The organism is Nesterenkonia muleiensis, from assembly GCF_003600155.1.
Taxonomy (GTDB): Bacteria; Actinomycetota; Actinomycetes; order Actinomycetales; family Micrococcaceae; genus Nesterenkonia; species Nesterenkonia muleiensis.
The window spans coordinates 54,314-110,635 of sequence record NZ_QWLD01000040.1 but is presented as its reverse complement, the minus strand read 5'-3'; the positions used below and the strand labels follow the sequence as shown (position 1 = coordinate 110,635).

Here is a 56,322-nt window from a genome sequence, read left to right as displayed (position 1 = left end):
AATCGGAAGCAGATGGTTCTCGAGCTCGCCAATAAGGAGGGTGGAGCACACGTCGATCCGAAGCCAAACTCCGAATACGAGTCCATCGCCAACGAGGAGAAGCTGGGCTGGTTCAACATCGATAACGCCACAGACCAGCCGACGAGTGCAATGACGGGCAACCCCATTGCCGTCTCTGTCCGCCAGCTCACTTACGAACTGCTCGAGACGCTGAAGCGAGACCCACAGCATCTGAGCTGAGGCAGAATAGACATATGGTTCGCTACTCCGACGACTTCCGGCGCGATGTCATTGCCGCTCGACGTCAGGGTCACGAGACCACAGCCCAAGTGGCGCGGCAGTACGGCATTGCGCCCGGAACGCTGAAGAGCTGGATGGATAAGTTCTACGCCGAAAATCCGCAGGAGCTGGAAGCGGACAACCAGACTCTGCGCGAAGAGCATGCACGGCTACTAGCAGAGCAGGAAGAGCTGAAGAAACAGTTCAAGTGGTCATCGCGCTAGAGCCGCCACTGGTGATTCTCGTAGAGCCAACCAGAACCCCACCGCTGCTTGCTCGCAGGCAGTCCACCCCCGCGGATGAATCCCATGGCTTCGCAAATCCGAGCGGTGTCACTGTTGCCCGCACCAGGTGCCTCACCGAATGAGGCAACGGCACCGTTTTGATAAGCGAATCCGTTGCCGCTCCGACTCCATGCCGCTAATGAGAACTCAGACCCGTCGTGGATCTTACACACAACAAGATTCACTGACTGCTCAGTTGAGTACGATCCCTTGCTGATGCCAACATCGCTCCACTGACTGAGATTGTGCTCCAATTTTCTATCGTCATCGTCACCGGCGTACATGACGTGAGGAACGCGATCCCCCATGAAAACCCGGCTATCCAAGGCGGTACCGATCTGCCGCAAATTCTGCTGGACGACCGAGTCATGAGCCCTGTTCTGAACCCCGGTATACGCCACGATCGAGATGGCGGCCAAGATAGCGATCACGACGACGACCACCATGAGTTCTACTATGGTGAAGCCGTGATTGATGCCTGATCCCGGATTGTCAACAGACCTATGCACGGACAAACTCCGGCCATCCGTCATCTTTGTAGAGCCATACGCGGTACTCAACACCCGAGCTGTGGATCGGGGCTCCTGCTGCCTCGCACAATGGGTGTGAGTGCATATTCACTGGGCCGTCGTAGGGCCGCACGCCGTGGGCGTCTACCTGCCAGGTATTGCCGCCGCGACTACGGGCAATCACCGCATAGGTGTAATCATTAGGTGCTCCGGGCGAACAGTAGAGCAGGTTGTGCAGCCCTGCCGGAGAGACTCCGCCATCTTGGGTATACGCAGTAGCTGAGAACTGCGGCGCCCCTACTTCACGTTCAAAGACCCCCTCAAAGAAGTCGACGCGCACTGGATACTGCCCGTAGCCGCGCGGAACATTTCAAGCTGGTTGGCAAATCCCCTCAAGTCACTCTGAACAGTAGTGTCATATGTCCGCCCTTGCACCCCGGTGTACGCGACAATGCTAATCGCAGCCAAGATTGCAATCACGACGATCACGATCATGAGCTCAACTATCGTGAACCCGAACGATGCTTGACGCTTACGATTGGCTCGTGTAGACGCCGGACTTGCCGCTACAGTGCCGAGTTTTCCATATTTAGTTATCTTCATGCTACTTACGTTTATAACTCAAACTATATTATAAATCAATAGAAATATAGTAAAATAACAATGGATGAGCGAGCCTCACTGCGTGCAGACCTCTGTCGGCGCAGCAATGAGGCAGGGCGCTGGTCATGGAAGCGCCTCATACGCAAGCTCATCCAACCAATGGAGTTCTCCCCAAGCGGGAGGCAAAGCACTCGGTTCGTGAGGACCGAGTGCTTTTTGTGTTCACGGCACTATAGTCGCTACCAGAACCTTGCCTTGTTCGGCGTGTACTGCTGGAGATCCGCGTAGCTCGGCTCCTTGATCTTCGGGACGAGATGTTCCGGATGCCCCAGCGGATCGAGTCTGGCGATCACCTCCTCCGAATGAGCTAAGAATGCTTGGGCCTGGTTGAGCTCGTCAGGGTCCAAAGAAGCCATCGCAGCTCGCGCCTGTTCAAGAAACTCGCGGTGACGCTCAAGCTTCTGCCAACGCTCCGACAGCTCCTTGAAGTACTCCCAAGTTTTGGCATCGATGTACTTCTGCCGGGCAATGTTCGCCTCTTTCTCGTGGCGCTGCTTCTTGTACTTCTCCCGCTTGGCCTCGATCTGCTTGGCAACGGCTGTATGCCGCCGTGAAATCTCCAGCCGCCTGAATACTTCGGGCAGCTGATCCTCCAGACGCTTCCGTTTGCCATCGCGATAGCGAGTATCGCCATAGCCAATCGGCTCCACGATCAGCTCCAGCTTCCCACTGCTGATGAACTCATATCCTCGATCCAGGATCCACTGCGGTCTTGTTCCGCGGAGCTTCCAGCGGTCTTCAATCTTCGCCCCGCCTTTGAGCGGAAGCTCGCGAATGTTTATCGCGTAGAGCTCATCACCGACCTTGAAGATGACATGAGCGCCTGAGAGCTTGCTGTTGCTGTTCGAGCGGTTGAGAAGCCGAGCCTCATCGAAGGACGGCACCCTGATATCGCGCCTCTCGGCCTCCTGGACCAGGGACTGCAGGACCAAAGTGGCACGGCCAACATGCTCTTCAGAGACCCGCTGCGTGTCCCGATTCTGCTTGAACTGCTTCACGGATGGATGGTAGCGACGGATGTTCTCTAGAATCCGTACAGGTCTGGCTTCTACCAATTCGCCAAAGTAGTCCACCAGAACCACCGCATAGACGTAGGGGAAGTCATTGACCAAGTCCAGTTTCTTGCCGTGTGGACGCAGCGGCGACTTCAGGCTCTGCTCAACCAACTCCCTGATCTCGTTGCGATCGTCGCTCTCAGTCAGCTCCAGCTCTCCGCCCGCACCCAGAACTCGGCGGACAAGCTGGTCCGCAGCGGTGAGGTCAGGCTCGGCAGGCGGTGGCGGTACGGGTTCTTCGAGGCGTTGTTCGCCCGCAGGACAAATGGACGCCGTCCATGTCGGGCCACGGCCAGAGATAGTGACCAGCCCGCGGCGTTCCAAACTCTTGGCCACGCTCCGATGGCCATAGCCAGTGGTGTACACACCATCCGGACAACCATCCTGAATCCACTGGAGGACTGCCTGCTGCTGTGAAGTCAGCGATCGGAGATGGGATGACATGACTCCATCTTCTCCCAGCGGAGCAGGTGATGGAACGCCCAGACATGGACTGAACATCGGCGCTGGTGGCAGGCAGTTCTGTGGAGCTACCCACCACCAGCGCTTCGACGTCAATTAATGGATTACATCAACTTCACATTCACCCTGATCGAGTTGACCCGTCGAAACGGCTCAACTGTCACCGTGCGTTGATCCGGCAGCGTCGCCGACCAGATGCCTTGTGATGACTGTTCCCACCGCAGGCGATGATCTGAATCCAGTTCCTGATGAACCTCCTCCCACGAGTCGTACACCCAAGCTGACTCCAGGAACGCATCACTGGGAGGCAGCCCAAGATTCTGGACCTCGTAGAATTTGACCAACAGCTCTTCTGACATGATGTTTCTCCTTCTTGGGAAATCCGCCGCAGAGCTTGCCTCTGCTGTCGCGTAGGCACACCATGGATCAGGTCAGAGTTGAAGTGTGGGACGGTCATCGTGACTGATCAGAGGTGCGAGAAACCCAATTTCGCAGTCGCTAACGCTGCACCGGACGTTCGCCATGTCCGAGGCTCCGTTTACGCTGTGATGGAATCATCAATCAGCACCAGGAGGCGACAGTGGCCGAGGACGACACAAGAGGGCCGAGATCGACCCTCCGGACCACAGCCGAGAGCTTACGGCTTGAGCTGAAGAACATTCGTGGCGGCTTCGACCATGGCGGCATCAAGGGGACCACTGCCGAAGAACGGTTTCACGAGTTCCTCCGCAGGCATCTACCAGATTCGATCGGAGTTACCTCTGGAGAGGTTGTAGACGTCGACAGTAACCGCAGCGGCGAACTCGATGCCATCCTCTACGACAAGCCTCGGACTCCAATGCTCTTTGGCGATAAGGGCAGCCGTAATCACGCAGTGCCGGTGGAGGGTGTGATAGCTGTTATTGAGGTGAAGTCGCGCCTCCAAAGGGGCATGGTTACAGACCTCATTAAGAGCTGCCAGAAAGTGAAGTCCCTCCAGAAGAAGGCATTTCTCAGTGGTGGGTTGGTTCACCAGCGCGAACGGTATGGGCAGATGTATGCCGACATGCCGGTCTACTACAGCGTCTTCGCTTTCGAAAGCGAAGGCAGTTATGCAGGCGCCTTCAATGATGCCCAACTCGAGGCCGCTCCAGAGAAGCGCATAGACAGTGTTTGCTATCTCGATCGTGGCGTTGGCCTGAACGTATCCATGAACTGGGAGACGTATCAGCCAAGCTTCTCACCGTGGCCAACGCCGGACAGCATCATGGGCGACACCGAGGACGCCGAACGCGCGCTGTTGCAGTGGTTCGCCGTACTTTCCACCGCGGTTGCGCAAGCCGAAACGCGGCCTATCGACCTGACTCAATATCTCAAAGATGATCTACAGTTCAGCGTCTCTTTTCCAGATGGCCCGGCAGCGCAGAAGTTCAACGAAGATGCGTACAAAGCTGTCGCCAAGAAGATGGGGGTTCGTGAGGACATTCTGTTGCGCCACAGTAAGGGTGAACCCATTACGCTCGGAGAGGCAGTCGAGGTGCTCAGCGTTAACGAGAACTACATCGCGGAAACTGACAACATGCCAGACGAATCCAGGGCGACACTACGCCTGGCGAAGCAACTAGCGCGATTGAACCGCAAACAGCAATCGACCTCCGGCACTCCCAAGTAGGTCCGTCTCATGCCACACTGGCCGTACCCCGAGGTTAATCCTGATGAAAACAAGGCAGCCGAGTCCCTCTATCACCTGCTGAAGGCTACTGCTCTACGGGAGGAAGATCTTCAGCCCAAACAAGTGCCCGCCGCGGGTTCTGGGTTTGCCGTGGACGCAGCAACGGCCCCCACGTTACCGACGAAGAACGCCGCACAGTTCATGCTCTCTGCTGGATACGGGTGCCTGGATGCGCTGAAGCATTGGCTCGGTATTCAAGAAGAGCAGGACAGCCAGGGCACCTATGTTAACCTCACGGTGCGGCTACATGGTGGATACCCTCTCCTGCGGAATGCCTTGGAATGTGGAGCCTCAGCACTTTGGTTGATGAGTCCTGAGAGTTCGCGAGCCCGAGTAAAACGCCAACTGCTCCTGCATCTCGATGAAGTTCACAACTACGAGCAGTTCGCCAAGACTGCTGGGCTCCCCATTGAGCATCTCGCTGCAAAGCGGCAGCGCGTAGATCAGTTCGCCGTGGCGGCTGGAATTGCCCCCTGGACTCCGAAGCATAAAGCATCTCCGAAGACGCCAAAGGGCAAGAAGAAACCGAAGCAGGATGCGCTTCCAAGGATGACGGACATTCTCCGAAAATTAGATGAGGAACGCTCCGACACCCTTAAGGACCTCTTGCCGTGGCTGGCTGCTTGGCAGCTCAGTAGCGGGTTCGCCCACGGCAAAATGTGGGCTGCCACCACGGGCAACGACTCAGTCGAACAGATTGGAACGAGAGATACGTACGGCGCGACGTTCCACTTCAGCACAAACCTACAGAAACTGAACTTGATCACCGTTGCGACGTATGAGCTGCTGGAGACAGGCTTCGCACGATACTCCACACTACTGGGCGAACTCCCGAGCCAGAGTGAAACCAGAGACGGTGAATTTCTTGAAGAAAATGGATATGGATAGCGGCGTCATTCCTGCGTTAGATTTTCCTCCTAACCGCTCAAGTCGTGCAACAGCACCAGAGTTGGCCTCCTAACATGCTGGGACGAGCTACGAAGAAGTCTCTGAGACCCGCACTGGTGCAGACTGACTCGCCGTGTCGCCATTGCCGAGCTGCCTGCTACTACCAGTCCCCCAACAGTAGGCATCACTGTCTGAGATTGCGCAACGATGCACGTATCCTACGGAAATCGAGGTGACACCACTAATATCTGAAACCATCGCCGGACTGGCAACGCCCGCACCCCAGCAGTAGGCATTGTCGCCTGCGACGGCACAAGCATTCACGTCCGCAGCTGAGATCGAGGTGACGTTGCTAATGCCTGAAACCTGAACTGGTGAGGCCCGCTGTACTGTATCTCCATTGCCGAGGCGACCGTTATTACCCCAGCCCCAGCAGTAGGCATCACCGCCTGCGATGGCGCAGCTGCTGGCAGTTCCAGCTGAAATCGAGGTGACACCATTGAGGCTTGCAACCAGGGCCGGGGTGTCTCGAGGAGCAGTATCTCCATTACCTAGTACTCCATAAGTGCCACGGCCCCAGCAGTAGGCGTCGCCGCCTGCGACGGCACAGGTGTGATGGATTCCTGCGGAGATGGAGGTCACACCGCTAAGGCCTGCAACTTGGATGGGAACAGCCTGGCCATCAGTGCCGCCGTTGCCCAGGCGCCCCTGGAGACCAGAGCCCCAGCAGTAAGCGTCACCGTTGGCCACGGCGCAAGTATGCGACCCTCCAGCCGAGATCGCAGTGACATTGCTGAGACCAGTGACCTGAATGGGAGTGGTCCGATTTGCAGTATCGCCATTCCCAAGGCGTCCGTCGTTGCCAGCGCCCCAACAGTAGGCTTCCCCGCCTGCGACGGCGCAAGTATGCCACCTTCCAGCCGAGATCTGATCCCAGCTGACAATACTTAAGCCACCATCGACATCGCCCAAACTCGGTCCCTCATGCCCATCACAGACGCCTTCTTGGACTCGCCCTGTCTCGCTGGAGATATGGAAGCCGCGGACGTCGCGCGTCTCGCTAGTTGCGCTCAGGCAGTAGCTGTCGCCGTCACTGGTGTACTCGAAGCGCGTGCCGTTACTTGGCGAGAGACCCTCGCCATCTGCAACGTCCTCCTCGTCTTCTGGGTACGCGCCGTGGGTGGCGTGGTCAATAGCGATCAGCGAGCCTGCCTGACGAAGATCGCTCTGGAGCTTTGTTTCCTCGGCTCTGTTCTGAACGCCGGTGTAGGCGACCACGGTGATCGCTGCGAGAATCGCAATCACCACGATCACGATCAGCAACTCGACAATAGTGAAGCCACGCTGAACCAGCGTGGCTTTGTTGGTATCTGGAGACGCTGGGCCCAACACTGTCGTGCTCCAGCGGCGGCGTAAGCCTTTTTTTCTATATTCTGTTGCATTCATATAATGCTTATGCTTATATATATAATAAGCTTCGTCAACTAGGTTTACGCACTTTAATTCGCTTAGCAGGATTATCGGTGCGCACGGCCTCACGGATGGCGACGTCGTAGAGAAGGCGCAGTACAGTGATCCGTCTGCGGATGGTGGATTCGCTGTACTTCCGCCGCCGCAGAAGACCCATATACTGCCGCAACTCTTTCTCGGTCAGCTGGAGGATGTCCTTGTCGCGCTCCACTGCCCAGACGAAGACGTCCTGCAGATCAGCCCAGTAAGCCCGGGCGGTGTTGTCCTCGTAGTCCAGCAATACTTCTTCGCGCAGGTCAGCGAACAGTGCCCACTCTTGAGGCATCTCCGGAGCGAAGTCCATGTCCTGCTCGGGGTAGCGGGCCTGCTCGTTCATGAGGAAAGTCTAGTCGCTAGTGCTATCACGCTTATGCTTTCTTCCTCCTGACATGCGGTTTTAGGGTGAAACCACTCGATCCGATTCCCAAGCACTGACACAGGGGCGGGGTGCCCGTCCCGTAGCTGAGTGCGTCCAGATTCGGGTTGAGCACCATGTTTTCACCAACCCGCCAAGGAGCATGCCATGCACAAACCCATGAGCACCCACCCAGGCAAACCATCTGAATGGGAGTTGGACTACTGGAGATTCCAGCGTCTGACTCATGCACTGGAGGCCTACAGCGACCTGGAGGAGAGCTACGACAAGCTCATCGTTCGGTTGGCTGATGTCAACGGAACGGCCGCCACCGCGTTCGCCAGCGCCACCCTTGATGCGCGGGAGGCCTTAGCTCATGTCATCGAACACGACGTCACTCCGGCGTACCAGGAGACTAGGAATCGGCTCCGTCACCGCCAGGCTAAGCGAGACGATGCAATGGGCCGCTATGCCTCCAGCACCCGCCCTGACACCACGGGCGGAGGTGATCACCATGAGTGAGCTTGAAAAGTGGAACACCAGCGGACGTGCCCTCTCCCGGAACCAGGAGTCCCGTAGGTATGACCAGGCGCTCGACCGGGTCAAGCAGGAGGCTCGGCTGGCGAAGCTGGAGCAGGACGCCACCGCCGCCCTGGCCGTCAACGGTATGGACCGGATGGCCGACATCGACCAAACCCGGCAGCACTACTCCCAGCAGCACCCGGACCTGGCTCCGGTGCTGGTGCAGATCGAGCTGGCTGCAGCGGAGAAGTTCCGCCGCAGCGTGATCGGCTTCGGGGAGTGAGCAGGCCATGACTGCCGCTGATCTGTTCATCATCGCCGTGCTGATCACAGTGCTGCTGATCGGCATTGTCTCCGGGTTGGCGGCGCTGCTCCGAGTATTCGGACCCGCTCCCAGCCCGGAAGCCTCGGCCTCCACCGTCTCCGGTGAGGTCGTCGAGGAGGAATCGCTGGACTGGATCCAGCACCGCATCCCGGCACCTCCGCCCAGCCCGGAGCAGTGCCTGGCAGCCCGCTACCTGGCCGCCGCGGCCGAGCAGGAAGCCATCCACCGTCAGACCCGGATGGCCTTGCACAAGGCCGCAGGAATGGGGTGGCGCAACGTCGCCGAATAGTCCTTATTCATAGCGCCCGACCCGGGCGATGTCTTTATCACAACGCCTGCCAACGCGACCACCTGGAACCCCTCCTAACAGGGGTGGGGGTGAGTCGTCTCGACACCTGCAAGACGAGCAAGTGCTCTAGGAATCCTTGACCAGATCGGTCATAACTGAGGGTAAGACCCCGGCCCGGACGCCGCCGATTTGACCGCGCCGCTGACCTGGGGGTTTACCACCAAACGTAACCCGCCTTAGAAGGAGTTTGCCAAAATGCAACACGACCACCACCAGCACAATGAACCAGATAAGACGCCGAAGCCCGGGACGTTCCGGCTGATCATGGCGGATCCGCCCTGGGGACACAAGTCGCAGCGGGGCAAGAAGCTTGGCGCTGCCGCACACTACGAGCTCATGACCGACGAGCAGATCCTCGGTATGGGCGAGGCCGTCAAGCACATATCAGCGGAGGATTCCTGGTTGCTGCTGTGGATCACCGACGCGGTCCTGCCTTTCGGTCTCCAGGTTATGGCCGCGTGGGGGTTCACCTATCACCGCACGTTCAAGTGGGTGCGCCGGGACCTCGGCATGGGCGACTGGCCTCGTACCGCCTCAGAGATGTGCCTGGTCGGTAAGCGAGGCAAACCCAAGCCAGCGTTCCGCGCCCAACCTGACTGGGGATTCTTCCCCCGCCAACAGCACTCGCAGAAGCCAGAAGAGATGTTCGTCATCGCGGACAGGGCACTCGGTGACCCTGAGATTCCCCGGCTGGAGCTATTCGCCCGGCGAGAGGCTCCATCCAGTGCTCACTGGGACCTCTGGGGAAACGAATGCGCCGCCACGGTCTCTCTAGCCCGTTTCGGCTACCCGGTCCCGTCAGATTTTGATGACCAACCCACCGAGCACCGCCTGCTGTCAGCGGGCCAGGAGAACAGCGATGAGTAGGTGGCGATCCCATGACCGACAAGCCCTCCTCCGCGACCTCGAAGCTGCTGAACGCCTGCCTACGCATTCTCGCCACCGTGGTGGTGATCGTGCTGGCCATCGAGCTGATCAAGGCCTACTGGACCTGGATCGCTCTGACCGGCGTCATCGTCGCCGTGGCCACGCTGCCGATCTGGTGGCGCAGGGCGAGAAGCACCTGGTGAACAACACGGGAGGCCCCCGATGAGTCCTTATAAACCGACAGGCCGCCCACCAAGACGTCCACCGGGACGAGCGCAGCCGCAGCATCGGCTGACGCAGCTGTGGCAAGAGCAGATCCACCAAGACCGACACGCGGTACACCTGCTGCGCATCGCGATTCATGTCCTGAAGAAAAACGCTAATCCGCCTCAGCAGAAAGGAAGCGATCATGACGACCAAGAAGACGATCAGTAAGCCGCGACGTAGGACCAGGCACCCGGTGTTCCGAGAGATGGCGTTCACGCAGATGGCGGATCCCAAGGCCGCTGCCGCCTGCATGGAACACCTGGCCTCGAGTACAGAGATCGGCACGACTGTTCTGGAGATGCGTGCCCGTGGCAACAAAGACGGGGCCGCTGCCTCGCGCTGGTTCCTCGCTGCAGGCGCTGCCCATCTTCAGGACGTTGAGGGACTGCTGCGAACGCATCTGCCGGTGCATATCCACCAGCAGAAACACATTCGCCGCACACCAGATATGGCGGCCACGATCCGGCTCCGCGGCTCTCATCCGCATCTGAACCCTGCGCATATTGAGGACGCTGCTCGAGCCGTGTTCGGAGTGATCGCCTCCCTCGGAAACCACGACGAGCTGACCATCCAGCTGATGCTGGGCCGCCGTCACTCACCGCCGATGCACCACCGCGAGGCCTGGTCACAGTTCTTCCAGGTACTCCTGGCCGGTGGCAAGACTCCAGAGCGAAACCCAGACCCCTCTGCGGCTCTGCGTACCCGCGCCCAGCAGCACGGTTTCGACTCGGCTATCCGCATCGCCGCCAAAGTCTCTACACCGGAGCGTGCCCGTCACCTCATCTCGAAACTGCGCAGCGCCCTGAAAGTGCTCGAAGCCTCCGGCACGCGCCTCCAGCTGGCCAATATCCAGGCCAAGCGAGTAGACAACGCCACTCGCCCATGGAAGTGGCCATTGCGCCTAGCAAGCTCGGAAGCCGCCGCTGTGGCTGCCTGGCCCCTCGGTACGGGTGATCTCCCCGCATTCGGCACCGGGCATCCACGCATGTTCCCGCCACCACCGAAGATGCCGACCAACAGCCGAGTAATCGGCATCTCGGCCGCCTCCGGTTTCGAGGAAGAGAAAGTTGCGCTGCCGATTCAGTCCGCCTCGTACATGACCCATCTCTGCGGTCCCACCGGCGTGGGCAAGAGCACGGCCATGCTGAATCTCATCACGCATGACATGGGCCTTGGCTCCAGCGTGGTGCTCATCGATATGAAAGGCGACCTCGCCACCGACGTGCTGGCCCGTGTACCGGTACACCGACACAAGGACGTGGTCGTCCTCGATGCCGCCGCCGACACCGTCGTCGGCCTCAACCCCTGCATGCACCCCACGGAATGGAAGCCCAAACCGCTGACCAACTCCTGGCTGTCTTCGAGGGTATGGATGACCGCCCCTGGAGTGTGGGCGTGCGCCAGACGTTCACCACGGCGGTGCACACCCTGACGAGGGTTCCGGGATCCACGCTGCTGGATGTGATTCCACTGCTGACCGACCCAGGCTTCCGCCGTCGGATCCTCGCTCAGGTCAAAGACGACACGGGGCTGGAGTTTTGGCAGCACTTCGACGCCATGAGCCCGGAACAGCAGTCCACCACCACGATGCCGGTGATCCGGCGGCTACACTCGATCCAGATGCGACCGTCCCTGCGCGGCATCCTGGGACAATCCCAGCCGAAGTTTGATCTGCGGGATCTGCTGACCAGCCGCAAGATCCTGGTCGTCAACCTCAATAAGGGCATCGTCGGGGCGGAGCCTGCCCGCATCCTGGGCAACCTCCTGGTCGGCATGCTCTGGCAGCAGACCCTGACCAGGCAGAGGATCCCTGCGGAGCGGCGGCACATCGTCGGCCTCTACATCGACGAGGCCCAAGAGTTCGTAGGCGGCCTCGCTGGCGGAAACGACCTGGCCGACATGCTGGCCCAGGCGCGCAGCCTCGGACTGGCCGTGCACCTGGCCAACCAGTATCTCGGGCAGTTCACGCCGAAGATCCAAGAAGCCATCTTGACGAACACGCGCAACAAAATCTACCTGCCGCTCTCCCAGGCCGATGCGCGAATCGCCACCAAGGACACCAGCCTCGATCCGGCCGACCTGACGCTGCTGCCTGCCTACCACGCCCAGGTGCGAATGGTGCTTCGGGGTCAGGATTCCGAGTGGATGACCGTCAAGCTGAACCAGGCCCCACGGACAACCGCGGATTCCGCTGAAGTGTACGCCGCCTCGCAAACCCGGTACGGCATGCCAGTCGCAGACGTGGAGACCGCACGGAAGCAGAAGCAGGGCGCACGGCCTCGTCCTCGGCAGTCCGAGCAGCGCCCGGATCTGCAGGGCGAATTCGGCGGGAGGTCCGCCCCATGACGTGCCAGATTCGACGACAGAAACGCCACAGTTCCCAGAGGTGGGCGAGTCATCTCGGCAGTCATCTCGCGATCACGAACACACGCGCACATCGGCGTAAACATGGGCATGTTGGCGTACATCTGCAGGTGACTCACCCCCTTTACAGGGGTGACCACCCGGCCCCGCGGCCGACCCACATGGCAAGCAGCAATGGCGTGGAGGCTCCATCATGACCGCCCCAAACATCCCTGACCTTCCGGCCCCGCTGGACTATCCGCTCTACGGCCAATTACTGAAGAGAATCGTCGAGAATCGGTTCGCGACGACTAATCAACTAGCCCGTCTCACAGCACCTCGATACAAGAACCTGGCCACCGCCACACGTCGGACACCAGTGCATCTGAACCGTCTGGACGAGCACGGCTACCTGATCCAGATGCCACAGGTCATCGGTGGCCAGAAACGCGGCTCCGGACCAAAAATCTGGACCGCGACGTCTAAGGGCAACAGCGCTGTAACCGGGAAGCGCAAACGGCCTCGTAAAACCGAACGGTCGGCGGAGTTCATCGCCCACACCCTCGCGGTCACCGAGACCATTGTGGTGCTCACTGAGCTCGCCCAGACAGATGGGCTGCACGACCTGCAGCTGACCGGGGAGCCAGGGTCCTGGCGCACCCACCTCGGCCCCTACGGACAGACCATCACCCTGAAGCCAGATCTGCATCTCTACGCCAGAACCAGCGGCCGCGAATATTTCGCCTGGCTAGAAGTGGACCGGGCCACGGAAAACCCTGGCCGGGTGATCCGGCAGTGCTGGAGATATGACGCCTACTACCGGGCTGGACTTGAGCAGCAGAAGGCGCAAGTGTTTCCGGTCGTGATCTGGATCTGCCCGAGCACCAAGCGCGCCGCTCAGCTATCCCGCCACCTGTCCCAGCACTCTGCACCCGCCGCCGACGGAGACCACCAGAAGCTGATTGCCGAGATGTTCCTGGTCACCACCATGGCCGAGCTGGCAGACACAGTCCGACGCGGACTCGCCCCGTCAGGTGCGTCCAAGGACAAATAACAACCACTGAAAGGAGGTGAATCATGAATCACCACGAACACCAACCCCAAGAAAACGAGCGCCGTCCGCCGATCCCAGCTGACCCGCCCGAGCACCAGAACGGCTCCGGATATACCGCACCCAGCGATCCCGAGGACTATCTGCTGGATTGGCAGCCCGATTCGGAAGCTGAACCACAGCACCAGCTGGAGGTTCGCGGCCGAGACCTGTCCGAGGAGGAAGGCCCGTATCTGGATGAACTGATCGCCAATTACGGCGAAGCGTTCTCTGCCTATTGCAGCCTGCCGGATGTCGATGTCGACGACCACTCCATCGAGCACCGCTTCCGTGAGCACTACATCACCAGCTACGACAGCCGAGAGGAAGTGCTCCAGAACCTTGGCGGCATCGCTGGACTCCAGCAGGCTATCGACCGGGCCGTCCAGGACAACCCAGCCCTGGGCCGCGCTGTGTTGGTCAAGGTTGATCGCCGCCGGATCTGGCAGCGCCTCACCGAAACCTGGGACATCTTGCCCGGGGTACGCCAATGGCACGTCTTCGAAAAGTAACCACACCCTGAAAGGAGGGAACCACCATGAAAGAACACCAACCACACCACGAACACCACGACGATGAGCCTCGCGCAGAGGCCGCCCGCTGGCGGGCGTCACCTCAGGGCCAGCTCTTGCGTGCCGAGATCGTCGAGCACATGGGATCTGCCAGTGAACGCGAGCCCAGCCAACTGGCCATCGACACCATCCGAGCACTTATGAGCACCTGCCTGAGCTCACACCAGGAGCAGCTCCCGATCTCCACTGAGGATGCCCACATGATTGCCATGCTGCTGAGCACCGCCGCGACCTCGGATGAGTCCCATCTGGCGGACTTCGCCGACGGCAAAGGCATGCTGCCCGGGTCAATGCGAGAAGAGATCGCAGGGATCCTGGATCGACGTCATATCTACCCGGAGATGCGAGAGGCAGCCAACTGGCTCGGTAACTACATGCTCGGCGAAGAAGGCTACGACGACTTTCTGCCCAAACCTGGTGACGGGTTCCCGGAGATGGACCACGTCATTACACAGAACCCGTCCCATGGCATGCCCGCCATAGCCTTCCACCACCGCAAAGCCCGACCCGGTGAAGACGCCGAGCAGATGCGGGAGGCTGCGGCTAACCGGGCCGAAGAGATCATCCTCGAACACGGGTTCCCGGGCTTCGCCTACCTGCGCCGCCCAAGTGTTGACGTCCTGGCCGAGGATCTCCAAGAGCGCATGGATACGGAGTACATCGGCAGCAGGCGCCACCCACACCGGTTCACCGACGAGGTCGCCCTTGCTGACCGTCTACACCGAGACGACCCGCTGGTACGCCAGGCCCTGGCAGAGAATTACGAGCTGGTCTGGGCAGGCCGAGAGGTCCACCTCTTCCGGCGTCATGAGGTAGCGACTGGAGAAGACGCCAGAACGGAGGACGGCCATGGAAAATAACCCATTGGAATACGACAACCACCCCGAATCGGCGCTAGATGAGTACCTCACCACCACGCGCTACATGCTGGAAGGAGTCATTGCCGACCAGGGCAAAGCCTTCGAGGCGTACTTGGACTCCATCTCCCCAGACGACATCGTGGACGAAATGGCCGAAGACTTCATGCGCAGATTCGTCGGGGACTACTCCAGCAAACGCGAAGCCATTGAATCCCTTATGGGCCACGACTGCCTGAAGAAATACACCGAGGACGAACTCTGGGAGCACATCGAGATGGTGTATGAGGCCGTTTACCCGCGCGACGGGCAGATCTACCTGTTCATCCCCGACACCACCGGAGGCCGTCATGGATAGCCGCAACGACGAGGCCCAGCACACTCCGGCGGAGGCTGTGGATAACTCGGCTGAGCAGGAGCTTAAAAGACTCGACTCTTCCGGCGAAGTGAGCGTCAATGGGAGTATGGACAACTCATTCACATACCCAGGTGTCAGCCCGTTTACCGCGGCTGCACCGACCGCTGCCGCAGGGCTGGCCGCGGATCCATTGACATCCTTGCTGACGCAGGGCATTACCAAGAAAGCCGTGGTCTACCTGCGCGTCTCGACCCTCGAGCAGGCCGAGAAGGGTGGGCAGACCGAGGGCTTCTCCATCCCCGCCCAGCGCAAGGCCAATAAGCAGAAAGCCCTCTCACTCGGTGCCCAGGTGGTAGAGGAGTTCGTTGAACGCGGCGTCTCCGGAACCAGCACCAACCGACCGGCACTGCAGGAGATGCTGAAGTATCTGAAACAGCACGCCGGGGAGATCGACTACATCATCGTGCATAAGCTGGACCGCCTGGCCCGGTCGCGTCACGGTGACAGCGAGCTGAACGAGAAATTCAAGCAGTACGGCGTCCAGCTGATCTCCGCTTCCGAGGCCATCGACCAGTCACCATCTGGACTACTGCTTCACGGCATTATGGCCAGCATCGCGGAGTTCTACTCGCGGAACCTCGCTAATGAGGTCGTCAAGGGTATGGGCAGCAAAGCCGCCCAGGGCGGCACCGTTGCCAAGGCTCCAGTCGGGTACCTCAATATCCGTACCGTGACTAACGGGCGCGAAGAACGCGCTGTGAAGATCGACGAAGACCGCGCACCACTGGTCCGCTGGGCCTTTGAGCAGTACGCCACCGGCAACTGGACCGTTGAGTCACTCCGCGAAGAAATGACGCGCCGCGGGTTCACCACCACGCCGACTCCACGGCGCGCATCAGGTCCGATCAGCAACAGCGCGATGTACAAGATGCTGCGCAACCGCTATTACATCGGGAAGGTGAAATTCGGCGGCGTCGAGTACGACGGCAAACACGAACCTCTGATTGATGACGAGACCTTCCAACAGGTCCAGCACAGGATGGACGCCAACTTCATCGGCCAGCGCCAGCGCATCCACAACCACTACCTGAAGTCCACCCTCTACTGCGGTGAATGCGGCTACCGCATGGGACCACAGCTGCCCGGAATCTCCCAGGGCAATCCGCGCAAGTACTTCACCTGCTGGGGCAGGCACGGCAAGCACACCGACTGCACCATGAAATACATCCCCATGGAATACGCCGAGCAGCTCGTCCAGGAACTCCACGACCAGATCAGCCTCACCCCCGAGTACAGGAAAACCTTGGAGGGCGCACTACGCAGAGGCCTGCGCGAGATTCACCAGGACACCGAAGAAGAGCGCACCCAACTGCGCATCAGCCTGGAGAAGATCACCCGCAGGCAGGAGAAACTGCTGGAGGCCCACTTCAACGACGCCATCCCACTGGAACTGCTGAAGAAGAAACAGGCCCAGCTGCACAAGGAGCAGACCCAGGCTGAGAGCCGCCTGAAGTCGCTGGAAGCCGACGCCGAAGAAGCCGAGAAGATCATCACCGTCGCCCTGGACCTGGCCGAGGACTGCGGCAAGGCCTACCGCCACGCACCCGAGCATCTGAAGCGTGAACTCAATAAGACCTTCTTTACCAAGATCCTGGTGCATGAGACCGACCAGCCGGGTGACTTCGAGCTAGAAGGCCAGCTGGAGCCGCCCTTCGACGTGCTCTTCAGCGCCGACACCCGCAAGGCTGTGGCCGAGATCCAGAAAGCCGAACAGAGCCAGCCCAGGAACAAAAATAAAGCGCCGACCCCTGAGGATCGGCGCTCGGATTCATCTATGTCAGCGGTACCCGAAGCCTCTATTACGTCGAATATCACACCTATGGTGCCCCCGAGAGGATTCGAACCTCTGGCCTTCGGTACCGGAAACCGACGCTCTATCCCCTGAGCTACGGAGGCGGGGATCAGCTGAGGCAACTGCCGCGCTGACCGATCCAGATTACCAGGAACCGCTCCCCTGACCTAGCCGGTAGTCGCCACGGTGTAGCTCCACAGCTCGCTGGACATGCCCACAGGCTTTTTCTTCGGCTCAGCCTCGCCCTCTCCGTGGGAGGCGGCGAAGTGCTGGGAGTTCCGCCAGTTCTCAAAGTCCGCCTCCGAGTCCCAGCGCGTGACCACCAGCCAGACGTTTCGCTCATCAGCAGGCTGAAGCAGCTCATAGCCTTGGAAGCCCGGAGTGCCCTCCATGGATCCGTGGCGGGCGGCAAATCGGTGGCTGAGCTCATCGCCTGAATTCTCGGGCACGGTGATGGCGTTGATCTTGATGACACTGCTCATGCCCCCATTCTTGCACTGTCACTGCGTCATGTTCACGCAGAGGCAAGAGACCCGGGCAGGATAGGGGCATGGGCACACTCCAGCTGAACGCGCAGGGCGGGGACCTCGAGGTCATCCTGCATACCCGTGAGGCACTGAACTATTCGCTGATGCACAACCAGGTCCCGCTGATCTCTGGGGCAACGGTGACCCACCGGGGCAGCCAGCAGTCGCAGCCGCTGAGCCTGACCCTGAGCCTGGATCCCCTGGGCCCACACCTTGACCTCACCGCCTCACCGCTGCAGGTCAACGTGCCGGCCCTGGCACCTGGCGAAGTCTACAGCATCTCGCAGAGTGAACTTCATTGGCCGCTGAGCCTGACTGCTCTGCTGGACATCGACGCCGCGGCCCCCACCCTGCTCCATCTCCAGGAGAACGGTGCCGATGCCTCCTCCTCCGCTCACCTCACCGTGCTTCCGGCCGACCAGTGGTGGGCCGAGGGCATCCGGGAGTCCCTGGCCGCGTTCATCCGTCCACAGAACGACGCCGTCGGCGAACTTCTCGATGAGACCGCCGCTGCTCTGGAGCACTACACCGGCTCCGCGGAGATCTCCGGTTACCACTCTGGCCCGGGCCGGGTACGGCAGATCGTCCGCGGTGTGTACCACGTGCTCAGCGGCCTGCATCTGGTGCATACCCGCAATACCGAGAGCCTCTTGGCCGGCGGTCACCGGATCCGGCAGCCCGATGAGGTGCTGGTCGCCGGCCGGGCCACCACACTGGAACTGGCGACCCTCTTCTCCGCCGCCGTGGAGCGGGCAGGCATCCACAGCGTGCTGGCTGTCAGCGAGCGCCACGTTCTGGTGGGGTGGCTCTCCGAACCCCACAGGCTGCCCTCGGCGGTGGTCGACTCTGCCTCCCTGGTAGCCACAGTCGCCGACTCCCAGCTGTTCGAGGCGGTGGATGTCACCGGCCTCTGCAGCGGCGAACAGGCGATGAGCTTCGACAGCGCGGTCGACCACGCTCAGCACTGGTGGTCCAGCTATGAGAGGGAAGAGCTGTACTTGCTCGATGTGCACGCCGCCCACCGGCGGATCTCCCCGCTGCCTGCCATCAGATTCGAGGGTGCGACACGCGTGGTGGAGGTGGTCCGGAAGCCCAGCGGTCCGCGCCCTCGGACGCTGCCGCCCTCCCCAGAGGACTCGCAGCCAGCTGCGGCAGCCAGTACCACAGCCCCACCGCCACGGATCGAGAATTGGCGACGGTCCCTGCTGGATCTCAGCTATCGCAACCCGCTGCTGAGGCTGACCGACTCCGCCTCGGCCGAACTCCATGTCCCCTCCGGGGCGCTGGAGGTGCTCATAGAGCTTCTCGCCGCAGGAGCCCGGCTCACCCTGGATGAGCACGGGGACCTCGATGATCTGCACAAGGCCCAAGGTGCGCGCACTGCTGCCGATGTCGACGCCGGAGTCCTCACTGACATTCTGGAGCATGAGCAGCGGATCTTCGCGGTGCTGGGCTTCACCGAGTTCCTGCGCCGGCTGCGATCCCTGCAGCGCAGGGCCCGCACCACGGCCGAGGAGACCGGCGCCGATCCGCTCTACGTGGCTGCCGGGCTGCTCACCTGGGAGGAGGCCGGACCGCGCGGTGGCCGCAGCCGCGGTGGCCGGGCCCCGCTGTTCCTGATCCCGGTGACACTCTCAGGAGGCCGGGGCCGCACTCCCTTCCGGATCGCTCTGGATGAGACCCGTGATCCGGTGGCCAACATCAGCCTGGTGGAGAAGCTGCGGGCTGACCTGAGCATCACCCTGACTCCCCTGGTGCAGCCGCCGGTGCTCCAGGGCCGCATCGATGTGCTCGGCGCACTGGAGCAGCTGCGCCGTCTGCTGCTGACCGAGGAGCTGGAGAACTTCAGCGTCCACGAATCGGCGCATCTTGCGCTAGCCCAGTTCTCCACCCTGGATATGTGGCGTGATCTGAGCGATCACTGGCAGCACTTCATGGACCGCCCGCATGTCCGCCACCTGGTGGAGCATCCCGGTGAACCCTATGACGACGGCACGCCTGCCCCTGATGCTGATCAGTTGGCGGAGACCAGGATGCGCCTTCCGGTGCCTGCCGACGGCTCCCAGATCGAGGCAGTGCGCTGGGCTGCCGCCGGCAAGAGCTTCATCCTTGAAGGTCCACCGGGAACGGGGAAGTCCCAGACCATCACCAACCTGATCGCTGAATGTCTGCACCAGGGGAAGAAGGTGCTCTTCGTGGCCGAGAAGCAGGCGGCACTCGATGTGGTGCAGCGCCGCTTGGAGGAGGTGGGGCTGGGAGCGTTCACCCTGGATGTTCATGGCCGCAACCAGTCACTGACCGCGGTGCGTGAACAGATCCGGGAGGCCCTGAGCGCCTCCTCGGCCACCCCGACGGCGTGGGACGCGGTACAGTCCCGCACCCGGAGCACGGCCCAGCAACTGGCTCGCTACCCCGAACAGCTTCACGGCACCGGCCCCTCCGGGCTGAGCGCCTGGCAGGCCCGGCAGCTCGCCCTGGAGCTGGACTCCGGCCATTCCCCTGACACCGGCCTCACTGTGTCCCGGGAGACTCTGCTGGAACTCGGCGAGCTCAGTGCCGTCTACGACGACGCCGCCGAACTGGACCGCGCGCTGATCGACCTTGGCGCCGAGCCCTGTGAACACCCCTGGGGTCTGTCCCGGCTCAGCACCGATGGCTGGGACCCTGAGGCCGTGGCCTCAGCCGCAGCTGAGCTGCTCGAAGCAGAAGCCGCCTTACCGCCCTCGGCCGCCACCGACCTGCTGGGCGTAGCGCTACTTCCGGAGCAGATGCGGTGTGCGCTGGTGTGGCTCCAGGCGTTGGTGCCGGGTTTCTCAGAGTCAGCGCTGGATCTGGATATCGCCCATCTGGTGCAGCGGAGCCAGCAGATCGATCAGAGTCTCTGGCCTTTCGGCAAGCGGCGGCGCAAAGAACGCCTGCTGGATGAGGTGGCAGAACACATCACTGTACGCGGTGCCATCGATGCTGACCAGCTCAGCGATCATCTGACCAGGCTCGAGGACCTGCGCAAAGCGTGGGATGCTCTGGACACCGCCTTCAGCGGCTCTGAGCACGCTGAGGCAGCCGCACGAGCCGCCTCGGCGGTCTTCGACAACGGACAGGTCTCGCAGATCCCGTTGGAACAGGCCCAAAGGCTCGCTGCCGCCTGGGAGAGCCTGGTTGAGCTGCTCGATGCCGATGAGCGTTCGCTGCTGCGCTGGGCACAGGGCGTGGCCGGAGCACCTGCCCCGGACCGCGCCGCCGCGGTGCGGGCCTGCGCCTCTGCCTGGCAGCGTGATGCGCGCGGGGCGGCCCTGATCGAGCTGAGCCGCTGGACCGAAGTAGCCGTGCCTTTGGAATCGTTGCGCTCCCGGGGAGTGGGTGACGCAGCGGAGGCGGTCGCCGCGGGGACGCTGCTGCCCGGGGAGGTCGAGCCCGCGCTGCGCCGGGCGCTGACCAGAGCCGCCCTGGATGAACGGCTGCACAGCACCGGCCTGCACCGGTTCGACCCCATCGCGCACCGGCGGCGCACCGAGCAGTTCACAGCATCGGCTGCCCAGCGCCGGGACCTGCTGCGTCAGCAGCTGCCCGCCGAGCTGATCTCCGCCCGCGGGTTCTCACCGGAGGCACCGCTGGGGGCGGTGGCTCAGCTGCAGCGGCAGATCGGCCGGCGCCGCGGCGGGCTGCGGATCCGGCAGCTCTTCGAACACTACGGGGAGCTCATCACTGAGGCAGCACCCTGCCTGCTGATGAGTCCTGATTCGGTGGCACGGTTCCTGCCGGCAGATGCGGTGGACTTCGACGTCGTCGTCTTCGATGAGGCCTCCCAGATCCGGGTGCCGGAGGCGATCGGCGCGATGGGCAGGGGCCGGTCGGTGGTGATCGTCGGGGACACCAAGCAGATGCCGCCCACGGCTGTCTTCGCCCACTCCGGGGGTGAGGATGAGTCCGATGAGGCGCTGGTGCCAGCCGACCTGGATTCGATCCTGTCCGAGGCCCATGAGTCGGGGCTGCACCGGCTGTGGCTGTCCTGGCACTACCGGTCCAAGGATGAGTCCCTCATCGCCTTCTCCAACCGGCAGTACTACGGCGGGCGGCTGTCTACTTTCCCGGCACCACCGGGTGCCAGTAACACTGGGGCGGTGCAGCTGCGTGTGGTCGGCGGAAGGTGGGAAGGCGGCCGGGGCGGGGCCCGGGTGAACCGTGTGGAGGCCGAGGAGGTGCTGGCCGAGGTCACCGCACTGCTGGAAGAGGGCCCCGGCCGCAGCATCGGGGTGGTCACCTTCAACGTCCAGCAGCGGGACCTGCTGCTGGACATGCTGGAGGCCAGTGAGGATTCCTCGATCCAGGCTGCGCTGGCCCGTGAGGATGAGCCGCTGTTGGTGAAGAACCTGGAGAACGTGCAGGGCGATGAGCGCGATGCGGTGATCTTCACCCTGGCCTTCTCCCGGGACGAACGCGGAAAAGTGCCCCTGCAGTGGGGGTCGATGACCTCTGCGGGCGGGGACCGCAGGCTCAATGTGGCCATCACCCGCGCCAGGGAGACGGTGCGGATCCTCAGCTCCTTCGCACCGCATGAGCTGGATCTGAGGAATTCAGCCTCCAAGGGGCTGGCAGACCTCAAGGAGTACATGCTGGCAGCCTCTCACCAGGAGCAGCGGCTGGCGCCTAGATTTGACCCCGCGGGTACCGCACCTGATCAGCATGCCGCCGAAGTTCACCAGCGCCTACTGGAGGCTGGGCTGGAGGTGATCCCCGCGGTGGGGCTCTCGGACTTCCGTGTGGACTTCGCCGTGCGGGACCAGGGTCAGCCGTGGATCGCTGTGCTGCTTGACGGTCCGGACTGGGCGGCCCGGTCCACCGTCGGAGACCGTGATGCTCTCCCGCAGACGGTACTGACCGGTGCCATGGGGTGGCCGGCTGTCGAACGTATCTGGCTGCCGGAATGGCTGCGTGATGCTGAGGCCGTTATCGGCCGCATTCGCTCCGCGGCACAGCAGGTCTGCAGAGCCGACGACGCCGCCCCGGGGCCTGCATCACCGATAGCCACCGCCGGGCCGGCTGCTGGTCAGCAGGCCCGGGCAACAACCGGGGACGAGCAGCAGGAGAACGCCGCAGAGGAGATCAACCCAGAAGAGATCACCGTCCGGCAGCGGCATGTGGAGCAGGTGCCCGGTGAGGAGCTGAAGCAGGTGATGGTCCAGACGCTGAGGCAGGCGTTCCGTGCCCCTGAGGAAGAGATTCTGCGCTCGGTGGCGCGGCTCTACGGGCACCAGCGGATGGGTACCAGGATCCAGAAACGGTTGGATGAGGTGTTCCAACGAGCAGTGGCCGAAGGGCTGATCGTCTGCGTTGGTCCAAATGAGTACGAGCCTGAGGAGCGCATATGAACCAGAGCTGCGGCACTGCAGAACCACACGAGAACACAGGGGCCTCCGCCGAGCGAACGCGCAACGGGCCTGCTCTGTTGCGCGGGGTGGGATGGCTGAGACAGACGGTGAGGAAGCCGGAGTTCCTCACCGATGTGCTGCAGATCCTCAAGACGGTGATCGCTGCCACCGGTGCGTGGTGGATCTCCGTGGCACTGCTGGACTCCGACCTGCCGTTCCTGGCACCCTGGACCGCGTTGTTGACCGTTCACGCCACAGTCCACCGCTCACTGTCGCGCGGTGTTCAGACCACAGTGGCGTCCTCCATCGGCGTCGGACTCTCATTCGTCATCGGCTACTTTCTCGGTGTTAGCATCTGGACCTTCGCGCTGGCACTGACCGTGGGCCTCACCGCGGCCCGGATCTCGTGGATTCGGGATGAGGGCGTGGCCATTGCCACCACGGCCATCTTCGTGCTCGGCAGCGGCTTCGAGGAGCAGGCACCACTGCTGGATGATCGGATTCTGGAAGTCGGGGTCGGCGTGGCCGCCGGAATCCTGGTCAACCTGCTGATCTTCCCGCCGCTGCGGGACAGGCAGGCAGGCCGCTATGTGGACAGCGTCAACCGGCGTATGGGCAAAGTCCTGGTGAGCATGGCCGAAGAGTTCTCCGACTCCTGGGACACCGACAGAGCCGAGGCCTGGTTCCAGGAGACCGAAGCGATCGGTCAGGAGCTCAGCTCCGCCTGGGCAGTGGTCCGCTTCGCCCGCGAGTCACGCAGGGTGAATCCCCGCGGCCGCCTGCGCACGGCGTTCAGAGGAAGACAGAATCTTGAGCAGAGCAGCTGGAACGCCCAGGGAGCCAGTGACGAGGAAATCCTCGAACGCGCCGATGAGGGAGTTTCGCACCTGCGGCATCTGGCCCGTACCCTGCGCGAGTCCACCTACGCCGACGGCCACTGGGACGACCGCTTCCGTCGTCGCTGGGTGAAGATCCTCGAAGGCGTCGGCTGTGCCATCGCCGACCCCGATGCCGAGGTCGAGCCTTTCCACGAGGACCTCACCTCCCTGTCCGCGGAGATGTCCGAGGACGACGCTCTGCCCCGTGACTTCTGGCCGACCTACGGGTCTCTGATCACCAGCACACGTCATATTGTGCTGATCATCGATGACATCACCTCAGCACGGGAAGCTCGTGGCGGCAGCCCCGAAAAACCGGCGACCAGCAGCTAAAGGAGCCCCGGACGCCGGGAACGGGCCCGAACGGCGCTCAGCCGGCGGGGGTGAAGTCGGTGCTGCCGGCGAATTCAGGTCGCGGCGCCGCGGCGGCGAAAGGCTCCACAGGGGTGTTCTCCACCGAGTTGTAGACGATAAACACATTCGAGCGGGAGTACGGAGTGACGTTTCCGTTGGAGGCATGCATGCAGTTGGAGTCGAACATCACCGCTCCGCCTGCGGGCCCTTCGAGCACATCAACGCCGAACTGATCGGCGAAATCGGTCAAAGTGTACTGATCCGGGGTCCCCGCCCCCTGCATGACCAAGGACTTCTTGTAGTTGTCCTCCGGGGTGCCCCCGGCGCAGCCGATGTACTTCTTATGGGATCCGGGCATGATCATCAGCGGCCCGTTGAACGAGTAGTTGTCCGTCAAAGAGATGGAGACGCTCACCGCGCGGGGCGTGGGCATCCCATCCTCAGCGTGCCAGGTCTCAAAGTCCGAATGCCACCAAAAATCCTTGCCGACAAATCCAGGCTTATAATTGATTCTGCTCTGGTGTATATACACTTTTGATCCCAAGAGCTGTTCGGCACGCTTCACCACACGAGGATCATTGGCGATCTTCTGGAATATCTTATTACTCCGGTGGATATCGAAGATCGAACGGACTTCATCGGATTTTGCCTCAACAATAGTCGCCTCATCGGATTTGGCCGCAGGGTCACGGGCGAGTCTGCGCAGCTCCTGGCGGAACAGGTGCAGCTCTTCATCGGAGATGAGCTGATCGATGGTGAGGTAACCCGTCGCCTCATAGCGCTTCAGGGCTTGAATATCCAGCGGACCATCAGCGTTCCAGTCATGAACAACAGGGTCTTGACGGTCTGACACCGTCGTCTGATCACCCTCCCGCGTCGGGTAGTGGTCACGAACAGTTGACTCAACAGCCGTTGTCATAGTCCTCCTTTGGAGAATAAAAGCCGCACTTGATGACTGAGAGCCCCTAGCAAGCAGGCTTAAATTCTCATTAACTGTGCATCTTTTTCTAGGAGCACGTCGCCGTATGTCCCTCACTGTACCAATTGTGATTCTGTCCGCAACTGCATTTTATCCGCGGACAGTTCTCACCGGAGTATCCGGGAACGAGCTGGCCCTCCCTCACTGAAATCGAGTCCTTAATGAGGCGACGACTTCCGTCGGACCACCCCGATAACTCGGTCCAATGCCCGGATCTGCTAGGCGGAGTTGGCAAGGTTCTGGGCAGGGCGCGTCTGGAGCGCGCCAGGTCCTGGGCCGCAGTCTCCAGCTCGCGAGCCACCTACTATCTGTTGATGTTGTTCGTTGCTGGCCAAGAGAGTCCCCAGGTCGTCGTCGTGGCGGCTAGGCGAGGAGCCGCCGATACTGTGCCCGCGCCCTCATGGCATGGATGATCTCTAGCAACCGACCCGCGGTGTCTAAACCGATTCGCAGTTCGCGTTGAGGGTTCTCATCGTCGAGCGGTCCACCGGCAAGAACCTAACGTGCAGCGGCTATCGCATCGTCATCGCTGATCCCGTGTTTGCGTGCCGACGGGGCAACGATCATGAATGCGCCCACTCGCGCACAGCGGCGCGAATCGCTGCGGAGCGGTCCATACCCTCGCGCTGGGCGCGCCTCATCAGCACGGCCAACTCGGCATCAGAGAACCGCGTGGGCACCACCTGTGATGGGCCATCCGCGCGTGGAGGCCGCCCCCATCGCTTCGCCAGCTGATTGACGTCGTATCCGGCTTCCGCCTCATCGGCCCAGACCTGCACCTGATCATCGGTGACTTCTCTGCCCTGCATAATTCTCTTCGCCATAGCACTCATTGTATTACGTAATACGGAATGAGACAACGAGTCTGACTTTTGGGGTGGTCACAGGTTGGTCACCTTGGCCACTATGGGTAATCACCGCTTGGTCAATCCGCGCCATTTCTGGCCTCCAGGGGGCTCACTGATTCACCCCAGGAGTTAGAACAGGGCAGACTGGGCGGGCCCAGCCGAGACCTCCAGATCGTTCAGCTGCGGCCGGGCAGCTGGTGTCTCATCAGGTGCGGAGCGCCCACGCCACACGCGGTCCTCCCGGACGACGAAACCGTGGCGCCGCCGTGCTGCGGCAGCCTGTTTGCCCAGCCACTTCTTGTACTCGGCGGAGGCGTAGCTGGTGAACCCGCCGCGTGCGCCGCGGTAGAGCCGTCGGTATTGGGGGACCAGTGCGGGGTATTCGGCCTGCAGCCACTGCATGAACCATTCGCGGGCACCGGGCCTCAGATGCAGTGCGCCGGTGGTGACCCAGCCAGCACCTGCCTCAGCCAGGGCTCCGTGGAGCGCGTCGAGCTGCTCGGCGGAATCGGTGAGCCAGGGCAGGATCGGCATGGCCAGCACATTGCATTCGAGCCCGGCGTCGGTGATGGCTTTGATCAGGTTGAGCCTGGCCCGCGGGTCCGGCGTTCCCGGTTCCACCCTCTGTTGAAGCTCTGCGTCCATGATCGCCAGCGACACTGCCACGGACACGGGAACCTGCTGGGCAGCCTCCTTGAGAAGAGGAAGGTCCCGCTTCAGCAACGGCCCCTTGGTCAGGATCGAAAACGGCGTGCCGGACTCAGCCAGTGCCCGGATGATGCCCGGCATGAGCCGGTACCGACCTTCGGCCCGCTGGTAGGGGTCGGTGTTGGTGCCCAGTGCCACGTGCTCACGCCTCCAGCTGGGCTTGGCCAGCTCAGCACCCAGCACCTCGGCCACATTGGTCTTGACCACAATCTGAGTGTCGAAGTCTCTCCCAGAGTCCAGATCCAAATACTCATGAGTCTTCCGCGCAAAGCAGTATCTGCACTGGTGGAGGCATCCGCGCATCGGGTTGATTGTCCAGGTGAAGGGCATATTGGACTGGGCTGGAACCTTGTTCAGCGCAGTCTTGGCCGCCACCTCGTGAAAGGTGACCCCTTCGAACTCAGGAGTGCGCACCGAACGCACCAGCCCTTTCATGGGCAGCAATGCCGGGGCGTCGTCGTCGATCTTCTGTCCTGCCCAGCGCATGACAGATATTCGAACATACTTTCGATTCGCTTGCAAGGGTGCACTGAGCGGCTCCAGCCACTGAACAGCTCACGCTCAGGATCACTCATTATGTTGTCTGGGGAAAATTACGACGGCAGCACAGTTGTGGAGCGGAAAGAGCGTCATGTCTGATTCTGCACAGAAGTGGGAAAGTGACCTGCAGCAGCACGGAGAGGCCGTGCTCGCAGTCAACCGCAGCAAGACCTTCGCCTACCTGCTGGGATGCTGGGTCTTCGGCGCCGTAGGGATCTGGCTGATCCTCTCCGGGGAGAGCACCTTATGGGGGTGGGCCGCCGTGCTCTTATTCGGCGTGCTCGGCACACTCTCGCTGGGGTATCAGGCTGCGCGCCCCAGAAGAGTTCGTGTCCGCGCAGAGGAGATCGAGACGCCCCACGCCGGAGTCATCCCCTGGACTGCGGTGGTGCGGATCGATGAGGAACGTCAGGCCACAGGAGGCCGAGGGCTGCTCATCGCGCTGCGCCTGAGCGCTGAAGGCCTCGATGCGCGGGATGAGGACCGCGGCCGCAAGCAGCAGGTGGAGGACCTGGCCATCACCGCGACGAATCGGGCCGGCTTGGGTGCAGTCGACGGTGACGCGCTCTATCTGCCCGGCGGCCTCACCGGTGGTCATCACGCTGCGCTGGAATGGCTTCGTTCAGTACACCAGCGTGCGGTGGCGGCGTAGGGTCCCTGAGCTGCGGAGACGGACAGCGCAATGCTGTCACGCACCGAGCTTATCGCCGAACACACCGGCTGCCTGCCGCGAACGCCATAGGAACAACTGCAAGGAACGTGATCCTTGTGCCCCGTCAGAGCAGCACGACGACGCCGCCCAGAGCAGTTCCTGCCGCGATCAGACTTCCTGCCCCGCCCAGCAGCAGAGCCGGGGTGCCGGTGCGCAACAGATCCCGGAGGTTGACCGCGGCCCCGATCCCAACCATGGCAAACATGATGACCATGGTGGTGACTTGAGAGAGAAAATCTGCGGTCTCCGAGGGAATATCAGCCGCCGAGTTCAGCGCGACCGCGGCGAGGAAGCCCAGGACGAACCAGGGCATGATCGGCGGTCGCTTCGCCTTTTCCTTCGTAGCCGCGTCGCCGCCGAGCCGCAGTGCGATCACCGCAGGCGCCAGCAGCAGCACCCTCGCCAGCTTGACCATGGTGGCCGCTGCCAGTGCGGTGGCCCCGACCATGCCTCCCGCGGCCACCACCTGGCCGACCTCATGGACACTGGCGCCGATCCAGATACCTGCCATTCTCTCCCCCAACCCAAGAGCAGCACTGGCCGCAGGCAGGGCGATCATCGCCGCAGTGCCCCAGATGGTGACCACCGCGAGCGCAGTCGCAGTGGGGGCCCCGATATCGCGCTCCTGCCGGTCCTTGCCGTCCCCGCGGTCCAGCACCGCCGAGGCCGCAGCGACCGCCGATGCCCCGCAGATCGCCGTTCCGGTGGCGACCAGTGCCGCCGTCGTGCGGTCGGTCCGGAACAGCGGGCCGAGCAGTCGGATACCGATGAAGGTGACCGCCACGGTGACCACCACGATCAGCAGTACCTCCCAGCCCAGGCCGAGGACATCTATCAAGGACAGCTGCAGGCCGAGCAGCACGATCCCTAATCGGAGCGGGAACTTCGCCGCCCACCTCAGCCCGGTCTCACCCCACCGGGGGACCCACCCGAAGGTGCGCATCGCCATGCCGATGAGAATGGCGATCAACAGTCCAGAGACCGGCAGCCACTCCCCCAGGAACCGGTGGGCCGCTACTGCGCCCACGAAGGCCAGTACCGCGCCTGGCAGTATCTCGTAGCCGCGGTCCGCCCACCGCTCAGGATCGAATTGAGGCACCGGATCAGTCTATGGGCCAAGCCGGTGGGTTATCGCCGCCGTAGAGCCCCCACACACCTGGTCACACAGCAGCGGGCCGCTCAGGCGGAATGGCAGCCAGCAGCATCCTGGTGTAGTCCTGCTGGGGATCGTCGAAGATCTGCTCCGCGGCCCCCTGCTCCACCGCCTGGCCGTTACGCATGACCAGCACATCGTGGCTCATCTGCTGCACCACCGCTAGATCATGGGCGATGAAGAGGTAGGTCAGACCCAGCTCACTCTGCAGGCGGGCCAGCAGGTCGAGCACACGGGCCTGGATCGAGACATCCAGCGCGGCGGTGGACTCATCCAGGATCACCACCTCCGGCTCCAGTGCCAATGCCCGGGCAATCGATACTCGCTGCCGCTGCCCTCCGGAGAGCTCATGGGGGTACCTGGAGGCGAAATGGGTCGGCAGGTCGACCAGCTCCAGAAGTTCCCGGATCCTGTCACTGCGGCTTCCACTGGCCGGGAGCCGGTGCACGGTGAGCGGCTCTCCGATGGAGTCCCCCACCCGCATCCGCGAGTTCAGCGAGGCGAAGGGATCCTGGAACACCATGGCCACGCGACGGCGCAGCCCACGCCCCTGTTTTCCCCGGACCCTCAGCAGGTCCGTGCCGCCGAGCTGGGCGGTGCCGCCCTGAGGCTCGACCAGGCCGGTGAGCACATTGGCGATGGTGGACTTACCGGAGCCGGACTCGCCGACGATGCCCAGGGTGTGTCCGCGCCGGACCTCGAAGGAGACGCTGTCGACCGCGTGGATGGTCTTCTTGCCCGCAGGGGTGGAAACGGGGAATGCCACATCCAGGTCTTCCACGGCGAGCACCACCTCGGCGGCGGGGTCGGCGGGCTGGGGCACCCGCCCCAGAACCGGACGGGCAGCCAGCAGCTGTGTGGTGTAGGCATGCGAAGGGTGGTCCATCAGCGAGACCGTCTCCCGGTGCTCCACAGCCTCTCCGGACTTGAGCACCAGCACCTCGTCAGCCACCTGTCCGATGACACCGAGATCGTGGCTGATCCACACCACCGCTGTGCCGCGGTCATGCTGGAGTTCTTTGACCAGGTCGATGATCTGGGCCTGAGTGGTGACATCCAGTGCAGTGGTCGGTTCATCGGCGATCAGCATCGCGGGATCGCAGGCCAGTGCGATGGCGATCATCACCCGCTGGCGCTGGCCGCCGGAGAGCTGGTGCGGGTAGGAGTCCAGCCGGGACTCAGGATCTGGGATGCCCACTGCCTCCAGCAGTTCCAGAGCGCGCGCCCGCGCTGTCCGGCGGGTCATCCCGCGGTGGGTCTCCAGGGACTCGGAGATCTGGCGCTCCAGGGTCAGCAGCGGGTTCAGGGACGTGCTGGGGTCCTGGAAGACGAATCCGATGGAGTTGCCGTGGACCCTTCTGAGCTGTTTGGGTGTTGCGGAGGTCAGAGCCAGCCCCGCGCCGTCGTCGTCGTGGAGTGTGCTGGTACCGGTGACCACCGCGCCCGGTGCGTCCAGCAGGCCGGTGGCGGCCAGCACGCTCATCGACTTCCCGGATCCGGATTCGCCCACAATGCCCAGTGTGCCGCCGCGGCCCACCTGGAAGTTGACACCTCTGACGATCTCCTTGCGGCCGATGGCCACCCGCAGGTCCTCGACCCGGAGCACGGTTTGGGCTGCTGAAGAGTCGCTCATGCTTTCCTCCTCGCCTCGGCCAGGGTGCGCTGCTTGGGGTCCAGGACGTCCCTGAGTCCGTCACCGAGCAGGTTGAAGGCCAGCACGGTGACGAAGATCGCCGCGCCGGGGAAGACGCTCATCCACCAGGCCTGTGACATGAACCCTTGGGCGTCGAAGAGCATCCCTCCCCAGGAGGGGTTCGGCGGTTGGATGCCCAGGCCCAGGAAGGACAGGGCGGCCTCGGAGAGGATCGCGAAGGCCAGTGACAGCGAGGTCTGCACCACCACCGGGCCGGTGATATTCGGCAGGATGTGGCGCAGCAGAATCCACCAGCCCGGGGTTCCCATGGTCTTGGAGACCTGAACGAAGGGCTCCACCCGCACCGAGAGCGTACTGGCACGCGCCACCCGGGCGAAGATGGGGGTGAAGACCACCCCGATGGCGATCATGGTGGTCAGCTGACCCGGTGAGAGGATCGCGACGATGGCCAGGGCAAGCAGCAGCACCGGGAAGGCGAACATGACATCCACGCAGCGCATCAGCACAGTGTCGGTGATCCCGCCCAGGTAGCCGGAGATGATGCCGATCGGCACTCCGATCACGAAGGCGAAGATCACTGAGACCAGGGCGATCTGCAGCGAGGTGCCGGAGGCGACGATGATGCGGGAGAAGATGTCGCGGCCAAGGTCGTCGGTACCCATCCAATGCTCAGCGCTGGGAGACTGCAGGGCACGGGTGACATCGGTCTGGTTGACCCCGTAGGGGGCCAGCCACGGTGCCAGCAGGGCGACCACCAGGATGATGACCAGCACGATGACGCTGAAAAGGGTCACCGGATTGCCGGCAAGCAGCTTCCAGGCCGCGACCCGGCCGTCTGCCTCTGGCTCCACATCGGTCGCGGTTGGGTTCTCTGGGGTCGGCGTTGGGTCAGTCATGCCAATCGGATCCTCGGGTCGACCAGGGCGTAGAGGACGTCCACGATGAGGTTCACCAGCAGGAACATCACCGCGATCAAAAGCACCGCTCCCTGGATCATGGGGTAGTCGCGGGAGGCCACGGAATCGAACACCAGCCGGCCCAGTCCAGGCCAGGCGAAGACGACTTCGACGACGATCACCCCGGAGAGGATGGTGGCCAGCTGAATGCCGGCGATGGTCAGCACCGGCACCAGGGCGTTGCGCATAATGTGCCGGATGGTCACCGTGCTGGGCGCGAGTCCTTTGGATTTGGCCGTGCGCACGTATCCCATGTTCGCCACATCCAGGGTGGCCGCCCGGACGTACCGGGTCAGGATGGCCCCGGCAACGGTTCCCACTGTCACCGCCGGCAGAGTGACCTGCCGCAGCCACCCGCCGGGGCTCTCGGAAAACGGAATGTATCCGCTGGAGGGCAGCCAGCCCAGTCCGGTGGCGAAGACCAGGATCAGCAGCATGCCCATCCAGAAATCTGGGATGGAGACGCCGAACTGACTGGTGATGCGCACTATGCCGTCGGCGATTCTGCCTTCCCTCAGAGCCGCCCAGATGCCAGCAGGAACGGCGATCAGCAGGCCGATCAGCAGGCCCACCCCTGCTAGCGACAGCGTGGCGGGAAGCCTTTCCAGCAGCAGTGCGGTCACCGGTTGGCCGCTGCGGAAGCTGACACCGAGGTCCCCAGTCACCGCCGAGCCGATGTAGGTGAAGAACTGCTCCCACAGTGGTCTGTCCAGCCCCGAGGCAGCGCGCAGTGCGTCATAGGATTCCTGGGTGTACCGGGTGCCCAGCGCCAGCCGGACCGGGTCACCGGGTACCAGCTGGATCAGGGCAAAGACCACGATCATGACACCGAGGAGAACGATGGCAGAGTGCAGAAGCCTAGTCCCGAGAAATCTCGCGACCGCCTTGGGCGAGAGCTGCATGCCCGGTCACTCCTCCAGCACAGCGCCGCGGAAGCGGATTGCTGCGTCAGAACGTGCCTGGTAGTCAGACAGCTCGGGGCTCCAGCCCTGGATGACCGCAGGGTTGTAGAGATAGATGTAACTGGCCTCGTCGGCGATGATCTGGGCGGCCTCGGCGTAGATCTCGGCCCTGGCGTCCTCGTCGGTCTCTGTGCGGCCGGACTCCAGCAGTTCGTCGACATCCTGGTTCGAGTATCCCTGAGCGTTGCTTCCGCCGTCGCTGTGGTGCTGGGAGTAGTAGAAGTCATCAGGATCGATGTTGCCCAGCCAGCCCATCATCAGCATGTCGAAGCTGCCGCTGTTCTGATCATCGAGCCAGGTGGAGAAGTCCGGCTGGCTGATAGAGACCTCGAAGCCCAGCGGCTCGAGGTTGTCGGCGATGATCTGGGCGGCGGTCACCGTCTCCGGGTATTCGTTGGTGGCCAGGAACTCGATACTGCCGCCGTCGACGTCGGCCTCCTCGAGGAGCCGCTCAGCCTCGCTGAGATCATGGGTGTAGTTGCTGTATTCGGTGTACCAGACGCTCTCTTCGGGGATGGCCAGCTGGTTCTCCTGGGCGGTGCCGTAGCTCACGGCCTGGATGATGGCCTCTCGGTCGATCGCATAGGCGATGGCCTGCCGGACGCGCTCATCGTCCCAGGGCTCCTCGTTGATGTTCATGGCCAGGTACCAGTAGTCGTTGGAGGGGATGACCTCCAGGTCCACCGAGTCGGAGCCGTCGAGCTCCTCGACCTGCTGGGGCGGAATGTTGTCAGTCCAGTGGATCTCCCCGCCGGAGAGGGCGGCCAGGGCCGTGGAGGGTTCTGAGATGAAGCTGAACTCTACCCCGGCGATCTCTGGAGCGCCTCCCCAGTAGTCCGGATTGGCCTCCAGGGTGATCTGGTCGCCGGAGGTGTAGGAGGCCAGCGAGAAGGGCCCGGTACCAATGGGGTTGTTGGAGATCTCGTCGGATTCGACATTGTCTTCACTGACGATGGCCATTCCCTTGAACCCGCCGATGTTGGACAGCAGGTTGGGGGTGGGCGCGCTCACCGTGATCTCCACCGTGTGGTCATCGGGCGCTTCCACCGATTCCACCGCGTCGAACCGCCAGGCGTTGGCCAGCTCTTCGTCGATGATGCGCTCGTAGGAGTAGACCACATCAGCGCTGGTGAACTCGGAGCCGTCGTGGAAGGTCACGTCCTCCCGCAGCTGGAAGGTCCAGGTGAGCTGGTCCTCACTGACATCCCAGGACTCTGCCAGCGCCGGCTGCATCTCCAGGTTCTCGTCTGGCTCGACGAGGGTGTCGAAGACGTTCTCCAGCACCTGGAAGGAGAAGTAGGCAGAGGTGCGGTGGGGATCAAGCTGGTCAGGCTCACCGCCGATGGCGGCCTGGAGGACGGCGCCTTCGACGTCATCTGCGTCGCCGTTGAGATCGACTGCTTCGCCGGTGCCGCATGCAGCAAGTGTCAGCAAGGCCAGGCTGGTCACTGCCACCATCGGATTCTTTTTCATGGAACAACCCCTCGATCCTTCATTTTGATGATGATATTTCAGTATTATGCATGTGGAGGTGGATCACAAGAGCATCTGCCACATGTAACACGATCTTCACACTGACTGCGCACCCATCACGGGTCAGTGAAAGGATGTTCTTCGATGACCTTTACCCTGCTTGCCACCGATACTGATCATGGCCTACTCGGCGTAGCCACCGCCAGCAAATCCCTTGCGCTGGGGCGCTCTGTGCCCGCCATCGACCCCACCGTGGGCGCAGTCGCCTCCCAGGCGTGGGGAAACCGGAAGCTTCGGCACCATATGCTCGCCGCGCTGCGGGGCGGCGCCTCTCCGCAGCAGGCGGTGGAGCACATCCCTGAGCTTGATGAGGACTACGCCTACCGGCAGGTCGCGGTGGTCGACCGGTACGGAGGGATCGCGGCGCATACCGGGAACCTCACCTCAGAGTGGACCGGCCATCTTGTGGGGAAGGACCATACGGCGCTGGGCAACTACCTCACCGGAGGTGAGGTCCTGGAGGCCATGAGCGTACTCTTTGCCGCTTGGACCCCGGAACCGGGTCAGGGTCTCATCCCGGTGCTGGAGCTGGCCCAGCGGCTGGTGGCGGCGCTGGCGGCAGGAGAGGCGGCTGGAGGCGATGCTCGCGGCAAAGAGAGTGCTGCGCTGATGGTGGCTGAGGTCAGCGAAGAACGGCTCACTCCCCCGGAGCTGGCGGTGGATCTGCGGGTGGACCACCATACGGATCCGGTCCGGGAGCTCGGAATGCTGCTGGACCGCAGGATCGCGGAGACGCTGACCCGATCCCAGGGGCGCTGACCCCGGCACCGTGCCGGAGACCTGTCCGCCGGAGGCCTGAGCTCAGCGCTCCACCGGGGTGAAAGCGCCCAGCACCACAGTCTCTACAGCGGTGCGATTGGCCCACCAATGCGGTGTGGAGCAGCCGTAGGTGGCGCTGTCACCGGGACCCAGCTCTTCACGTCGCTCACCATGGGCCAGCAGCAGTGCACCGCTGAGCACCGTGATGGACTCAGTGCCGATATGACGGAATGGCTGATGCTCGTTGCTGAAGCCTCCCGGCAGTACGGTCCGGATCAGTTGGATGCGGGTATCCCCCGGCGGAGACAGCAGCTCGCGCAGCGGCTGCTCAGTATTGGTGATGTCCTCATCGCTGAGGCTATGCCGCTCATCAGCGGCGACCACGGTCAGCTCCTCAGCGGGAGGTTCCAAGAGCCGGCTGGCGGAAACGCCCAGCGCCTGGGCGAGCCTCTGGATCGACTGCAGCGAGGGGTTGCCCATACCGCGCTCCACCTGGCTGACCAGCCCGAGGCTGACCCCGGCACGCTGAGCCAACGCCTGCACCGAGAGTCCCAGTCGGGTCCTGGCCGCCCGGACCGCGGCGCCCAAGGACGCTGCGCTATTGTGCCTGCGGGCATGCTGCTGCCCCGTGCTCTGACCAGCTGTGTTCTGACTAGCTGGGCTCTGATCCTCGGGACCCTCCGTCATAGTCCCAGCATATCCAGGGGCATCGTAGACTGTTCCGGTGCCTGAACCTGACTCCCTTTCCGCGGCCGATACGCCCAGTGCTGCCTCAGCGCCTCAGCACGCGGAGAGCTTCTCCTTCGAGGTCCACCACCGGCTCGAAGGAGCACTCGGCCGCACCGGGACCATTGACACCCCGCATGGTGAGATCCGGACTCCGGCGTTCATCCCGGTGGCGACCAAGGCCACAGTCAAAGCCGTGCGCCCGGAGGAGATGTCCGAACTCGGCGCCCAGGCGGTGCTGGCCAATGCTTACCATCTGAACCTGCAGCCGGGCACCGATGTGCTCGACGCCGCCGGCGGGCTGGGGCGGTTCATGAACTGGCCCGGCCCCACGTTCACCGACTCCGGCGGGTTCCAGGTGATGAGCCTGGGCGTGGGGTTCAAGAAGACCATCTCGATGGACACCGCGCGGGTCACCAACGACGACGCCGTGGCCGCCGAGCATGAGCGGCGCGCCTTTGTGGACGAGGACGGGGTGACCTTCAAGTCCCACATCGACGGCACCGAGCACCGGTTCTCGCCTGAGATCTCGATGAAGCTGCAGCATGAGATCGGCGCGGACATCATCTTCGCCTTCGACGAGCTGACCACGCTGTTCAACACCCGGGAGTACCAGGTGGAGTCGCTGGAGCGGACCCGGCTGTGGGCCGAAAGGTGCCTGGCCGAGCATGCCCGGCTGACCGCAGAGCGAAGCCACCGTCCGTATCAGGCGCTCTTCGGGGTGCTACAGGGTGCCCAGTATGAGGACCTGCGGCGCAAGGCTGCCCGCGATCTGGGCGGCATGGAGGTCGACGGGCAGGTCTTCGACGGTTTCGGCATCGGCGGGGCACTGGAGAAGGAGAACCTGGGCACTATTGTCGGCTGGGTGAGCGAAGAGCTTCCGGAGAACAAGCCCCGGCACCTGCTGGGGATCTCCGAGCCGGAGGACTTCTTCACCGCCATCGAAAACGGTGCCGACACCTTCGACTGCGTCCAGCCCTCACGGGTGGCCCGCAACGGCCGGGTCTACACCCCTGAGGGGTACTTCAACATCCCGCAGGCAAAGTTCAAGAAGGACTTCTCCCCCATCCAGGGCGACTGCGGCTGCTATACCTGCCAGAACTACTCCAAGGCGTACCTGCACCATCTGTTCAAGGCCAAGGAGATGCTGTACTCCACCCTGTGTACCATCCACAACGAGTACTTCACGGTGAAGCTGGTCGACGATATCCGCGCCTCAATCACTGAGGGCCGGTTCGCCGAGTTCCGGGACGAGACTCTTTCCCGCTACCAGGGTCGGAAAACGTAGGATAAGCCTGTTGCTGGACGTTCAGGCGGCGAGGAACCGTGAGCTGAGACGATGAAGAGCGTGAACGACTGGACACAACTCACCGATGCCATGGGTCTGGCACTAAGCAGTGAGCGGAATCACGGTCATGAACTTCTCCTGCAGGCTTGGCACACTCCGAGTCCACCCCAGCACGGTCAGCGATGCGCATTCGCTCAGTACCGTGCCGATACTGAGGCCGAGAACGACCAGGGCCAACACACGCGTGAGCTCCGTGACGGGCATGTCAGAGACTTCCGGCAGACCCACCTCGGGGGAGACTGATGCGGTGGTATGCGGGGGTCGTCAGAGCACTGTTCGCCTTGATCTTCATGACCGGGGGAATCGTCCATTTCATCCTTGGGCGACTTCAGCCGAAGGGCTATGCGGTCTTCGCCGATACAGCGTTACTCCCGTGGTTGAGTCAACTGTGGGCCTCTTTTGTCATGCCCAACATCGGCTTACTCACCGTCGTACTGGGGATCTACCAAATCACCTGCGGTATCGGCATCATATGGAAGCGCACCGTCGTCGTCGCCACCTGGGGAATGATCGTCTTCCTGGTGTTCATCACGATCGTAGGCTACGGCTTCCCCAGCGCATCTCTCGGCGAAGACCTGTTGAAGAACCGCTGGATCACCGCGCTCATGGTGGCACTCCTGGTGCCGCTGCTCACCGCGAAGAGACGCACCTTCGAATCGGGAATGCGGAGCCAGCGAAAACACAGAGAACTGGGCGATACGCGGGATTAAGAACGGCCCTCACTCGCGACTACGCGGAGCACAGCACCCCGTCTGCGCCCTCCCTGCGTCTGAGGAGCGCATTAGCCGGAGACCCCCGGACTCACCGGGCCGTCATTCGGTGAACCTGAACCCCTCAGCTAACCGGTGTCAGCGGCTCGTCCCCGCTGAGCACCGCGACTGCGTTGCGCAACGCCAGGGAAGCCATCGCGTTGCGGGTGGCATCGCCGGCTGAGCCGATATGGGGCAGCAGGACCGCGGACTCCATGGCCCGCAGCCTCGGGTTGATCTCCGGCTCGAACTCGTGGACGTCCAGCCCTGCTCCGGCCAGGTGACCGGAGTCCAGCGCATCGGCCAGCGCCTCCTCATCCACCAACGGCCCGCGCCCAGTGTTGATCAGGTAGCTGCCGGGCTTCATCGAACCCAGCGCCCCGGCGTCGATCAGGTGCGTGGTCTCCGGGGTCAGCGGGCAGTGCAGGCTCACAATATCGGCGGCCGGCAGCAGCTCATCAACGGAGGCTGCGGGCACCACGCCCAGTGCGCGGGCGTCGTCGTCATGGGCCCTACGGCCGGTGGCGATGATTCTCATGCCGAAGGCGTGAGCACGCTTGGCCACGGCCATGCCGATCCGTCCCAGTCCGATGATGCCCAGGGTGGCGCCTGCCGAAACATCCAGGCCCACCCAGTCCTTGGGTCCCCAGATCCATGGCTCACCGGTGCGGATGAACCGGTCGCCTTCGACCACCCGGCGTGTGGTGGCCAGAATCAGCGCCAAGGTGAGATCAGCCACCGCCTCGTCGAGCACTCCGGGGGTGTTGGTGACGGTCACATTGCGCTGCGCGGCGGCGTCGAGATCGATGTTGTCGTAGCCCACGGCCACGTTGGCCACCACTTTCAGCTGCTCGCCGGCAGCGTCGAGCAGCTCAGCGTCGATCCGGTCGGTCACCAGGCTGATGATCGCCTCGGCCCCGCGGACGGCCTCCAGCATCTCCTCACGAGTGGGCGGGGAGCCAGGATCGGGGTGGATGCGCAGCGGGATGTTCAACTCCTCGGCGAGCTGCGGGCGGAACTGCTCAACGACGTCGCCCAGCGGGCGGGTGAGAAACACATGACCCATAGGCCATAGGGTACATGGGCACTGACCGCGGCAGGGGCCGGCAGCTGCTGCACACGACCCTTCAGGTTGACTTGACCACAAGTAGCGAGAGATAGTGTCACCACAACCAGAAGCCCCCGGCCGGGGCTTGCTCGCCCCAAGGACGGTGACATGGCAGAAACTCAGGCTCAGCACATGGTGCTGGCCGTCTCCACGGTTGTCTTCTCCCTGCGGCCCCATCCGGACACCGGCGAACTGACGCTCTGGCTTCCCCTGGTGCGCCGCATCCGCAGGCCCTTCAAAGGTCACTGGGCGCTGCCCGGAGGCCCGCTGGAGAACTCCCAGGACCTCGCAGCGGCGGCCAAAGACGCCGTGCGCCTCAGCACCGGTCTGCAGCCGCGGCACTTGGAGCAGCTCTATGCCTTCGGCGATGTGGACCGTTCCCCGCACGCCCCAGAGCGTGTGATCTCCATCGTCTACTGGGCGCTGGTCCGCCAGGATGAGGACGCCCAGGCCGTAGATGCTGAGAACGTGGACTGGTACCCGGTGGAGGAGATACCGGGCCCGCTGGCCTTCGACCATGATCTGATCGTCCGCTATGCCGTTGACCGGCTGCGCGCGAAAGTCACCTACTCCCCCATCGCTCATGCCTTCCTTCCCGGGGAATTTTCCTTAGCTGAGCTGCGCCGGGTCTACGAGGCAGTGCTGAACCGGGCACTGGACCCCTCGAACTTCCGCCGCCAGATCCTCTCCCAGGGGACTGTGGAGGACACCGGCCGCAGGGCCACCGGCACCGCCCACCGGCCCCCCAGGATGTACCGCTCCGCACCCCAGTCCAGCCGCTACGCACTCACCATTGAGGAGAACAATGACCCTGTCCGTGCATGAACGCATCGAGCTTTCCCCGGCCAGCAGCTGCAACCCCAAGCTCGCCGCCCCACCATGGGAGTTCGACCGCTCTCCCGGCTACGGCCCCGGCTCCTCCGAGGCCGATACCGTGCCCGAAGCCGTCACCCGTCCCGGTCAGCTGCCGCAGGCCTACCGGGAAGCATCTGAGGATGAGCTGCATCAGCGCATCCGCGCGGCCAAGGACATCCTCGGAGAGCGGCTGGTGATCCTGGGGCACTTCTATCAGCGTGACGAGGTCGTCCAGCACGCAGATTTCCTCGGCGATTCGTATCAGCTGGCCAAGGCGGCGCTCTCCAAGCCCGCAGCCGAGCACATCGTGTTCTGCGGGGTGCATTTCATGGCAGAGACCGCCGATATTCTCTCCCGCAGTGACCAGAACGTGATCCTCCCCAATCTCGCGGCCGGCTGTTCGATGGCCGATATGGCCGATGAAGACTCCGTGGAATCCGCCTGGGAGGAGATCTGCGAGGTCTACGGCGTCGACCCGGAGAATGCGGCCCCCGGGACCGACGGCAAACTGCCCATTCTGCCGGTGACCTACATGAACTCCTCGGCCGCGCTGAAGGCCTTCTGCGGCCGTCATGGCGGCATTGTCTGCACCTCATCCAATGCGAAGACAGTCCTGGAATGGGCGTTCGAGAGAGCGCACCGGGTGCTGTTCTTCCCCGACCAGCATCTTGGCCGCAACACCGCCAAGGCCATGGGCGTTCCGCTCGAGCAGATGCCGATGTGGAATCCGCGCAGACCCCTGGGCGGCAGCACCGAGCATGACCTGGTCAAAGCCAAGGTACTGCTCTGGCACGGGTTCTGCTCGGTGCACAGGCGTTTCACCGCAGGGCAGATCGAGAAGGCCCGCGCCGAGTATCCCGGCTGCAAGGTCATCGTGCATCCGGAGAGCCCGATGCCGGTGGTCGACGCCGCCGACGCCGCCGGCTCCACCGACGCGATCAGAAAGTACGTGGCAGCCAGCTCACCGGGAGAGGTGATCGCCATCGGCACCGAGATCAACCTGGTCAACAGGCTCGCCGCAGAGTACCCGGACCGGACCATCTTCTGCCTGGACCCGGTGATCTGCCCCTGCTCGACGATGTACCGGATCCACCCCGGCTACCTCGCCTGGGTGCTTGAGGAGCTGGTCGAGGGCCGGACTCCGAATCAGATCACCGTCAGCTCAGATATTGCAGAGCCGGCCCGGATCGCGCTGGACCGGATGCTGGCGGCGGTTCCCTCATGAGCCTCATCCCGCTGCCGGCTTCGGCGGCTGAGAAGGTCATCCGCCTTGCTGTGGCCGAGGATGCTCCCTTCGGGGATCTGACCACAGAGTCGTTCGTCCCCGAGGACGCCCGGGCTGAGGCTGTGCTGAGTGCCCGGGAGCCGGGTGTTCTCTCCGGTGGCCCGGTCTTCGCCAAGGCAATGCAGGCGCTGGATGCCGGCGTCGTCGTGGACCTGTGCCTTCGGGAGGGAACACGGTTCGAACCCGGTGCAGAGTTGGCACGTGTCACCGGACCGGCCCGGCCGATCCTCACCTGCGAACGCATCGCGCTCAACCTGGTCCAGCGGATGTCCGGTGTCGCCACCCTGACCTCTCAGTATGTGGCCGCGGTCCACGGCTCAGGTGCTCGGATTGCCGATACCCGGAAGACCACCCCCGGGCTGCGGGCCCTGGAGCGCTACGCGGTGCGCTGCGGAGGCGGCCACAACCACCGCTTCGGGCTCTCCGATGCCGTACTGGTCAAGGACAACCATCTCACCGCCGTGTCCGCTGCCGACATCGGGTTGGCTGAGGCTATCAGGGCGGCCAGGGAGCAGCTGCCGCACACGGTGCACCTCGAGGTGGAGGTGGACCGGCTGGACCAGATCCCGGCCGTGCTCGACGGCGGAGCAGACACCATCATGCTGGACAACTTCACGCTGGAGGATATGCGCCGCGGCGTGGAGCTGATCGCCGGGCAGGCGGTGGTCGAAGCCTCCGGAGGGGTCTCGCTGAAGACCATAGGGGCGATTGCCGACACCGGGGTCGATGTCATCAGCGTGGGCGCGTTGACCCACAGTGCGCCGGCGTTGGACCTGGGGCTGGATTTCCAGGTGGCGCGGTGATCTATCTGGACGAGGCAGCCGCTGCGGCACCCAAGCCCGAGGTGCTGGAGGCCATGTGGCCGTATCTGACCACAGGCTTCGCCAATCCGGCCAGCCGGCACGATCCGGGGCTGGCGGCCGAGGATGCCCTGGAGCGGGCCAGGCGGCGGGTGGCAGAGCATCTGGGGGCCCGTCCGGCGGAGATCATCTTCACCTCCGGGGGCACAGAGTCGGACAATGCCGCGGTGAAGGGGATCGCGCTGGCGGCCCCTCGCGGCAGGCATGTTCTGGTCTCTGCCGCGGAGCACCCTGCAGTCCTTGAGTCCGCTCAGTGGTTGCGCCGATTCGGCTTCGAGGTCGAGCAGATCCCGGTGGACGCAGAGGGTGTTGTGGCCGCAGAGGCGCTGGACCAGGCTCTGCGTCCGGACACCACGCTGGTCAGCATCCAGACCGCCAACGGTGAGGTCGGCACTGTACAGGACATTCCAGCACTCAGCGCCGTGACGTCCCGGCACGGCGTCCCGTTCCACACTGATGCGGTGCAGGCCGGCGGGGCTGTTCATTTCGGTGTCTCTGGGCGTCTGGACGTCGGTGAGCTGGGCGTCCAGGCGCTCAGCCTGGCTGGCCATAAGCTGGGCACCCCCAAGGGAGTCGGAGTGCTGTATCTGCGCCGGCGCACGCCCTTCGAGCCGCTGGTCCACGGCGGCGGGCAGCAGCGCGGGCACCGCTCAGGCACAGAGAACGTCGCTGGGGCGGTGGGGATGGCCGTGGCTCTCGACGTAGCCGCCGGTTATGAGGTGCCGGCGTGGCGTCGTCGTCGCGATGAGTTCATCGCCGGAATCGAGCAAGCTGTTCCCGGTGCCCACCTAACCGGGCGGCGGGATCCGCGCCTGCCGGGTCACACCTCATTCGTCTTCGAGGGCAGAAGCGGGGAGTCTCTCCTGCTGGATCTCCAGCAGCAGGGGGTGGTCTGCTCCGCCGGGTCGGCCTGCGCTGCAGGGAATAACGAGCCCAGTCCGGTGCTGCTGGCCATGGGGTACTCGGCTGACCAGGCACAGACGGCGGTGCGCTTCACCTTCGGCCCGGAGACTCCGCGGGACCACCTGCAGCGCACCGTTGAGATCCTCAGCGAAGCAGTGCCGGCAGTGCCCTAGCTCTGCGGCGCCAGGACCACCATGGGGTCCGAGGTGGGCTGCTCGGATCCGCCGAGCGGCTCGGCGGTGACCGCCAGGGCCGCATCCTCTGGGAAGTCTTCGACGTGGGCGGTCAGACGGCCGGCTTCCCAGGCCAGGACGCCCGCCGGGATCGCGTGGTCGCCCTCGAGCACCCAGAGCTGGTAGTCCTGGTCATGCAGTTCGGTCATACCTTCGGCGGCGAACAGTGCGGTGCCCTCCCCCAGCACCGCGACTGCCCGTGAACCGTCCGGGAGCTCCTCTGCGACCATCTGGGCAGCAGGATCGGTGAGCGCCTGGGCAATCTGATCAGCCTGCTGCTGGGCCAGGCCGGCCTCATGCTGGGCCTGCTGCGCCTGCTGTTCGGCCTGATCGGCTCTGTCAGCCTGGTCCACCGCGATCGCGGTGGGGATCGCGACGGCGATGACCGCCGCGGCGGCTGCTGCCAATGTCTGCCAGCGGCGTCGACGGCGCACAGCAGCCAGCTGGTCACGCTCTGAAGTCTCAGCAGTGGGGCGGTTGGCCCGCGTGGTGCGTGGGGAGAAGGTGTCGATCTGGGCCAGGACTGCCTCCCGCAGGTCTTCCGGAGGTTGCTGGGCGTCGGCCTCAGCGATCCTGGCGACGGTCTCGCGCAGCTGCCGGGCCTCAGCGGCGAGCTCGGGGTCAGCGGCGATGGCCCGCTCCACCCTGGCGCGTTCTACATCATCGACAGCATCGAGCGCCCATGCGCCCAGCAGCTCACGAAGAGCATCTTCTCTGCCGTTCATCGCTGCACCTCCAGACACTGCCGCAGTCGTTTCAACCCATCTCGGATACGAGATTTCACCGTCGGCAGGGCCGCACCATCCCGTTCGGCGACTTCTCGGTAGGTCAAACCCTCGTAGTAGGCGCTGTGCACCGCGGTGCGCTGGAGGGGGCTCAGCGCACCCATGCATTCCATGACCCGCTGGCGCTCCAGGTTATGTTCGGCCTCTTCGGCGACGGAGTCCCGTGGCGGGCTGTAGTCCTGTACTCCGGCCCGTGCGTCGCGTTCACGCTGGGAGTGCACCGACCGCACGCGGTCAACGGCCCTGCGGTGGGCGATGGTGGCCACCCATGCGGTGACCGATCCACCCACCGGGTCAAAGCGCGATGCCGCCCGCCAGACTTCGACCAGCACCTCTTGAGTCACCTCAGAGGCATGGTCCGGGTCCCGCAGCACCCTGATGGCGGTGCCGTACACCAGTGGGGCGATGTCATCGTAGAGCTCGCCGAAAGCCTCCGTGTCACCGGATCCGACCCGATTCATCAGCTCGGCCAGCCGGGCTGTCCGCGCAGCGCGGTCCTCGGCCACACGTGAAGGATCGGATGTGGTCACTGTGTGATTCTACCGTGTCCGACAAGGCCCTGAGCTGCCGGAACGGCTGGTGGCGGGCCGCCTGTGGGCCAGCCCGCCACCTGATCCTGCGTCGGGACTGATCAGTTCTCGGAGTTCTGTACCAGTGCCTCGTTCAGCGAATCGATGGCCCCGCCCAGGGTGGAGACGTGCATTCCCAGGCCCTCAGTGATGTCATCGGCCGGCAGCTCCCCGCCGGAGATCTCCTCGAAGAACTCACCGGCTTCGTACCGGTACTGGTCCAGGTCCATGAGGGCACCCTCGGCTGCGGCCTCATCGCCTTCGGCAACGGCTCCTGCATAGTCGACGAAGTAGCCGATGTGATCACGCCACAGCTCCAGGAACGGGTCCCGGTGCTCGTCTCCGGCGAGTTCACCGATGGCGTCGGCCAGTTCGACGGCGTTGTCATCGACCACTTCGGCCGCTGCGGCGAACGCATCAGACTCAGTGCCGTCCTCATCGGTGTAGGCCACGAAGACCGCGATTCCGGCGACGTAGACGTGCTCGTTGAGATTAGCAGTCAGGGCGCTGCGCAGTTCTGAGGCGTCATCGTTGGGATCACCCTCCAGGCCGGCGGCGTTGACGAATCCCTCGGACATGGCCCCTGAACCTTCGACCACGTGGTCGGCGGCCATCTTGAGGTTGGTGAAGGCGTCAGCCTCACCGGCGGCCAGGGAGTCCACCGCTGCGGCGAGGGTGTCCACGTGGCCGTTGAAGGACTCGGTCACCGTGGCGGCGTCGAGCTCTCCGTCGGTCTGCCGCTCGAAGAACATCCCGACACCGTCGGTGTATTCACGCAGATCAGCGACGGCCTGGTCCATTCCTTCCTGATCGCCTTCCTCTGCGGCGATGGCGTAGTCGACGAAGTAGCCGATGTGCTCCCGCCAGTTGTTGAGGAAGGACTCCCGGGCCTCCTCGCCGAGAAGCTCACCGACTGCATCGGCCAGATCCACCGAGTTGGCGTCGACCGTTTCAGCGGCCAACTCGAACTCCTCGGAGTCGGCACCGGCATGGTAGGCGGTGGCCACGGCGATGGCAGCGAGGTAGACGTGCTCCTGGAACAGAGCGGTGACCTCACTGCGCAGCTCTGCGGCCTCGGACTCCGGCTCTCCGGAGAGGTCCAGGGCGTTGGTGAATCCGGTCGCGAAGGTGCCACCGGTATGAGGCATATGCTCTGCCGCTGTCCGTGCGTCGGCGAACGGGTCGCCGGTGCTTTCGGGCATCACCGCGCTGAGGTCGCTGGACTCGGCGTCGTCATCCTCCATCTCGTCGTCGTCGTACTCATCGTCGTCGTCGGTGCCGGCATCATGGTCGTGCTCGTCCTCCAGCATGGACTCTGAGTCTTCCTGCATGGTCTCGGAGTCCATTGGCTCCTCGGCCTCGGAATCAGTATCGCCGCAGGCGGCAAGCGTCAGAGCCAGCGTGAGTCCAGTGGCTGCTCCCATAGTTACGCGTGAGGGTTTCATCGGTCGCTCTCCTTCTTGCTGTGACTTACACGGTCACTCAAGGTTCGGAGCAGAGGGGGAGGCGGATGGGTACGACTTTTCAGACAGTGTGGTCGATCACCGTCGTAGGATGGGGCTGGAGGGTTCGGCAAGCTGTCCAGCGGAGTGAAAGGTGAGACGGTCTCCATGCATAACGCGAGCGCGCTGCTCACACTCACCGAACACCGCGAACGCTTCCGCGAAGTGATGAGAGTCCTCACCAGATACGGTTTCGCAGACGCCGTCAGCAAGGACCTGGTGAAATCCGTGGAGCCGCTTCTTCGGGGTCGATTGGCATTGCCTGATTCCGCCGTGCTGGAGATGTCTCTCGGAGAGCTCCTTCGGGGAGCGATGACTGAGCTGGGAACGGCCTGGATCAAACTGGGACAGACGCTCAGCCTGCGCCCCGATGTGGTGGGGCCGGCCATCGCTGCCGAGCTGAGCCAGCTGGACTCCTCAGTCACCGCCGATGCGCCCGCGGTGGTGATCAAAACAGTTGAGGAGGAACTCGGGGCTGCGGTCAGCGACCTCTTTGCCAGCTTCTCCCCCGAACCTCTGGCTTCTGCCTCAGTGGCGCAGGTTCACAGCGCCGAGCTTTTCGACGGCACCGAGGTCGTGGTCAAGGTGGTCCACCACGGCGCCGATATGCGGGCAAGAGAGGACCTGGAGATCATGACTGCTCTGGCCCACCTGTGGCAGCAGAATGACCCCGGGGCTCAGCAGTACCGTCCGGTCCAGATCGCCCAAGAGTTCTCCACGATGCTCAGAGACGCTGTGGACATGCGTGTAGAGATGGCGAACCTGCGGACTTTCCGGGAGAAATTATCTCATCACGAGGATCTCTACGTGCCCGAACCGTATGAAGAACTGTGCGGCGGACGCGTGCTGACCATGACCAAAGTAGAAGGCTCGCCCCTTCGCAGTGCGAAGGCCCTCGCGGGAAGCGGCTGGGAGGTGGAGGAGCTGACGAACAAGGTCGTATCCGTCTACTTTGAGATGATCTTCGAGCACGGAGCCTTCCACGCGGACCCCCAGCCTGCGAATCTCATGGTGCTGCCGGGTCAGAGGCTGGCGCTTCTTGACTTTGGTGACATTGGCCGTTTCGTCCCGGCTCGGCGAGAGCAGATGGAGCGAATAGTGCTGGCGCTGGGCTTTCGCGATGCCGAGGCATTTGCCAGTGCCTTGATCGACATCGCCAACCCGCCACCCTCAACGGATATCGCTCAGCTGCGCGCCGACCTCGGCGGCTGGTTCGACCGCCATATTTCTGTCGGGGTCGGGCAGATCGATATCCCCGCTCTGGTGGGCCAGGCGATGGATCTTCTCCATCATTATGGGCTGGTGCTCCCGGGGGACTTCATGCTGCTGATCCGCGTGTTGCTTCAGCTGCAGGGGCTGAGCAACGCAGTGGGAGTGGATCTCAACATCGAAGAGCTGATGAGGCCCTATATCCGACGTATCATGATGTCCTATCTGGATCCCCGCCGCATCGCCCGGGAAGTGGCTTCCAACAGTCTCAGATGGCGGCGGCTGGTGAAGACTCTCCCGGACGACCTGGCGGAGCTCATCAAAGGTGTCCGGCAGGGCACAGTGACGGTGAACTTCAGCGTCCACGACCCTGACCGGCTCACAGACAACATAGTGGACGGGCTCATCAGCGCCGCTGCTCTGATGTCTTCGGCGCAGCTGATATCACGGGACACCCCGCCGAAGATCGCCGGGGTCTCAGTGCCCGGTGTGCTGGTGGCGGGGATAGGAACAGCCACCTGGATCCGGGCCGCCAGCCGGCGTCGCGAAGGTTTTTCACTGGTGTCCTCTGCACGGAATCTGGCCAAGATCAGCGGCAGAGCCTCGAAGAAGCGCCGGGAGGCTCTGGGGAAACCCTCCGCTGGTGAGTGAGTCTGCTCCTGGATCCAAGCCAGCGCACCGAGCGTCGATAGCGAGCGCTGGACCATCAACAGCGTCGATAGCGTTCTGATCAGCAGGTTTGAGTCGCTTAGCGAGTGTATGATCGGTTCCACTCCGTAGCGAGAGTGTCCAAGAGAGGCAGGTCAGGACAAGTTCAATGCACAGCGAGCATGTTCGGGTTTTGATTCCGGCCCGCAATGAGGAGCACCTCTTGCCTTCCGCGCTGCACGCAGTGCGCAGCGCTCTGCGATTCGCTCGAGATCTGCTTGCTCTTCCCATGGCCCCAGACAGTCTGGGCTGCGGGGTGGAGATCGGCTCGTGGCAGCCACGGAACCTCGAAGCACACATCACGGTCATCGCTGACCTGTGCACCGACCGCACAGCGGCCATTGCCGCAGAGCTGGCGGATGAGGTGCTCGTCACTCGGTCCGGCTCAGCCGGAGCCGCTCGTGCCGCAGGGCTGCTGCGCTACCGGGAGGAAAGCCTCGAGGCCGGCGATGACAATGTTCTGCTGATGTGCACCGATGCCGATTCTGTGGTTCCCGCTGAGTGGGTAGTCGAACACCTGAGACACCGTTGGGCTGGAGCGGACGCTATTGCCGGCAGGGTGAAGGTCCAGGACTGGTCATTGCGGGCGCCGGCGCTGCGGCGCCGGTATGAACAGAACTATGCCGAAAGTCGTGGACATGTCCATGGCGCGAATCTGGGAGTCTCGGCGGCTGCGTACCGGGCTGTGGGCGGTTTCGCGCCACTGGAGGTCGGAGAGGACCAGGACATGGTGGACAGGCTTCACTGCGCAGGCTTCCAGGTGGATGAATGCCTCAGCCTGCCGGTGGTGACCTCCGCTCGCGCCCAGTCCCGGGTGGCTGCCGGATTCGCGCACTATCTCAACACCACTGAGGCTGCGCTGTGAGCCGGGCGATCGACGTCGCACGGACCTTGATCGCCCAGGGACAGGCTGAGCTCCCGCTGCCGGGAAAGGGCGATACTGGCCGGCGGTGGCGTGAGCTGATAGAGCTGGGGCGTAAAGACCTCACGGCTGCCCGCCTGGTGGAGGCCCACGCCGATGCTTCTGCTATCTGCGCAGACCTTGAGGTGGAGGACTGCCCCGATCGCGCATCGTTGTGGGGAGTATGGGCTGCCGAGCCGCCCACTCCGGTGCTGGAAGCGGTGCAGCACGGCGGCGTATGGAAGCTGCGTGGCACCAAGCTGTGGTGTTCGGCAGCAGGGTTCGCCACCCATGCTCTGGTCACCGCTCAACACTCAGGACGTTCGCGGTTGTTCTCAGTGGACTTGCGGCAGGCCGGAGTCACCGCTGGAGAGAAGACTTGGGCCTCCAGCGGCATGGCGGAGACCGAGACGGCTCCCATGCACTTCGACGGTGTCTCAGCTGTGCCTGCCGGTGACCCGGACAGTTATCTGGACCGTCCGGGATTCTGGCACGGCGGACTCGGAGTGGCCTGCTGCTGGTGGGGCGGGGCGCAAGGTCTGATCGACATGTTCTGTGAGAAAGCCCGGCGTCGGGACGATCCGCACACTCTGGCGCATCTGGGTGCCTGTCTGGCATGGGACGAGACCATCACCAACGCCCTGACATCAGCAGCCCAGGAAATCGATGCCAATCCCGGGAACCTCCCAGCGGCCAGGCGCCGAGCCCTCAGTCTCAGGTCCGTGGTGGAACGTGGCTGCGCTGATGTCATCAGGCGCTTCGGCAAGGCGCTGGGAGCCTCACCCCTGGCTGAGGACCATGACGCCGCCCGTCTCGTCCAGGACCTACAGGTCTATATCCGGCAGAGCCATGCAGAGGCAGACGATGCCCAATTGGCACGCTACGTATTGGCCACAGAAGACGGGCGAAGACGATGATCAGCGGTCACCGCACCGGAAATCGGGATCTTTTCGCCGAAGTCCCCCTGGATCAACCAGGAACCCCCACACGGGCTTGGACAAGAGCAGCGCATCCGCTGCCGCGGCTGGACCTCGGGAATATAGAGCATGTGCTCCTGGTGGTCGCTCACCCGGATGATGAATGCCTGGGCCCGGGCGGCTTGGTCCATGCGCTGACCACGCGAGGCAGCTCAGTCACGGTGGTGATCGTCAGCGGAGGCGAGCAGTCCCACGCCCATGACCCGGCCGTGGTCCCCCTGGAGCTCTCCGCGCTGCGGCAGGCTGAGTCCGTGGCTGCCGCCCGCATCCTGGGCACCGAAGCGCCTATCTTCCTTGGGTTCCCCGACGGAGGTGTGGAATCCCATACCGGTGCCATCGTCGGCGAGCTGGAACATGTTCTTCACCGTGTCAGAGCCGATCACAGCGGGGCTCTCCCCACTGTGGTGACGCACTGGCGCGGTGACGGGCACCCGGACCACGAAGCGGTAGGACGCTGTGCAGCAGAGGCAGCACAGTCAGTGGTTGGCGAAGGTGAGTCCCTGACCTTTCTGGAGTTTCCCCTGTGGGCACTGCACTGGGACTCCCCTGACAGCGGGCAGTTCCCCATCTCCGCTGCCGCTGTAGGGCCCGACGACGCTCTCAGACTTCAGCGGAAGCGGCAGGCGGCCCACTGCTTCACCTCTCAGGTTGCCCGCTGGCCAGACGAAGCGAACGGACCGGTCATGCCAGAGCACGTCATCGAACGCCTGCTGAAGGCTCCAGAGCTCCTTCTCTCCACCTCGCTGAGCGCTGCGTCGCACTCCCCGTGCCCCGTCGATGGTCTTGACCATTTGCAGAGGCTCTACGCGGAAGCTCAAGACCCTTGGGATCTGGAGACCTCAGAATACGAGAAGGCCAAACGGCGGGCTACCCTGCAGGCGCTGCCGAGAGATCGGTACAGACTCTGCTTCGAAGCCGGCAGCTCCATCGGTGTACTGACTGCTGATCTGGCCCAGCGCGCTGATCGGGTCATTGGCTGGGAACCGGTTGAGCGCGCCGCTGCCACAGCGCGCGCAAGGATCCTCGACCTTGAAACCGCCGGGACGGTACGGCCTGGGACCGTGAGCATCGAAGACCGTGCTCTCTCAGCGCTCAATAATGACCTTGGGCCCCTCGGCGCAGATCTCATCGTGCTCTCCGAGGTCCTCTACTTCATTCCCCACCATGAATTGGCTCCCATCGTCAGCGGCCTGTGCGCCAGAGCCGCACCAGAGGCACATCTGGTGGCTGTGCATTGGACACATTCTGTGGCGGGGTGGCCTGCTGGTGGTGCCGGGACGCACGAAGTCCTGGCTGGTGAACCCAGTCTGCGGGCCCTTCACCGCGACGAGACGTCGGAGGACTATCTTCTTGAGGTGTTCCAGGTCGAGCGATGATGCTCACGGCGTTCATCGGACCGTTCTTCTGCGCTACCTGAGAATACGATTCAAAAAAAACGGAACAATAGATGAGGTGATCACTACACATCACTGAGCTCCTCATCTGGCGTTTCGACCTCAACCTGAATACGGTGAACCGACGGCACCGCTATGGTGACAGTGCGTTTGATGGTGTCGATGAGCTCTTCAATCGTATCGGTGTCCAGCCCGTCCTCCAGATGCACCTCCAGGATGACCAGCAGCTTGTCTGACCCGAGGTACATCGTTCGCAGATCGAGGACGCTGCGCACATTCGTGACGCTTTCTGCGACGTCGATGATTCTCTTCGAGGTGGTCTGCCCCGCGCCTCTGCCGACGATCAAACCGCGAACATCGAGAATCAGGAGTATCGCGGCGAACATCATCGTCATCCCGATGGCTAATCCGCCTGCGCCGTCCAGGCGGCTGTCTCCTGTGAGCGCGAAGAGCAGAAGCGCAATAATGCCAATGCCGGTGGCCGTTGTACCGATAGAATCCAACAAAAAGGTAGCTTTCGTCTCGATCAGACTCGAGCGGCGCAGGCGTCTGAGCCAGCCTTCTGTGCCGCCACCCTGACGAAGCCGCCTGAAACTCAAGCTCAACGCATACGCATTCGTGCAAAAGCCGAAAGCCAGCACGAGAAACGCTAACCAGACGTTATCGACCGGCTCCGGCCGAGTAAATTGCTGATAGCCGAAATAGACTGATGCCAGGCCGGTACCACCGAACATGATAATGCCCGCGATCATCGCCCAAAAGAACACTTCGCGGCCGTAGCCGAATTGAAACTGGGGATCCGGCCGCCGCTTGGACCTTTTGACCCCGACGAAGAGCACTATCCCCGTCATCATGTCGCTCAACCCCTGCAGTGCTTGCGAAAGCATGACCGTGCTGCCGGTGACAATCGCCACCAACGCATTGAACGACACATCAAATACGCTCACCACTGTTGAGGTCAGGACAACTCGCGTATCCGACAGTCTCTTCTTCGCCATAGATGGATCACTATTGTAGTCAGGACCGTGGCCTCAACACCCACACAGCCTGACAAGTGGAACGAGCAAGTGAGCCGGATCTGCGCTAGCGGGTCAGCACAGACCTGCCACTCATCGCCTACCGATCAGAGGCGTTCCAGCTGCGCACCTTTTTGACCTGAAAGGCTGCGGCCATTTTCCGGATCCTCTGGCCGGGCTGAGGATGTGCCCTAGCGATCGAGGACGTCTCAGACACTTTCTCGGCTCTGCGAGCTGGACTAGTCTGCGAAACTGATACTCCCATCCCTTCGGCCAGCCTCTCCGAACAGGGTGAAGGCCGCTGCAGCACCCAGCGCCCACAGAAGCCCAGTGCCCACTAGGAGCACAGCTGCGGTCCCTAGATCCCAGCCCAGGTAGCTGGCCTGCAGTCCACGGATGATCTCCAAACCATGGGTCAGCGGGATCAGCTGACCAACCATCTGGATCCAGTGTGGCCAGATTGGCGCAGGGACGGTGACCCCGCACAGCAGCATCACCAGGATATGGGCGATGTTCGAGGTGACGTTCCTCCACCGCGGCGCCCGGAGCACCACCGCAGCAAGAGCCAATGCCATGGCATACATCGACACAACGGTGACCAGCAGAACCGGCACCGCGAGAAGAGCCAGACCAGGTTCCCAGAAGATCCCGAGAATCGGGCCCAGTGCGAACAACGCCACGCACGACGTCGCCACACCACTTGGTATCCACTGCAGGGAGCGGCCGAAGAACACTGGCCACAGCGGGCCCGGTGCCGCGATCAGCAGCGGCAGAGTTCCCGCCCCGCGTTCCCAGGTGGTGGAGGCCAGAGACATGAAGACTTCCACCACGGCGACCATGACGGCCTGTCCGACGAACAAATAGACCAGGGCGTCGGGGTCCTCCAGGAGAACTCCGATGACGGCGAAGAAGATGACCTGAGCCAGGATCCTGCCCAACCACCCGAAGGTCCAGGTCATGGGCGTATAGATGACCTTGAGATCGGCCCGGGCGACTCGCGCGGCTGCCAGTACCGTGCTAAGCATGAGTCAGCCTCCCCGTCGTTCGCACTCTTTTCAGGGTTCGATCCAGAAGGAAGAGGCTGAGACCGAGTCCGATCAGCCCCAACAGGGTGATGGTGCCCAGCCGGAGCAGGAGGTCATCTACCGCTACAGGGGCCATGGAATCGCGGAGCAAATCCGAGGACCAGGAGAGGAAGACCAGACGCGAAGGCACTTCGACCCACACCGGCAGCATGGAGACCGGAACCAGCACCCCACCCAGGACGAAGAACGGGTAGCTCAGGGAGTTCTGAAAGATCCTCGCCGAACGTGCCAGCACGAAGAGGCTGGACATCACACCTGCCCAGCAGGTCATGGCCAGGACTGTCACCAGCACCGCCGCGCTGAAATGCCATGGTTGGGCAATGGGCACAGGTTCGCCGATGAGCAGGCTCCCCGTCACCCATGCCTCGGCGAATCCTGCCAGTGAGAGCGTGGTGACTGCCGCGATCCGACCGAAGAGGACCAACCCGAATGGTGCCGGGGCCGCAATGAGCCCTTCGAGGGATCCGTTCTCCCGCTCGCTGGAGATCAGCTCACCGGCACTCATCAGCGAAGTGGACCACATGGCCATCATAGCCGGGGCCAGCACAGCATAGCTGACCAGCTCCAGCCTCCCGGCGTGCAGGAAGATGGTCACGAAGACGATGGTCAGCAGCGGAGTGGTGATCAGCGGCATCATCCAGTCCGCATTTCCGCGCATCTGTCGCAGCTGCAGGCAGAAACTGGCGACGACGACGAACAGCAGTGCTCTGATTCGCTCGCCCGCACCGGGAATCGGGCTCTTCGGTTCGGCAACCGGTGATTCTGGGTCCAGAGGCCGATCACTTGCGGGTTCTGGTGCCCTAGCACTCATAGGTCCATGCCCCGTGCTGTGCCGTCTTCGACCCGCCCAAGCAGGTCGAAGTAGAGGGGCTCCAGGGTTCCGGCTTCTGGAGGACTGTCCACATGCCTCAGGATGGTGCCCTGGTCGATCATGGTCACCGTCTCAGCCAGTGCTTCGGCCTCAGCCAGGTCATGAGTGGTCAGCAGCACAGTGCGCCCTTCATCCCTGAGCCCTGTGATGAGATGGCGGAACTCCCGGGCGGAGATGGGGTCCATTCCCACAGTCGGCTCGTCAAGGATGAGCAGTTCAGGGTCAGACACCAGCCCTCGGGCCAGGTGGAGCCGTTGCTTCATCCCACGGCTGAATGTTTCAACACGGTCAGCTCGGCGCGGGGCAAGACCTAGCCGCTCCAGAAGCTCTGACGTACGGACCTTGGTCTCTCGACGTTTCAAGCCGTGCATACTGCACCAAAACTGCAGATTCTCCTGGGCGGTGAGCCGGTCGTAGAGTCCTCTGTCTCCGCCGAAGACTATGCCGATCAGACGGCGCACTGCCCGTGCCTCGGTGACGACGTCGTGCCCCAGTATGTGAGCCGTACCTGAAGTCGGCAGCAGGACGGTCGAGGCGATTCGGCACAGGGTGGTCTTGCCTGCCCCGTTAGGGCCCAGAAGCGCGTGCACTCTGCCTTCAGGCAGCGTGAGGTTTACCGAGTCGAGGGCTACCCGGGTGCCAGAACCTCTCGTGGCGAAGGCCCTGGTGAGCGAATTAGCGTGGAGCGCGTTCATAATCTGTCAGTCTGACCTGATCCGCGCACCAGATGCCTAGTCATAATGACGTAGATGCCTCCGGTAGGCTGAACTCACATGATGGAGTGTCGGCAACTGTTGGAGCAGAGCAATACTGCCTGGTTATCGGGTGACAGACACCGAACCTGGGTGGCGCTGAAACGCGCCGCTGAACTCGCTGAGAGTGACGCTAGTCTGAAGGCGGAAGTGGAAGCCTGGCGGTCTGTGGCACTGGTACGTGCCGAGCTGCAGTCCGAGGCGGCAGAGGCGGCAGAGCGATGTCTGTCGCTAGCGAAGGAGCTTACCGAAGACTCGGTGGAGTTCAGACGCGCCGTCGCACACGCCCGGGTCAGTCTAGCCACCTCACAGGCGCTGCTGGACAGGGCTCCAGAGAACACCGCGGCGTGCCTCGCGGTCCTTGAGCAGCTGGTGGAGGACCGGGACCCAGAATTGGAAGAGGTCCGTTCCCGAGCCGTGTCGAATATCCTCGTTGTTCATATCAAGGCTCTGAGCGGCCGTCTTCATGAAAGCCCCGTGGAGGTTGAAGCCTGGTCCAGGGTCTCCTGGGCGCGGACCGTGGCGCAGAAGTTCTCATATCAGGGGACACTGGTGCGCCAAGCCATTGATCTCGCGTTTCTTACTGGCCAGTGGGAGCGTGGCTGGGATTATGCCCGGCTTTCTGAGAATGCTGAGCTGCCGCGGGATGAACAGGTCGGTGTCTGGTCCAAGGCGGCGCTGCTGGCCTGGGAGCGAGGCTGGGACGGCTACGCCCGGTGGTTCGGACGCAAGGCGCTCAGGGCAACGACTGCGGTAAGCATCCCCTGGGTGCGGCTCTACGGATATCTCGGCGGGGTGATAGCCGCCGCGGCAGGAGCGGGAGCAGTTCGTTCGGCACTGGATTCCTACGTGCGCTGTGTCACCACAGAAGAACATGCCACCCGTTCTCATCGCGCTCTGCAAGCAGGGCTCATTGGCCTGGAAGCCGGATGCGGTCCGGACGAAGTGCGGCATTTCATCAGCCGCGCTCTGCCAGATCACGGCGAAGACCTCAACCATCACGCACAGCGTCATTATGGGTATCCCCTAATCGTCGAAGCAACGCTCCGCGAGGCAGAGGGAAGAGCGCAAGATCGCCGAATACTCGACGCATCACCCAGCGGTGTTTACCAGGTCAACAGAGCTCGCCAGCATCTGCTCGTGGCACGCGTGCACCTCAAGGAAGAGAGAAAGCTATCAGCCCTGACTGAACTGCAACAGGCACGTCACCTTCTCAAAGCCTGGCCGGGGCGTGTCCTGAACACCGTTGAGCATGAAACGATCAGTAGTGTCGGTCCGCTGATGGTCACCCCATCTCAGCGAAAAGTTCTGGATCTTCTGGTCGAGGGATGGGGAAATCGGCGTATCGCAGAACATCTCGGTTTGAGCGAACGAACCATCGCCGTCCACGTTGGCACCATGCTCAAACGTTCGAAAGCTACTTCACGAACCGAACTT

56 protein-coding genes, 1 tRNA gene and 1 pseudogene (2 of these 58 only partly in view) are annotated in these 56,322 nt (G+C 63.0%); 31 read left to right on the top strand and 27 right to left on the bottom strand.

Annotated features, from left to right (window positions below):
• On the top strand, positions 1-240 hold the end of the coding sequence (locus tag DVO78_RS11595) for a hypothetical protein (RefSeq protein ID WP_120005058.1). Its footprint begins 363 nt before the window's first position; only the last 240 of its 603 coding nucleotides appear in the window; its start codon lies beyond the left edge, outside the window; the stop codon is at positions 238-240.
• 14 nt (positions 241-254) lie between these two features.
• Positions 255-503 (top strand): transposase, encoded by a 249-nt coding sequence (locus DVO78_RS11590; protein ID WP_120005057.1) that lies wholly within the window; start codon positions 255-257, stop codon positions 501-503.
• On the opposite strand, the gene DVO78_RS11585 is transcribed toward DVO78_RS11590, so the two are convergent.
• From DVO78_RS11585 to DVO78_RS11570, 4 genes are all read right to left on the bottom strand, one after another.
• Positions 500-1,009, bottom strand: a complete 510-nt coding sequence (locus DVO78_RS11585) for a hypothetical protein (protein WP_157984010.1) — start codon at positions 1,007-1,009, stop codon at positions 500-502. The two genes, DVO78_RS11590 and DVO78_RS11585, sit on opposite strands and share 4 nt — an antisense overlap.
• 360 nt (positions 1,010-1,369) lie before the next feature.
• Entirely contained in the window at positions 1,370-1,675 is a 306-nt protein-coding gene (locus DVO78_RS18415; RefSeq protein ID WP_120005055.1) for a type IV pilin protein, read from the bottom strand.
• A gap of 239 nt (positions 1,676-1,914) precedes the next feature.
• Positions 1,915-3,126 (bottom strand): hypothetical protein, encoded by a 1,212-nt coding sequence (locus DVO78_RS11575; RefSeq protein WP_157984009.1) that lies wholly within the window; start codon positions 3,124-3,126, stop codon positions 1,915-1,917.
• Positions 3,127-3,356: 230 nt separating this feature from the next.
• Positions 3,357-3,611 (bottom strand): hypothetical protein, encoded by a 255-nt coding sequence (locus tag DVO78_RS11570; protein WP_120005053.1) that lies wholly within the window; start codon positions 3,609-3,611, stop codon positions 3,357-3,359.
• A gap of 221 nt (positions 3,612-3,832) precedes the next feature.
• On the opposite strand from DVO78_RS11570, the gene DVO78_RS11565 reads away from it, so the two are divergent.
• Both DVO78_RS11565 and DVO78_RS11560 read left to right on the top strand, forming a co-directional pair.
• On the top strand, positions 3,833-4,903 hold the full coding sequence (locus DVO78_RS11565) for a DUF6602 domain-containing protein (RefSeq protein WP_120005052.1): 1,071 nt from the start codon (positions 3,833-3,835) through the stop codon (positions 4,901-4,903).
• 9 nt (positions 4,904-4,912) lie between these two features.
• Complete coding sequence (locus DVO78_RS11560) at positions 4,913-5,851, top strand: hypothetical protein (RefSeq protein WP_120005051.1); 939 nt, start codon at positions 4,913-4,915, stop codon at positions 5,849-5,851.
• Between the two features lie 87 nt (positions 5,852-5,938).
• Here the strand turns inward: DVO78_RS11560 and DVO78_RS11555 are convergent, their stop codons facing one another.
• On the bottom strand, positions 5,939-7,297 hold the full coding sequence (locus tag DVO78_RS11555) for a prepilin-type N-terminal cleavage/methylation domain-containing protein (RefSeq protein ID WP_120005050.1): 1,359 nt from the start codon (positions 7,295-7,297) through the stop codon (positions 5,939-5,941).
• A 34-nt stretch (positions 7,298-7,331) separates the two neighbouring features.
• A complete protein-coding gene (locus DVO78_RS11550; RefSeq protein WP_120005049.1) occupies positions 7,332-7,697 on the bottom strand; it encodes a site-specific integrase in 366 nt (121 codons plus the stop codon).
• A gap of 186 nt (positions 7,698-7,883) precedes the next feature.
• On the opposite strand from DVO78_RS11550, the gene DVO78_RS11545 reads away from it, so the two are divergent.
• From DVO78_RS11545 to DVO78_RS18410, 12 genes and pseudogenes are all read left to right on the top strand, one after another.
• Positions 7,884-8,237: a hypothetical protein gene (locus tag DVO78_RS11545; RefSeq protein ID WP_120005048.1), complete on the top strand. Its 354-nt coding sequence runs from the start codon at positions 7,884-7,886 to the stop codon at positions 8,235-8,237.
• On the top strand, positions 8,230-8,520 hold the full coding sequence (locus DVO78_RS11540; protein ID WP_120005047.1) for a hypothetical protein: 291 nt from the start codon (positions 8,230-8,232) through the stop codon (positions 8,518-8,520). Before DVO78_RS11545 ends, DVO78_RS11540 begins: the two co-directional genes overlap by 8 nt.
• A 7-nt stretch (positions 8,521-8,527) precedes the next feature.
• A complete protein-coding gene (locus DVO78_RS11535; protein ID WP_120005046.1) occupies positions 8,528-8,851 on the top strand; it encodes a hypothetical protein in 324 nt (107 codons plus the stop codon).
• 255 nt (positions 8,852-9,106) lie between these two features.
• Positions 9,107-9,778 carry an MT-A70 family methyltransferase gene (locus DVO78_RS11530; protein WP_120005045.1) on the top strand — a complete coding sequence of 224 codons (672 nt, stop codon included), beginning with the start codon at positions 9,107-9,109 and terminating at the stop codon, positions 9,776-9,778.
• Between the two features lie 11 nt (positions 9,779-9,789).
• On the top strand, positions 9,790-9,981 hold the full coding sequence (locus DVO78_RS11525; protein WP_120005044.1) for a hypothetical protein: 192 nt from the start codon (positions 9,790-9,792) through the stop codon (positions 9,979-9,981).
• Between the two features lie 206 nt (positions 9,982-10,187).
• Entirely contained in the window at positions 10,188-11,477 is a 1,290-nt protein-coding gene (locus DVO78_RS11520) for a hypothetical protein (protein ID WP_120005043.1), read from the top strand.
• A complete protein-coding gene (locus tag DVO78_RS11515; protein WP_120005042.1) occupies positions 11,441-12,391 on the top strand; it encodes a type IV secretory system conjugative DNA transfer family protein in 951 nt (316 codons plus the stop codon). The genes DVO78_RS11520 and DVO78_RS11515 overlap by 37 nt, the downstream gene beginning before the upstream one ends.
• 211 nt (positions 12,392-12,602) lie before the next feature.
• Positions 12,603-13,442: a replication-relaxation family protein gene (locus DVO78_RS11510; RefSeq protein WP_120005041.1), complete on the top strand. Its 840-nt coding sequence runs from the start codon at positions 12,603-12,605 to the stop codon at positions 13,440-13,442.
• Between the two features lie 23 nt (positions 13,443-13,465).
• Positions 13,466-13,990 (top strand): hypothetical protein, encoded by a 525-nt coding sequence (locus DVO78_RS11505; RefSeq protein ID WP_120005040.1) that lies wholly within the window; start codon positions 13,466-13,468, stop codon positions 13,988-13,990.
• A gap of 26 nt (positions 13,991-14,016) precedes the next feature.
• Positions 14,017-14,910, top strand: a complete 894-nt coding sequence (locus DVO78_RS11500; RefSeq protein WP_120005039.1) for a hypothetical protein — start codon at positions 14,017-14,019, stop codon at positions 14,908-14,910.
• The gene (locus DVO78_RS11495; RefSeq protein ID WP_157984008.1) at positions 14,900-15,265 is read left to right on the top strand and encodes a hypothetical protein; all 366 of its coding nucleotides are present in this window, start codon (positions 14,900-14,902) and stop codon (positions 15,263-15,265) included. Before DVO78_RS11500 ends, DVO78_RS11495 begins: the two co-directional genes overlap by 11 nt.
• Positions 15,192-16,463, top strand: a pseudogene (locus DVO78_RS18410) (recombinase family protein); the annotation flags it as partial. The gene DVO78_RS11495 and the pseudogene DVO78_RS18410, both read left to right, overlap by 74 nt.
• Positions 16,464-16,580: 117 nt before the next feature.
• On the opposite strand, the gene DVO78_RS11480 reads toward DVO78_RS18410, so the two are convergent.
• The 3 genes from DVO78_RS11480 to DVO78_RS11470 all read right to left on the bottom strand — a co-directional run bounded on the left by DVO78_RS11480 (position 16,581) and on the right by DVO78_RS11470 (position 17,599).
• Entirely contained in the window at positions 16,581-16,865 is a 285-nt protein-coding gene (locus tag DVO78_RS11480) for a hypothetical protein (protein ID WP_157984007.1), read from the bottom strand.
• A gap of 280 nt (positions 16,866-17,145) precedes the next feature.
• Positions 17,146-17,221, bottom strand: a tRNA-Arg gene (locus DVO78_RS11475).
• 63 nt (positions 17,222-17,284) lie between these two features.
• Positions 17,285-17,599 (bottom strand): antibiotic biosynthesis monooxygenase family protein, encoded by a 315-nt coding sequence (locus tag DVO78_RS11470; RefSeq protein WP_120005036.1) that lies wholly within the window; start codon positions 17,597-17,599, stop codon positions 17,285-17,287.
• A gap of 68 nt (positions 17,600-17,667) precedes the next feature.
• Here DVO78_RS11470 and DVO78_RS11465 point away from each other — a divergent pair, with 68 nt between their 5' ends.
• Both DVO78_RS11465 and DVO78_RS11460 read left to right on the top strand, forming a co-directional pair.
• Positions 17,668-23,013 (top strand): DUF4011 domain-containing protein, encoded by a 5,346-nt coding sequence (locus DVO78_RS11465; RefSeq protein WP_120005035.1) that lies wholly within the window; start codon positions 17,668-17,670, stop codon positions 23,011-23,013.
• A complete protein-coding gene (locus DVO78_RS11460) occupies positions 23,010-24,224 on the top strand; it encodes an FUSC family protein (protein ID WP_120005034.1) in 1,215 nt (404 codons plus the stop codon). Before DVO78_RS11465 ends, DVO78_RS11460 begins: the two co-directional genes overlap by 4 nt.
• A gap of 37 nt (positions 24,225-24,261) precedes the next feature.
• Here DVO78_RS11460 and thpD read toward each other — a convergent pair whose 3' ends face one another.
• The 3 genes from thpD to DVO78_RS11440 all read right to left on the bottom strand — a co-directional run bounded on the left by thpD (position 24,262) and on the right by DVO78_RS11440 (position 27,266).
• The gene (gene thpD / locus DVO78_RS11455; protein ID WP_120005033.1) at positions 24,262-25,164 is read right to left on the bottom strand and encodes an ectoine hydroxylase; all 903 of its coding nucleotides are present in this window, start codon (positions 25,162-25,164) and stop codon (positions 24,262-24,264) included.
• A gap of 623 nt (positions 25,165-25,787) precedes the next feature.
• Positions 25,788-26,048: a ribbon-helix-helix protein, CopG family gene (locus tag DVO78_RS11445; protein WP_120005032.1), complete on the bottom strand. Its 261-nt coding sequence runs from the start codon at positions 26,046-26,048 to the stop codon at positions 25,788-25,790.
• A 153-nt stretch (positions 26,049-26,201) separates the two neighbouring features.
• Positions 26,202-27,266, bottom strand: a complete 1,065-nt coding sequence (locus DVO78_RS11440) for an Rv2578c family radical SAM protein (protein ID WP_120005031.1) — start codon at positions 27,264-27,266, stop codon at positions 26,202-26,204.
• 145 nt (positions 27,267-27,411) lie between these two features.
• Here DVO78_RS11440 and DVO78_RS11435 point away from each other — a divergent pair, with 145 nt between their 5' ends.
• Positions 27,412-27,972 (top strand): hypothetical protein, encoded by a 561-nt coding sequence (locus tag DVO78_RS11435; RefSeq protein WP_120005030.1) that lies wholly within the window; start codon positions 27,412-27,414, stop codon positions 27,970-27,972.
• 124 nt (positions 27,973-28,096) lie between these two features.
• On the opposite strand, the gene DVO78_RS11430 is transcribed toward DVO78_RS11435, so the two are convergent.
• The 5 genes from DVO78_RS11430 to DVO78_RS11410 all read right to left on the bottom strand — a co-directional run bounded on the left by DVO78_RS11430 (position 28,097) and on the right by DVO78_RS11410 (position 34,230).
• Complete coding sequence (locus DVO78_RS11430) at positions 28,097-29,131, bottom strand: YeiH family protein (protein ID WP_120005029.1); 1,035 nt, start codon at positions 29,129-29,131, stop codon at positions 28,097-28,099.
• Positions 29,132-29,192: 61 nt separating this feature from the next.
• Positions 29,193-30,818 (bottom strand): ABC transporter ATP-binding protein, encoded by a 1,626-nt coding sequence (locus tag DVO78_RS11425; RefSeq protein WP_120005028.1) that lies wholly within the window; start codon positions 30,816-30,818, stop codon positions 29,193-29,195.
• The gene (locus tag DVO78_RS11420; RefSeq protein ID WP_120005027.1) at positions 30,815-31,735 is read right to left on the bottom strand and encodes an ABC transporter permease; all 921 of its coding nucleotides are present in this window, start codon (positions 31,733-31,735) and stop codon (positions 30,815-30,817) included. The genes DVO78_RS11425 and DVO78_RS11420 overlap by 4 nt, the downstream gene beginning before the upstream one ends.
• Complete coding sequence (locus tag DVO78_RS11415; protein ID WP_120005026.1) at positions 31,732-32,697, bottom strand: ABC transporter permease; 966 nt, start codon at positions 32,695-32,697, stop codon at positions 31,732-31,734. The genes DVO78_RS11420 and DVO78_RS11415 overlap by 4 nt, the downstream gene beginning before the upstream one ends.
• A 6-nt stretch (positions 32,698-32,703) precedes the next feature.
• Positions 32,704-34,230 (bottom strand): ABC transporter substrate-binding protein, encoded by a 1,527-nt coding sequence (locus DVO78_RS11410; protein WP_120005025.1) that lies wholly within the window; start codon positions 34,228-34,230, stop codon positions 32,704-32,706.
• Positions 34,231-34,374: 144 nt separating this feature from the next.
• Here DVO78_RS11410 and DVO78_RS11405 point away from each other — a divergent pair, with 144 nt between their 5' ends.
• Entirely contained in the window at positions 34,375-35,049 is a 675-nt protein-coding gene (locus DVO78_RS11405) for a DUF1028 domain-containing protein (RefSeq protein ID WP_120005024.1), read from the top strand.
• Positions 35,050-35,091: 42 nt separating this feature from the next.
• Here the strand turns inward: DVO78_RS11405 and DVO78_RS11400 are convergent, their stop codons facing one another.
• On the bottom strand, positions 35,092-35,736 hold the full coding sequence (locus tag DVO78_RS11400; protein ID WP_120005023.1) for a helix-turn-helix domain-containing protein: 645 nt from the start codon (positions 35,734-35,736) through the stop codon (positions 35,092-35,094).
• A 37-nt stretch (positions 35,737-35,773) separates the two neighbouring features.
• Between DVO78_RS11400 and tgt the strand changes: the two genes are divergently transcribed.
• Both tgt and DVO78_RS11385 read left to right on the top strand, forming a co-directional pair.
• On the top strand, positions 35,774-37,063 hold the full coding sequence (gene tgt / locus DVO78_RS11395) for a tRNA guanosine(34) transglycosylase Tgt (protein WP_120005022.1): 1,290 nt from the start codon (positions 35,774-35,776) through the stop codon (positions 37,061-37,063).
• A 350-nt stretch (positions 37,064-37,413) separates the two neighbouring features.
• Positions 37,414-37,833 (top strand): hypothetical protein, encoded by a 420-nt coding sequence (locus tag DVO78_RS11385; RefSeq protein WP_202912176.1) that lies wholly within the window; start codon positions 37,414-37,416, stop codon positions 37,831-37,833.
• A 124-nt stretch (positions 37,834-37,957) separates the two neighbouring features.
• Here DVO78_RS11385 and DVO78_RS11380 read toward each other — a convergent pair whose 3' ends face one another.
• Positions 37,958-38,938, bottom strand: coding sequence for a 2-hydroxyacid dehydrogenase (locus DVO78_RS11380; protein WP_120005020.1), 981 nt, complete (start codon positions 38,936-38,938; stop codon positions 37,958-37,960).
• 150 nt (positions 38,939-39,088) lie between these two features.
• Here DVO78_RS11380 and DVO78_RS11375 point away from each other — a divergent pair, with 150 nt between their 5' ends.
• Genes DVO78_RS11375 through DVO78_RS11360 form a run of 4 tightly spaced genes read left to right on the top strand, consistent with a single transcriptional unit; the run spans position 39,089 to position 43,056 of the window.
• A complete protein-coding gene (locus tag DVO78_RS11375) occupies positions 39,089-39,805 on the top strand; it encodes an NUDIX hydrolase (RefSeq protein ID WP_120005019.1) in 717 nt (238 codons plus the stop codon).
• Positions 39,786-41,060: a quinolinate synthase NadA gene (nadA, locus tag DVO78_RS11370; protein ID WP_120005018.1), complete on the top strand. Its 1,275-nt coding sequence runs from the start codon at positions 39,786-39,788 to the stop codon at positions 41,058-41,060. The genes DVO78_RS11375 and nadA overlap by 20 nt, the downstream gene beginning before the upstream one ends.
• Complete coding sequence (nadC, locus tag DVO78_RS11365) at positions 41,057-41,923, top strand: carboxylating nicotinate-nucleotide diphosphorylase (protein WP_120005017.1); 867 nt, start codon at positions 41,057-41,059, stop codon at positions 41,921-41,923. Before nadA ends, nadC begins: the two co-directional genes overlap by 4 nt.
• Positions 41,920-43,056, top strand: a complete 1,137-nt coding sequence (locus DVO78_RS11360; protein ID WP_120005016.1) for a cysteine desulfurase family protein — start codon at positions 41,920-41,922, stop codon at positions 43,054-43,056. The genes nadC and DVO78_RS11360 overlap by 4 nt, the downstream gene beginning before the upstream one ends.
• Here the strand turns inward: DVO78_RS11360 and DVO78_RS11355 are convergent.
• The 3 genes from DVO78_RS11355 to DVO78_RS11345 form a co-directional block, all read right to left on the bottom strand.
• Positions 43,053-43,841: an anti-sigma factor gene (locus DVO78_RS11355; protein WP_120005015.1), complete on the bottom strand. Its 789-nt coding sequence runs from the start codon at positions 43,839-43,841 to the stop codon at positions 43,053-43,055. The two genes, DVO78_RS11360 and DVO78_RS11355, sit on opposite strands and share 4 nt — an antisense overlap.
• Positions 43,838-44,431, bottom strand: a complete 594-nt coding sequence (sigK, locus tag DVO78_RS11350) for an ECF RNA polymerase sigma factor SigK (protein WP_238385266.1) — start codon at positions 44,429-44,431, stop codon at positions 43,838-43,840. Before sigK ends, DVO78_RS11355 begins: the two co-directional genes overlap by 4 nt.
• Positions 44,432-44,532: 101 nt before the next feature.
• Positions 44,533-45,915, bottom strand: a complete 1,383-nt coding sequence (locus DVO78_RS11345) for a hypothetical protein (protein ID WP_157984006.1) — start codon at positions 45,913-45,915, stop codon at positions 44,533-44,535.
• A gap of 165 nt (positions 45,916-46,080) precedes the next feature.
• On the opposite strand from DVO78_RS11345, the gene DVO78_RS11340 reads away from it, so the two are divergent.
• From DVO78_RS11340 to DVO78_RS11325, 4 genes are all read left to right on the top strand, one after another.
• A complete protein-coding gene (locus tag DVO78_RS11340; protein ID WP_157984005.1) occupies positions 46,081-47,832 on the top strand; it encodes an ABC1 kinase family protein in 1,752 nt (583 codons plus the stop codon).
• Positions 47,833-47,998: 166 nt separating this feature from the next.
• Positions 47,999-48,754: a glycosyltransferase family 2 protein gene (locus DVO78_RS11335; protein WP_120005012.1), complete on the top strand. Its 756-nt coding sequence runs from the start codon at positions 47,999-48,001 to the stop codon at positions 48,752-48,754.
• Positions 48,751-49,707, top strand: coding sequence for an acyl-CoA dehydrogenase family protein (locus DVO78_RS11330; RefSeq protein ID WP_202912175.1), 957 nt, complete (start codon positions 48,751-48,753; stop codon positions 49,705-49,707). Before DVO78_RS11335 ends, DVO78_RS11330 begins: the two co-directional genes overlap by 4 nt.
• Entirely contained in the window at positions 49,704-51,143 is a 1,440-nt protein-coding gene (locus DVO78_RS11325; protein WP_120005011.1) for a bifunctional PIG-L family deacetylase/class I SAM-dependent methyltransferase, read from the top strand. Before DVO78_RS11330 ends, DVO78_RS11325 begins: the two co-directional genes overlap by 4 nt.
• 83 nt (positions 51,144-51,226) lie before the next feature.
• Here DVO78_RS11325 and DVO78_RS11320 read toward each other — a convergent pair whose 3' ends face one another.
• The 5 genes from DVO78_RS11320 to DVO78_RS17570 form a co-directional block, all read right to left on the bottom strand.
• The gene (locus DVO78_RS11320; RefSeq protein ID WP_120005010.1) at positions 51,227-52,159 is read right to left on the bottom strand and encodes a cation diffusion facilitator family transporter; all 933 of its coding nucleotides are present in this window, start codon (positions 52,157-52,159) and stop codon (positions 51,227-51,229) included.
• A 257-nt stretch (positions 52,160-52,416) separates the two neighbouring features.
• Positions 52,417-53,202, bottom strand: a complete 786-nt coding sequence (locus DVO78_RS11315; protein ID WP_120005009.1) for an ABC transporter permease — start codon at positions 53,200-53,202, stop codon at positions 52,417-52,419.
• On the bottom strand, positions 53,195-54,073 hold the full coding sequence (locus tag DVO78_RS11310) for an ABC transporter permease (RefSeq protein WP_120005008.1): 879 nt from the start codon (positions 54,071-54,073) through the stop codon (positions 53,195-53,197). Before DVO78_RS11310 ends, DVO78_RS11315 begins: the two co-directional genes overlap by 8 nt.
• Positions 54,070-54,828: an ABC transporter ATP-binding protein gene (locus DVO78_RS11305; RefSeq protein WP_120005007.1), complete on the bottom strand. Its 759-nt coding sequence runs from the start codon at positions 54,826-54,828 to the stop codon at positions 54,070-54,072. The genes DVO78_RS11310 and DVO78_RS11305 overlap by 4 nt, the downstream gene beginning before the upstream one ends.
• Before the next feature lie 363 nt (positions 54,829-55,191).
• The gene (locus tag DVO78_RS17570) at positions 55,192-55,353 is read right to left on the bottom strand and encodes a hypothetical protein (RefSeq protein WP_157984003.1); all 162 of its coding nucleotides are present in this window, start codon (positions 55,351-55,353) and stop codon (positions 55,192-55,194) included.
• Positions 55,354-55,362: 9 nt separating this feature from the next.
• Here DVO78_RS17570 and DVO78_RS11300 point away from each other — a divergent pair, with 9 nt between their 5' ends.
• On the top strand, positions 55,363-56,322 hold the 5' portion of the coding sequence (locus tag DVO78_RS11300; protein ID WP_157984002.1) for a response regulator transcription factor. The gene runs 39 nt beyond the window's last position; the window shows 960 of its 999 coding nt (coding positions 1-960); the start codon lies at positions 55,363-55,365; its stop codon lies off the right edge, out of view.

Coding starts and splice junctions, on each gene's coding strand:
- thpD (WP_120005033.1), bottom strand. CDS start 25,164: ATGACAACGGCTGTTGAGTCAACTGTTCGTGACCACTACCCGACGCGG.
- nadA (WP_120005018.1), top strand. CDS start 39,786: ATGACCCTGTCCGTGCATGAACGCATCGAGCTTTCCCCGGCCAGCAGC.
- DVO78_RS11555 (WP_120005050.1), bottom strand. CDS start 7,297: ATGAATGCAACAGAATATAGAAAAAAAGGCTTACGCCGCCGCTGGAGC.
- DVO78_RS11545 (WP_120005048.1), top strand. CDS start 7,884: ATGCACAAACCCATGAGCACCCACCCAGGCAAACCATCTGAATGGGAG.
- DVO78_RS11440 (WP_120005031.1), bottom strand. CDS start 27,266: ATGCGCTGGGCAGGACAGAAGATCGACGACGACGCCCCGGCATTGCTG.
- DVO78_RS11310 (WP_120005008.1), bottom strand. CDS start 54,073: ATGAGTGCTAGGGCACCAGAACCCGCAAGTGATCGGCCTCTGGACCCA.
- DVO78_RS11460 (WP_120005034.1), top strand. CDS start 23,010: ATGAACCAGAGCTGCGGCACTGCAGAACCACACGAGAACACAGGGGCC.
- DVO78_RS11535 (WP_120005046.1), top strand. CDS start 8,528: ATGACTGCCGCTGATCTGTTCATCATCGCCGTGCTGATCACAGTGCTG.
- DVO78_RS11520 (WP_120005043.1), top strand. CDS start 10,188: ATGACGACCAAGAAGACGATCAGTAAGCCGCGACGTAGGACCAGGCAC.
- DVO78_RS11435 (WP_120005030.1), top strand. CDS start 27,412: ATGTCTGATTCTGCACAGAAGTGGGAAAGTGACCTGCAGCAGCACGGA.
- DVO78_RS18415 (WP_120005055.1), bottom strand. CDS start 1,675: ATGAAGATAACTAAATATGGAAAACTCGGCACTGTAGCGGCAAGTCCG.
- DVO78_RS11355 (WP_120005015.1), bottom strand. CDS start 43,841: ATGAACGGCAGAGAAGATGCTCTTCGTGAGCTGCTGGGCGCATGGGCG.
- DVO78_RS11415 (WP_120005026.1), bottom strand. CDS start 32,697: ATGCAGCTCTCGCCCAAGGCGGTCGCGAGATTTCTCGGGACTAGGCTT.
- DVO78_RS11530 (WP_120005045.1), top strand. CDS start 9,107: ATGCAACACGACCACCACCAGCACAATGAACCAGATAAGACGCCGAAG.
- DVO78_RS11315 (WP_120005009.1), bottom strand. CDS start 53,202: ATGCTTAGCACGGTACTGGCAGCCGCGCGAGTCGCCCGGGCCGATCTC.
- DVO78_RS11585 (WP_157984010.1), bottom strand. CDS start 1,009: ATGGTGGTCGTCGTCGTGATCGCTATCTTGGCCGCCATCTCGATCGTG.
- DVO78_RS11550 (WP_120005049.1), bottom strand. CDS start 7,697: ATGAACGAGCAGGCCCGCTACCCCGAGCAGGACATGGACTTCGCTCCG.
- nadC (WP_120005017.1), top strand. CDS start 41,057: ATGAGCCTCATCCCGCTGCCGGCTTCGGCGGCTGAGAAGGTCATCCGC.
- DVO78_RS11410 (WP_120005025.1), bottom strand. CDS start 34,230: ATGAAAAAGAATCCGATGGTGGCAGTGACCAGCCTGGCCTTGCTGACA.
- DVO78_RS11495 (WP_157984008.1), top strand. CDS start 14,900: ATGGAAAATAACCCATTGGAATACGACAACCACCCCGAATCGGCGCTA.
- DVO78_RS11305 (WP_120005007.1), bottom strand. CDS start 54,828: ATGAACGCGCTCCACGCTAATTCGCTCACCAGGGCCTTCGCCACGAGA.
- DVO78_RS17570 (WP_157984003.1), bottom strand. CDS start 55,353: ATGAAGACGGCCGCTCAGAGCCTTGATATGAACAACGAGGATATTCGA.
- DVO78_RS11570 (WP_120005053.1), bottom strand. CDS start 3,611: ATGTCAGAAGAGCTGTTGGTCAAATTCTACGAGGTCCAGAATCTTGGG.
- DVO78_RS11465 (WP_120005035.1), top strand. CDS start 17,668: ATGGGCACACTCCAGCTGAACGCGCAGGGCGGGGACCTCGAGGTCATC.
- DVO78_RS11400 (WP_120005023.1), bottom strand. CDS start 35,736: ATGACGGAGGGTCCCGAGGATCAGAGCCCAGCTAGTCAGAACACAGCT.
- DVO78_RS11525 (WP_120005044.1), top strand. CDS start 9,790: ATGACCGACAAGCCCTCCTCCGCGACCTCGAAGCTGCTGAACGCCTGC.
- DVO78_RS11590 (WP_120005057.1), top strand. CDS start 255: ATGGTTCGCTACTCCGACGACTTCCGGCGCGATGTCATTGCCGCTCGA.
- DVO78_RS11540 (WP_120005047.1), top strand. CDS start 8,230: ATGAGTGAGCTTGAAAAGTGGAACACCAGCGGACGTGCCCTCTCCCGG.
- DVO78_RS11510 (WP_120005041.1), top strand. CDS start 12,603: ATGACCGCCCCAAACATCCCTGACCTTCCGGCCCCGCTGGACTATCCG.
- DVO78_RS11425 (WP_120005028.1), bottom strand. CDS start 30,818: ATGAGCGACTCTTCAGCAGCCCAAACCGTGCTCCGGGTCGAGGACCTG.
- DVO78_RS11325 (WP_120005011.1), top strand. CDS start 49,704: ATGATCAGCGGTCACCGCACCGGAAATCGGGATCTTTTCGCCGAAGTC.
- DVO78_RS11320 (WP_120005010.1), bottom strand. CDS start 52,159: ATGGCGAAGAAGAGACTGTCGGATACGCGAGTTGTCCTGACCTCAACA.
- DVO78_RS11345 (WP_157984006.1), bottom strand. CDS start 45,915: ATGAAACCCTCACGCGTAACTATGGGAGCAGCCACTGGACTCACGCTG.
- DVO78_RS11385 (WP_202912176.1), top strand. CDS start 37,414: ATGACCGGGGGAATCGTCCATTTCATCCTTGGGCGACTTCAGCCGAAG.
- DVO78_RS11500 (WP_120005039.1), top strand. CDS start 14,017: ATGAAAGAACACCAACCACACCACGAACACCACGACGATGAGCCTCGC.
- DVO78_RS11445 (WP_120005032.1), bottom strand. CDS start 26,048: ATGGCGAAGAGAATTATGCAGGGCAGAGAAGTCACCGATGATCAGGTG.
- DVO78_RS11375 (WP_120005019.1), top strand. CDS start 39,089: ATGGCAGAAACTCAGGCTCAGCACATGGTGCTGGCCGTCTCCACGGTT.
- DVO78_RS11505 (WP_120005040.1), top strand. CDS start 13,466: ATGAATCACCACGAACACCAACCCCAAGAAAACGAGCGCCGTCCGCCG.
- DVO78_RS11335 (WP_120005012.1), top strand. CDS start 47,999: ATGCACAGCGAGCATGTTCGGGTTTTGATTCCGGCCCGCAATGAGGAG.
- DVO78_RS11380 (WP_120005020.1), bottom strand. CDS start 38,938: ATGGGTCATGTGTTTCTCACCCGCCCGCTGGGCGACGTCGTTGAGCAG.
- DVO78_RS11560 (WP_120005051.1), top strand. CDS start 4,913: ATGCCACACTGGCCGTACCCCGAGGTTAATCCTGATGAAAACAAGGCA.
- DVO78_RS11420 (WP_120005027.1), bottom strand. CDS start 31,735: ATGACTGACCCAACGCCGACCCCAGAGAACCCAACCGCGACCGATGTG.
- DVO78_RS11405 (WP_120005024.1), top strand. CDS start 34,375: ATGACCTTTACCCTGCTTGCCACCGATACTGATCATGGCCTACTCGGC.
- DVO78_RS11340 (WP_157984005.1), top strand. CDS start 46,081: ATGCATAACGCGAGCGCGCTGCTCACACTCACCGAACACCGCGAACGC.
- DVO78_RS11470 (WP_120005036.1), bottom strand. CDS start 17,599: ATGAGCAGTGTCATCAAGATCAACGCCATCACCGTGCCCGAGAATTCA.